The sequence below is a fragment of the Marinovum sp. PR37 genome (assembly GCF_028807375.1).
GTDB lineage: Bacteria > Pseudomonadota > Alphaproteobacteria > Rhodobacterales > Rhodobacteraceae > Marinovum > Marinovum algicola.
This window is the reverse complement of the sequence record NZ_JARAML010000017.1, coordinates 57,252-109,969: the sequence shown is the minus strand read 5'-3', so window position 1 is coordinate 109,969 and position 52,718 is coordinate 57,252. Positions and strand designations below refer to the sequence as shown.

Here is a 52,718-nt window from a genome sequence, read left to right as displayed (position 1 = left end):
CAACATTCGGCATGATGGCACCACAGAAATTGAGTCGGACCCACAATTGGATGCCGATTGACAGATCGGCTATATCTCCTGCGCCCCCGGCTTCACCGAGCCGCATCGGGTGCTGAACGGCGCATCGGACCTTTTTGTCGCGCTATGGGGCGAGGAAAACGGAAAACACGCCCGCGCCGCGCTGACCCAGCACGAGCTTGGCCTGAACGCCCCGGTCGAGGCCGACATCACGATCGAACTTCACGCCTGAGCCCCGCGCAGACGTTTCAATATCCTGGCGTCCAGTTTCTCGCTTTTCGGGAAATTGGACACCAGCGCATTGATAAAGGCCTCGCAAGCCGGTGATCGGCGCTGGTCGCGGCGCACGATGGCATAGATGAACCGGTGGTCGAAATCCTTGCAGTCGAGGTTCAGCGGCACCAGTTCGCCGGCCTCGACCTCGCGCAGGGCGGCCTGCAAGGGCACATAGACAATCGACGTGGTGTGGACGGCGTGCCGGATCAGGAAATGCAGCTGATCCGCCACCATGATCGGTTTCGGGCGCGCCGCGATCTTGCGAAAGGCGCGGTTGATCAGGTGATGGATGCCGAAACTGTCATCGGGCAGCACGCAGGCCGCCTCGACCAGATCGCCCAGGTGCAGCCGCCGCCCGTCGGCCAGCGGATGCGATGGCGGCGCCAGCGCCAGCAGCGGCTGCTGCCACTGCCCGACAATCTCGATCATCGGGTGCGTAAAATGGTCGTAGACAAAGCCGACCTGGCAAAGATGCTGTTCCAGCGCCTCCAATACCCGCTCGCGCCCGCGGATCCGTACCCGGAAATCGATTGCCGGAAACTTCTGGCGAAACGCCTGGATCTGTTCCGAGAGGAAGGGATCGGAGATCCCCTCGACGGTGGCGATCGAGACGCTGCCGGCCTTCAGCTTCAGCAGATCCGAGATTTCGCCCTTGACCAGATCCACCTGGTCAAAGATTGCCGCGAAATGCTCGGCCGCGACCTTGCCGGCCTCGGTCAGCTCGACCCCATTGGCGCGCCGCTCCACCAGTTGGCCATCGAATTCGCGTTCGAGCTTGGCCAATTGCCGGCTGATCGCCGACGGCGAAACATGCAGCCGATCGGCCGCAAGCCGGATCGACCCCAGCCGAACGACCTCGAGAAAATACCGTCATGCCGTCAGATTGACCATCGCTGCATCGCCTTGCCTGTTCCAACCCTTCGCGGTGCCGCCTTTGCCCCGGGAGTCATGCTAGATGCTGTCCTTGACCCGATCCCAGGTCTTTTTGAGGTGGCTCGCCATGGTCTCGCCGAGGCGCGGCCCGTCCCTGTCCTTCAGCGCGCGCACCATGTCCTCGTGATCGGCGACCGCGCCGGACCAGGAATCGGGTTTCTGATTGCCGATGTAACGAATCCGCTTGAGCCGGGCCTGGATATTGGCCTGCATCTCCACCAGCGTTTCGTTCTTCGACAATTCCGCCAGCCGCGCGTGAAATTCCTGGTTCAGCTTGTAATAGGGCAACCGCTCGCCGGTGCGGTAACATTCCATCATCCGGTTATGAAGTTCGATCAGGGCCGAGATTTCCGGGTCGCTCGCCCGTTCACAGGCCAGTTCGCCGGCCAGCTTTTCGAGATTGCCCAGCACCTCGAGCATGGAAAACACGTCATCCGGCGTCAGCTTGCGCACGATACTGCCTTTCGAGGGCCGCACTATCACCAGCCCCTCGGCGGCAAGCGTGCGCAACGCCTCGCGGAACGGTGTGCGAGAGACCCCCAGCTCGTCGATGAGACGCGCCTCGTCGATTCGGCTCCCCGGCTCCAATGTTCCTTCAATAATCAGATCGCGCACCTTGCTCACGACCTGGTCATGGAGAGAGCGATTGGTGATGGCAAGCGAGGAACCCATCCACTAGTCCTTTGATTCAACTGCAATATTCGCGGCAATTTGCGGCAGATTCATATTATCCAAAAAAAACCTGTTCGTCCATACTTGCGACATGTATACAAAATACATTGGACGGATATGCGATTTGCTGTCCGCAAGGGAGAGGAGACCAATCAATGAAAATTCTCAGAACCGGCATAACTGCCAGCCTGATGGCCTGTGTTGCGGCGCTGGCCGGCGCCCCGGTGGCCGCCGAGACCTATATCGTCGCGGTGGGTGCCGCCTCGAACAGCCTTCAGGGACGCAGCGCCGCCAAGTTCGCCGAAGACCTCCGGGCCGAGCTCGGGGATGCCCATAGCGTCGAATTCTATGCCGACGGCCAGCTTGGCGATGAAAAGGAGCTGATGCAGAAGCTGCGGCTGGGCACAGTGCAGTTCACACTGGTCTCCTCGATCATGACCAACGTCGCGCCGGAATTCGCCCTGTTCGACATGCCGTTCCTGGTGCAGGATCGCACGCATCTCAAGGCGATCGATGCCGAGATCGTGCAGAAACAGCTTGCGCCCAAGGCCGAAGACGCCGGGCTCAAGGTGCTGTCGACCTGGGAAAACGGCTTCCGCCAGATCACCAACAACTCGCGCCCGATCAACACGCCGGCCGATCTCGACGGGCTGAAGATCCGCACGCCGTCCTCGGAATGGCGGGTTGCCATGTTCAAGGAATGGGGTGCAAACCCGACACCGATGTCCTTTTCCGAGGTATTCGTCGCCTTGCAGACCGGCACGATGGACGGCCAGGAAAACCCGCTGACCAACATCACAGGGGCGAATTTCCAGGAGGTGCAGAAACACCTGAGCCTGACTGGCCACGTTTATTCGCCAACCTATCTGACCACCGGGCTTCAAACGTGGAACGCCCTGCCCGACGACGTGAAATCCGCCGTCAGCAGCGTTGCCGCCACAGTGCAGGACTGGTCTCTGGCCCAGGGCGAAGCCGCCGACAATGCCTTGGTCGACAAGGTCAAGGAAGCCGGCATGGAAGTCAATGTCGCGGACAAGAAAGCTTTTATCGCGGCCTCGGCGCCGATCTACGAGGCCTTTGCCAACAAGGTCGAGGGCGGTGCCGAACTGGTGAACAGCGCCCAGGCTCTGGCCAACTGATCAACCGCAACAGCGTCGGCCGGGTCCCCCCGGCCGACGGCTTTTGACTTGAGGGGAATTTGCGCGATGGTCGCGAAATTCGAAAAGGTGATCCTCTGGATCATCGAAACTATCTGCCTGGCCCTGCTCGTCACGCTGGCCGTGGCGGTGATCTATTCCACCACCATGCGGTATCTCGGGTCGTCGCCGTCCTGGTATGACGAGATCGCCAGCGTTCTCCTGGCCTGGCTGACCTATTTCGGCGCGACCTATGCGCTGTTCCTGCGCCACCACATGAGCTTTGGCGGCATTGTCGCCGCGCTGCCGAAACGGGCCGCCGTGGCCCTGGCGCGGCTGTCCGAGGTGCTGGTGATCGGCTTTTTCGCGGTGGTCGCCTGGTACGGCAATGCGGTTCTGGCGGTGGCGAAGTGGGATTCGCTGCTCTCGATCCGCTGGATGACGCTCGACATCGTGCAATCGGTGATTCCGATCACCGCCGTGCTGATGATCCTCGGCACCCTGCTGACCATGCCGCGCGCGCTGCGCTTTGCCGCCTCGGGGATCGATGCCGAACACGCCGAGATTGAACAGGCCATCGCCGAGGCCGAACGCGAAAACGAGAAAATGTCCGGAAAGGACACGACGAAATGATCCTTCTTGCCACCACGGTTTCGCTGATCGGGCTAATCCTGATCAACGTGCCGATTGCCGTTGCCATCGGCATTGTCGCCCTGGGCGGCCTCCTGCTCACTCCCGGCGGCGCCACGCTGTATGATATGGCCATCGCGCTCTACTCCGGCACAACGTCGTTTCCGCTGATCGCCATTCCGCTGTTCATCCTCGCGGGCAACCTGATGAACACCTCGGGCATTTCCGTGCGCCTGATCAACTTCGTCACCGCGCTGATCGGCTTTGTCCGCGGCGGGCTGGGCATGGTGAACATCGGCGTCTCGATGGTCTTTGCCGAGATCTCGGGCTCGGCCGTCGCCGATGTGGCCGCCACCGGCACCGTTCTGATCCCCGAGATGAAGAAACGCGGCTATTCCCGCACCCTGGCCGCGGCCATCACCTCGTCCTCGGCCTCGCTCGCGATCATCATCCCGCCGTCGATCCCGATGATCCTCTACGGCGCGATCGCCGAGACCTCGGTGCTCAAGCTCTTCATCGCCGGTGTCGTGCCGGGTGTGCTGGGCGGCGTGCTGTTGATGACCGTCACCTACATCATGGCCGTGCGCTACGACCTGCCCCGCGCCGAAGGGTTCGACCTCGGCCACGTCTGGCGCTCGTTCAAAGAGGCGCTCTGGGCGCTGATGATGCCGGTCATCATCCTGGGCGGTATCTTTTCCGGCCTAGTGACGGCGACCGAAGGCGCCGGGCTGGCGGTGTTGGCGGCGCTGGTGATCGGCATCTTCATCTACCGCGATCTGGATGTGTCGCGCCTGCGCAAGGTGATGCTCGAAGGGGTCAGCCAGACCGGCGTGGTCATGTTGCTGGTCGCCACCTCGGCCGCGCTGGGGCTGTTTCTGACCCAGGCGCAGGTGCCGCAGCAACTGGCGCAGCAGATCACCGAACTGACCACCAATCCGCTGATCGTGCTGGCGCTTCTGAACCTGCTGCTGCTGGTGCTGGGCATGTTTCTGCACGGAGCCGCGGCAATCATCCTGGTGGTGCCGGTGGTCATGCCGCTGGTCAATGCAGTGGGCATCGATCCGATCCACTTCGGCATCATGGTGACGCTCAACCTCGCCATCGGACAACAGACGCCGCCCGTGGCCTCGGTGCTGATCACATCGTGCTCGATCGCCAAGGCGGGCATCTGGGAAACCTCGCGCACCAATCTGCCCTTCATCGGCGTGCTCGCCTTCATCCTTCTGCTGGTCACCTATGTGCCGCAGGTGTCACTCGCTCTTACGGGGTTCATTCAATGACCGATCCGAAACCACGCATCGCCATCATTCCCGGCGACCCCTCGGGCATCGGGCCGGAACTGATCGCCCGCTTGCTGAACGAGGACGGCGTGCGCACGGCCGCCGAGATCCTGCTGATCGGCGATGCCCATGTCTGGCAACAAGGCGCCGAACAGGCAGGGCTTCCGCTGGATCTGATCGAAACCGGCGAGACCGAGATCGGCTCGCAGGAGGGGCTGGCCTGGCTGCCGATGCAAACCATCACACCCGACGAGGTGCGGATTGCCGAGGTGACGCAAGCGGGCGGAAGATGCAGCCTGCGCTGTCTCGACAAGGCGCTCGATCTGGCGCTGGCAAACAAGGTCGACGGCGTGCTTTTCGGCCCCTTCAACAAGGCGGCGCTGACCAGCGCCGGCCTCGACGCCGAGGATGAGCACCGCTACATGGCGCGCTACATCGGGTTTGACGGATATCACAGCGAAATCAACGTGTTGGGGGATCTGATGACCACCCGCGTCACCAGCCACATTGGCCTGCGCGACGTGGCCGAGCGGATCACCACCGAAGCGGTGGAAAAGGCCATCGGCCTGGCCGAAGACACGCTGAAACGCGCCGGCAACACCCGGCCGCATATCGCCGTGGCCGCGCTCAACCCCCACGCCGGCGACAATGGCAAATTCGGTCGCGAGGAGATCGACGTCCTGCAACCCGCGATCGACGCCGCCCGGGCCCGGCAGAAAAATGTCACCGGCCCCTGGCCCTCGGACACGGTATTCCTCAAGGCGCAACGCGGCGAGGTCGATGCCGTGGTCACCATGTACCACGACCAGGGACAGATCGCGATCAAGCTGATGGGGTTCGATCGGGGCGTGACCGTGGCGGGCGGCTTGCCGATCCCGGTGGCCACGCCGGCCCATGGCACCGCCTTCGACATCGCTGGCCAGCGGCAGGCCAATGTCGGCGCGACGCTGCAAGCCTTCAACCTGCTCACCCGCATGGCACGCAACCACCGCGCCGCACGCGCCGCGGCGTGACCTTCAAATCGGAAAAGGCCGGCACATCCTGGCCGGCCTTTTCCATGGTTTCTTGATTCAGGGCGGTCGCGCGCCCCTGGTCGTCAGATCAGCTTGACCTGCGTGCCCACCGGCGCCCGGTCATAGACCTCTTCGATCTGCGGATTGTAGAGCCCGATGCAGCCGCTGGAGGAGCGCCGCCCGATCTTGCGCGTATCCTGGGTGCCGTGGATGCGGTAATAGGTCCAGGACAGGTACAGCGCCCGCGTGCCCAGCGGGTTGCGCGGATCGCCGCCCTTGACATAGGCCGGCAGCGTCGGGTCGCGCTCGCGCATCGAGGGCGTCGGGCCCCAGCCCGGCATTTCCTTTTTCTCGATCACCTCGGTATAGCCGCGCTTGGTCAGTTCTTCCGAGATCGGCACCGAGGTGGGATAAATCCGCACCTCACCGTCCGACGTCCAATGTTGCAGCATCCGCGAATTGGTGTCGGCGATAATGATGCCCTTGCCCAGCCGGTCGAAATGATCGCGCCAGTCATGGGTCTGGAACGACGAGATATTGCGGCGCACGCCATCCGCCTGCCCCGCCGCCTGCGCGCGCAGCACCGCAGGCGCCGCGATCAGCGCCGCCGCGCCGGCGATTACCCCGCGCCGGTTCCAGGTGTTCGAGCCGTTTGAGGACATCATTCTGCTCCTTGCCAGATTGCCATTCTTGAGCCTCTAGATACCCCCGATACGCCGGGGGGCAAGGTTACAACCACGCGAGGAATGTAACGTATTGTATACTTGACACGTCCTGCATTCCGACACGCGGCAACAAGGGCCCGCACGGGCTGGGCCGCGGCGTCTTTTGCCGCCGGATGACCGGAACGGCGGGCCGTGACGACATGATACATAGCCGAGGCATATCTGCCACAGATGGCGTGCGCCCGAAGCTTCGGCGACAGAGGACCGGGGCGCCTGCCCCTGCCTGACCGGCATTGGCCAAAGCGATCAGGCGACAACCGGCCCAACCATCGCCCCGCGCTTGACAGGCCGGGCGGCCGGTTGCTGTAGTCTCGGCAGTATGGCCAGACCGCCCGCCCCGGAGGCGCCGGCCGTCCCCGGGTTTGCCCGTGCCCGGATGCGGCACCGCGCGTCGGCCTGATCATTGCCGGCACCGGCAGGACCGGCGGCACGGCACGACAAACGACGACTGCCCCGGAAACCGACTGACCCGCGAAAGGAGACCTTCTGATGGACCCGACGATCTATCTTTTCTTCAAGGGCGATTGCCTTCAGGCGATGACCCATTATGCCGACGTGTTGGGCGGCGAGATCAAGACCGTGTTTCGCAATGCCGACACCCCCGATCCCGAGAGCCGCATGCCCGGCGGCGACGACATGATCATGCATATGAGCATGGCACTGGGTCAGGCCGTGGTCATGGCGTCGGACAACACCGACGAGTTCTACGACACCCCCGCCGGCTTTCGCATCTCCATCGCGCCAAGTTCGCGGGAGGAGTTCGACCGGATCCATGCCGCCCTGGCGCAGGACGCGCGCGCGGTGGCGATGGAGCCGGCCGAGACCTTCTGGGCCGAGCGGTTTGCCATGTTCACCGACAGATACGGCACGCCCTGGATGCTCAGCTTTGAAGGGGCCAAGGCCCAGGGGATGCCGTCATGACCGATCTCGTCACCTGCATTTGGTTTGACCATGGCGAGGCCGGCAAGGCCGCCGACTTCTATGCCGCGACCTTCCCGGACAGCCATGTCGACCGGGTGAACACCGCGCCGGCCGATTTTCCCGGCGGCACCAAGGGCAGCGAGCTGACGGTGACATTCACCGTTCTGGGGCGGAAGTTCGTCGGGCTGAACGGCGGTCCGAACTTCACCCCCGACGAGGCGGTCAGCTTCATGGTGGTGACCGAGAACCAGGAGGAGACCGACCGGTACTGGGCCGCCATTGTCGGCAATGGTGGCCAGGAAAGCGCCTGCGGCTGGTGCAAGGATCGCTGGGGCTTTTCCTGGCAGATCACCCCCAGGGTGCTGCTCGAGCTGACCACCAGCGCCGACAGCGACAAGGCCGCCCGCGCCTTCGAGGCAATGATGACCATGCGCAAGATCGATATCGCGGCCCTCGAAGCCGCGGCCGAGGGTGAGTGACCAGCTTTAATGAGGAGAGAGAAAATGAGTTATATCGACGGATTCGTGATCGCGGTGCCCACCGCCAACAAGCAGAAGTTCATCGACCATGCGCAACACGCCGACAGCGTGTTCATCGATCTGGGCGCAATCCGCGTGGTCGAATGCTGGGGTGATGACGTGCCGGAGGGCAAGGTCACCGATTTCCGCGGGGCGGTGAAGGCCGAGCCGGAGGAAACCGTGGTCTTTTCCTGGATCGAATGGCCCGACAAGCCGACCCGCGACCGGGCGATGAAGACCATGACCGAGTGGATGGAGAATCCCGACACCGCCGATCCGCGTATGGACCCGGAAAAGAACCCGATGCCCTTCGACGGCACGCGGTTGATCTATGGCGGGTTTGCCCCGGTGGTCACGCTCTGAACCGCCGGCGCGCGCCGGGGGCCGATCAGCCCTCGGCGGCCAGATCGATTGCCTGGCCCAGCACGTCCGTATCGCCGATATGGTTGCACAGGATCAGCACCAACCGGGCGTTCAGCGCGTCGCTTTCCGCTTTGCTCCGACCCTCATGCGCGGCCAGAAGCCTGGCATAGAAGTCATCCGGGTTGGCAATGTTGGGCTCGGTGTTCAGGGGGGTCATCATCGTCTCTCCTCAGGCGCGTCTGGTTGCGATCTTCAGGGCGCGCGTCACCTCGGCCGCATCGAACCCTGGCCAGCGCGCGGCGACATGTTGATCGGGCCGCATCAGGTAGACCGCCGACGTGGCATCGCCCAGATAGCGCGCCGCCAGATCGGGGTTGCCCTTGGCCGAGAGCGCCACGCGGGTCACGGTAATCCTGTCAACCTCCAGGCGCTCCGGCGCCTCGGCATCGATGGTCATTAGCCGGAAGTCGCCCCCCAGCAGCCCCAGCAGCCAGTCATCGCCCGCCGGCGCATCGACCATCGGCGCGCCGACGCGGGTGCGCGCGGGGCCGCCGGTCAGGGCGTCGGGGCCGTTCAGTGACAGCCCGTCATAGACGCAGGGCACTGACAGGCGACCGGAATTCACCAGCGGCCGGGCAAATGCCACCGTCCGCGCAAGCCCCAGCACCGCATCGCGGAATATCTTGCTGATCTCGGATTTCGGGGTGATGAAATCGGTCGAGCGGGTGGAATTCAGGATGTTTTCGTCGGCCCCGTGCACCCGTTCATCCGAATAGCTGTCGAGCAGTTTGGCCGGCGCCTTGCCCTGCACCACCAGCCCCAGCTTCCAGCCGAGATTGTCGGCGTCCTGCATGCCCGAATTCGCGCCCCGCGCGCCAAAGGGCGAGACCTGATGCGCCGCATCGCCGGCAAAGATCACCGGCCCGTGGCGAAAACGCGCCATCCGCTTGCTCTGAAAGGTGTAGATCGAAGACCAGACGATCTCGTAGCGGACCGGGCCGAGAAAGGCATCGAGACGGCGGCGGATGTTGTCCTCCTTCATCTCTTCCTTGCGGTCGATGTCCCAGCCGATCTGGAAATCGACGCGCCAGACACCGTCGGGCTGCTTGTGCAGCAGGGTCGAGGCGCCCTGCCCGTGCGACGGCTCGAACCAGAACCAGCGTTCGGTCGGAAACTCGGTGTCGCCGGTCATGCGGATATCGGCAATCAGGAAGCTGTCCTGAAAGACCTTGCCGGTGAACTCATGGCCCAGTCGGGTGCGCAGCGGCGAATTGGCGCCGTCGCAGGCCACCAGCCAATCGGCTTCGAGACTGTAGGGGCCGTCCGGCGTCATCACCTCCAGCACCACATGATCGTCATGCACCTCGATCTCGTCGACCCGGTTCTTGCCACGCAGCTGGATCGGCGCACCCGCGGCCTGCAACTGCCGCAACCGGTCGACCATGAACCGCTCGAAATAGGGCTGCTGAAGGTTGATGAAGGCCGGATACTTGTGGCCTTCCTCGGGCAAGAGATTGAATTCGAACACCTTCTCATCGCGGTGAAAGACCTTGCCGAGGTTCCAGACCACCCCCTTGTCGATCATCGGCCCGGCACAGCCATAGCGATCGGCAATTTCCAGGCTGCGCTTGGAAAAACAGATCGCGCGGCTGCCCTGGCCGATGCCTTCGTGATCGTCGAGCACCAGCACCGGCACGCCCTGCTGGCCGAGGTCGAGTGCCGTGGCGATGCCCACCGGGCCGCCGCCCACAATCACCACCGGGTGGCGCACCGCGCTTGCCTTGTCCTGATCAGGCGATCTTTCATAGGGATAGATCTTGTGGGCCACGGTGTATCTGTCGTCGAACATGTCTCTCGTCTCCTCCGCAAGAGGTGTCTTGCGGTGCCGCCCGCCGGTCTGTCGGGCATTGCCGGGCGGCACCGCGCTGCCGGTCAGTCTTGCAGCGCTTCCCACATCGCGACGTCGCGCTCGGCGGTCCAGATCCGCGGCGTGTCGATTCCGCGGGCCTCGTCATATGCGCGCGAGACGTTGAACGGCAGGCAATGCTCGTAGATCGCATAGTCCTTGAACTTCGGGTCGCAGGCCTCGCGCACCGCATCCCAGGCGTCCTTGAGGCTGCCGCCCCGGGCCGCGACCTGTTTGGCCGGCAGATAGGTGGACTCGACGAAATCGCGGGTCGAGGCGATGGCGGACTCCACCGCCTCGCGCCCGATCAGCGCAGCGCCACGGCCCGGGGCGATGCTTTGCGGATCATAGGCCTTGACCGCGTCCAGCGTGCCGCCCCAATCCTCGAAATGGCCGTCGCCGCAATAGCAGGCCGAGTGGTCCTCGACGATGTCGCCGGTGAACATGCATTGCGCGTCCGGCACCCAGATCACACTGTCGCCGGCGGTATGGGCGCGGCCGATCTGCTTGATCTCGACCTTGCGGTTGCCGAGGTAGACGGTCATCTGGTCGTTGAAGGTGGTGGTGGGCCAGGTCAGGCCGGGAATGCTCTCATGTCCCTCGAACAGGCGCGGGAAGCGCTGGAATTCGCTGTCCCAGTCCTCTTGCCCGCGTTCCACCACCATGGCGCGGGCCTTGTCGGACATGATGACCTGCTGCGCATCGAAAGCCGAGGCGCCAAGCACCCGAACCGCGTGATAATGCGTCATCACCACATGGGTGATCGGCTTGTCGGTGACCGAGCGCACGCAATCAATCACCTTGTTGGCCAGCCGCGGCGTGGCCTGGGCCTCGACGATCATCACGCTGTCGTCGCCGATGATCACACCCGAGTTCGGATCGCCCTCGGCGGTAAAGGCAAAGAGCCCCTCGCCGATCTCGGTAAAGGAAATCTCCTTTTCGCTGGTGTCGCCCTGGGACGCGAATGCCTTGGCCATGTCTCTCTCCTTGAACCTCTGGTCTGCCGATGTCGTGCCGGAACAATGCCCCGGATGAATCGTTGCAGCCGAAACAAATTCTTTATCGTTGCAATCGAAACGAATGTCAATATCATTGCACATGAAACAACCCTGAAGCTGGACCATGCCCATGGAGTCTTTTGACCTTTCGACCTTTCTTCCCTACCGCCTCGCCATCCTGTCCGAGCGGATCAGCCGGCGTCTGGCATTGGAATATGGTCGATCGCACGGCATTTCGGTGCCGGAATGGCGCGTGCTCGTGCATCTGGCGCGCAGCAAGCAGGCCTCGGTCCGCGAGATCCACAGCTATGCCAATCTCGAGAAACCCAGGGTCAGCCGCACCGTGGCGAAACTTCAGGCCGCGGGGATGGTGCGCAAGGTCACCGGCAAGCAGGACAGCCGCCTGGTCGAGATCTCGCTGACCGAGAAAGGCCAGACCGTGCTGGGGGAAATCCTGCCGGCCGCGCTGGAGTTCGAAGACCGGCTGGTTCAGGCGCTGAGCGCGGAAGAGCATGCCATGTGCATCGAGATCGCCGAAAAGCTGCACGCCGTTCTGGACGACGACCCGCTGGCGCCGATGCGGTCGCAACTGGACACGCCCGACTGACCGGCTGCGCCCGGTCAGCCGTGTTCCACATATGACGCGCCGATGGTGCGCGCCGCGGAAAAGGCCGATCCGCATCCGGTCGATGGCGCCTTCATGCAGGCACGAATGTCGCAGGCGTTCTGCGACGACACCGCCAGGACCCGGGTGCTGACCGCCTGTATGGGCCTCATCAAGCAGCGCGACGACCAGATCGGCCGGCTGATGGCCTTTGTCGAGGATCAGGGCATCGCCGATGACACGATGATCATCTTCACCTCGGACCATGGCAATTATCTCGGCGATCACTCGCTGGGCGAGAAAGAGCTGGTTCACGCCGCCTCGGCGCGGGGGCCGCTGATCATCGTGGCCCCCAGCCCCGAGGCCGATAGATTTTTTTGGCGGCGCCGCGGTGCCGCATATCCTCGAAGGCCACGCCTTGCAGCCGAACACGCCCGGCTGACGATGATCTTTGACAGCCGGTGAAAATACATCTTTGCCGAAGGCGTCCGGCCGATGCTTCTCGATCTCGAGACCGATCCCGACGAGCTTGCCGCTCTGAGCGGCGATCCGGCCCATGCGCAGGTGCTGGTGCGGCTCGAAAGCATGTTCTTCGACCGGTCCCGGCGCAATTCGCAACGCCAGCCTTGGCGAGGCCAAGGCCGGTATCCTGATCGGATACCGCAACCAGAAAGAGTTGCGCGCGGTGCTGGATCCCGAAGCCGGGACCGCCCCCCCCGGATGACATCCTGATCTGCCGGAGCGAATAGCCGCAAAACGCGCGGCATTCGCGGCCGCGGCACCGGATTGACTGGAATGAGATGGTACCCAAGGTCGGACTCGAACCGACAAGGCCGCTAAGCCGGGGGATTTTGAATCCCCTGCGTCTACCATTCCGCCACTTGGGCACGCTCCCCTCGCATATCGCCCCGCGCGGCGGGCGTCCAGAGGGGAAATCGCGGTTTTGTGGGCTCTTGACCCGGCCCGCGCCGCATGCTCTGAGGCTGGCATGCTGCACAGGCTTTATACCCGCACCCTGGCCATGGCCGAACATCCGAATGCCCTCTGGGTGCTCGCCGTCGTGTCCTTTGTGGAAAGTTCGGTCTTTCCGATACCGCCGGATGTGCTGATGATTCCGATGATCATCGCACGGCCGTCGCGGGCCTGGCTGATCGCGTTGGTGGCGCTGGTGTCTTCGGTGCTGGGCGGGCTTCTGGGCTATGCCATCGGCGCCTTTTTCTACGAGGCGCTGGGCCAGCCGATCCTCGAGGCGCTGGGCAAGGGCGACGCCATGGCGGCCTTCAACACCCGGTTCAACGATTTCGGCTTCTGGGCGGTGCTGATTGCCGGGATCACGCCGTTTCCCTACAAGGTCATCACCATCATGTCGGGCTGGACCGGCATGCCCCTGATGACCTTCCTCGTCACTTCGGTCATCGCCCGCGGCATCCGCTTCTTCCTGGTCGCCGGGCTGCTCTATTTCTGCGGCGCTCCGATCCGCGATTTCATCGAACGGCGGCTGGGTCTCGCGCTCAGCGCCTTCATGGTCACCCTGATCGGTGGCTTCGTCCTAGTGAGGTATCTCTGATGACCCGCACTTCGCTTGTTCTGCTCGCCGCCGGCGGCTCGTTCCTGCTTCTGGCCGGGGCCTTCCTGTTTCAGGCGCTGGGCTGGGCGCCCTGCGCCATGTGCCTCTGGCAGCGCTGGCCGCATGCCGCCGCCGTCCTGATCGGCGCCTTGGCGCTGGCCCTGCCCGGCCGCCTGCTGCCGCTTCTGGGGGCGCTGGCGGCGGCAACCACCGCCGGGATCGCCGTCTTTCACAGCGGCGTCGAGCGCAAGTGGTGGCAAGGCCCGGCAAGCTGCACCGGCAGCGGCGAAGACCTTGGCAGCCTCACCGGCGGCGATCTGCTGCCGGGCGGTTCAGAGGCGCCGGCGCTGGTGCTCTGCGATAGCTTCACGCCTTTCCTGTTCGGGCTGACCATGGCCAATTGGAACGCCTTGTTCTCGGCGCTGCTGGTTCTGGTCTGGCTCAAGGCGGCGCGCGCCGCCGCCTGACGATCGGACCGGCCGCCTCAGCCGGATTTGCGCGTCGAAAGCAGCAGGCTGGTCTCTGACCGGGCCACGCCGTCGAACCGGCGAATCTGCGCCAGCACCGCATCGAAGGCCTCGAGCGTCTCGGTGCCGATTTCGGCGATCACGTCCCAGCGGCCATTGGTGGAATGCAACGCCCGCACCTCGGTCAGCCCCTGAAGCTGGCGCAGGATACGATCGGTGCCGCGCCCCTCGATGCCGATCATCATCAGCCCGCGCACCGGGTCGCGCGCCGCATCCCCCTTGAGCACCACGGTAAAGCCGAGGATCTCGCCGCGGGCCTGAAGCCGCTCGATCCGGGCGCGCACGGTGGTACGCGACAGCCCGAGACGCGCCGCCAGATCGGAGAGCGAGGCCCGGGCGTCATGACGCAACGCCGCGATAAGCCGCTGATCGGTTATATCCATTTCGGTCAATTCTCCCGTCGATCTGTCAAATCAACCCCCGAACCGGGCAGTTTGAGCGCTGCACTCCGTCCGTTCTATCCGTCATAGTGTCTGTGGATCAAGTCACCGGGAGCGATGGATGAAACCGAAAACCTGTCTTTTGATCGGCGCGCCAATGGACAGCGGCAAACGCCGCGACGGCTGTCTCATGGGGCCGGATGCCTATCGTACCGCCGGCCTGGCGCGGGCGCTGCGCGATCTGGGCCTCAAGGTGGTGGACGACGGCAACCTGACACCGGCCAGCCACAGCCCCGACGATGCCAGCGGCCGGCTGCACAGGCCGCAGGAAACCATCGCCTGGACCTATCGGCTGATCCGCGAGGCGGAACAGGCGATGGCGCGCGGGCTGCCGATCTTTCTCGGCGGCGATCACGCGATCTCGCTCGGCACCGTGCCGGGCGTGGCGGCGCATGCCGCCTCGAAAGGCCGGCCGCAATTCGTGCTCTGGCTCGATGCGCACAGCGATTTCCACACTGCCGAGACCACCACTTCGGGCAATCTCCATGGCACGCCGCTGGCCTATGCCACCGGCCGCAAGGGCTTTCCCGGCTTTCCCAAGGTGACCGCGCCGGTGCCGGAAGAGAACATCTGCATCATCGGGCTGCGCTCGGTCGATCCGGCGGAGCGCGCGATGCTGCAAGACAGCGGCATCCATTACCACGACATGCGCGAGATCGACGAGACCGGCATCGCCACGCCGCTTTCGGCCTTTCTGAGCCGGGTCGAGGCGGCCGATGGCGCGCTGCATGTCTCGCTCGACGTGGATTTCCTCGATCCCTCGATCGCGCCGGCGGTGGGCACCACCGTGCCCGGCGGCGCGACGATCCGCGAAGGCCATCTGGCGATGGAACTGATCTGTGACAGCGGCCGAATGACCTCGATGGACATGGTCGAACTCAACCCCTTTCTCGACGAACGCGGCCGCACCGCCCAGGCGATGGTCGACCTGGCCGCCTCGGCGTTGGGCCGGCGCGTCTTTGACCGGCCGACCCGGTCCTATATCTGATGGAGCCCCCTGTGAAACCGCTGAAACCCGCCGAACTCGCGCCGTCGGACAAGGCGCTGGTGCCCTTTGTCTCGGTCGATCACATGATGCGGCTGATCCACCATATCGGCGTCGAGGCGATGCTGCGCGACCTGGCCGGCTATATCGAGGCCGATTTCCGCCGCTGGGAGCTCTTCGACAAGACGCCGCGCGTCGCCTCGCATTCCGAGGTCGGGGTGATCGAGCTGATGCCGACCTCGGACGGCGAGGCCTATGGCTTCAAATACGTCAACGGCCATCCCAAAAACACCAAAGAGGGGCTGCAAACCGTCACCGCATTCGGTTTGTTGGCCGATGTCTATACCGGCTATCCGGTGCTTCTGACCGAGATGACGCTGCTGACCGCGATGCGCACGGCCGCGACCTCGGCGATGGCGGCGAAATACCTGGCGCCCAGGGGCGCCCACTGCATGGCGATGATCGGCAATGGCGCCCAGGCGGAATTTCAGACCCTGGCGATGAAGGCGCTGCTGGGCATCGACAGCGTGCGGCTTTACGACATCGACAGCCGGGCCACCGAGAAGGTGGCGCGCAACCTGGCGGGCCACGGGCTGACCGTTGTCTGCTGCGACACGGCGGAAGAGGCGATCGAGGGGGCGCAGATCCTGACCACCTGCACCGCCGACAAGCAGAATGCCACCATCCTGACCGACAACATGGTCGGCGCCGGGGTGCATATCAACGCCATCGGCGGCGATTGCCCGGGCAAGACCGAGCTGCACCGCGACATCGTCGCGCGGGCCGAGATGTTCGTGGAATATCCCGAACAGACCCGGATCGAGGGGGAATTGCAGCAGATGCCGGAGGACCATCCGTTCACCGAGCTCTGGCAGGTGGTCAGCGGCAGCGCGCCGGGGCGCCGCGATGCCCAGCAGGTGACGCTGTTCGACAGTGTCGGCTTTGCGATCGAGGATTTCTCGGCCCTGCGTTTCGTGCGCGACCGGATCCGGGGCACGGAATATTACGCCGATCTCGACCTGCTGGCCGATCCCGACGATCCGCGCGATCTCTTCGGCATGCTGATGCGGTCGGTCTGAGGGCGGGCGCTTGGGGGCGCTGCCCCCGGCCGGCTGCGCCGGCCTCCCCCGAGGGTATTTTCGGCAAGAGGAAGATCAGCCGGGCCAGGCGGTCAGGGCGGACACCTCGATCACGCCCCGCAGGGCGTTGCAGAGGCGGATGCGCGGGGCGGCACGGAGATCGGCCTCGGTGATGCCGGCGACGCGCAGGCCACCGCCGGCAAGCAGCTCGGCGCGCATCACCCCGGGCAGCACGCCGTCGGAGAGTGGCGGGGTGATCCAGACGCCCTGCCCGGCATCGATCATCAGGTTGGTGATCGTGCCTTCGCAGACCCGTCCGCCCTGATTGAGGAAGATCGCCTCGTCGAGATGCTGCGGCAACAGCGCGCGGGCGCGGTCGTAGAGCGCGCGGTTGCTGGATTTGACCGCGCGCCAGGGATCGGCGCTGTCGAGCCGGTCGGGGGCGATGGCAATGCGCCAGCTTGCGGCCGGCGCCGGCGCGGGGGCAAGGCCCGCTTCCAGCCGGCCGGTGGCGTCGAGGGTCAGCCGGAGGCGCATGGGCGCCGCTTCGGGTATCGCGTCAAGTGCGGCGTCGAATGCCTTGGGATCAAACGGATATCCCAGCGCCTTTGCGGCCAGGCACATGCGGTCGCGGTGGCGCTTGGCCAGGACGACGCCCTGGCCCGGTTGCCAGAGCATGGTCTCGATCAGACGGGTTCCGGCAGGGGCGTCGCGAAACGGCTTTTCCACAGGGCTTCCTCGTATTCCAGCTCGGCACGGCTGTCCCAGACCAGACCGCCGCCGACATTGAACACCGCCTGGCCATCTTCGACCAGCAGCGTGCGGATCGCCACGTTGAACTCGGCCCGCCCGTCCGGCGCCGCCCAGCCGATGGCGCCGCAATAGATCTCGCGCGGGGTCTCTTCCAGCGCGCGGATGATCTCCATGGCGCGGATCTTCGGCGCGCCGGTGATCGAGCCGCAGGGAAACAGCGCACGGAAGATATCGGCCAGCGTGACCTCGGGGCGGAGCTGCGCCTCGATCTGGCTGACCATCTGGTGCAGTGTCGCATAGGTCTCGATCTTGAACAGCTCGGGCACCGCGACCGTCCCCGGCTCTGCCAGCCGCGACAGATCGTTGCGCAGGAGGTCCACGATCATCAGATTTTCGGCCAGGGTCTTTTCGTCGCCGGTCAGCGCGTCGCGCAGCGCGCGGTCCTGCGCCGGCGTGGCGCCGCGCGGCGCCGTGCCTTTCATCGGCCGGGTGGCGATGCGGCCCGAGGCGTCGGTGCGAAAGAACAGCTCGGGCGAGCGCGACAGCACCGCGGGCCGGCCGGGATCGAGGATCAGCGCGCCATGGGCCACCGGCTGGCGGGCGCAGAGCGCGGCATAAAGCGCCGCCGGGTCACCCCGGGCCTCGGCGCGCAGCGGGAAGGTCAGGTTGGCCTGATAGATATCGCCGGCGCCGATCCAGTCATGCACCTTGCCAAAGGTGCCGGCATATCGCGCCGCCGTCCAATCCGGGCGCACCGGCGCCAGCCCGGCAACACCCTCGGGCAAGGCGCGCGCCGGCGCCGGCGCGGTGAAGGCACCAAAGGACAAGAGCGGCATGCGCCGACCAGCGGGCATCAGCCCGGCAAGCCGTGGCTCGAGCGCATAGCCCAGCTCGTAGCTGGCAAAGCCCGCCAGCCACAACCCCTGGCTCTGCGCCGCCGCCAGGGCATCAAACGCAGCCGGCACATCGGCGGCCTGCCAGGCCTCGATCCGCGTCACGGGCCGGGCGAACTCGGCCCCGGCCCCCATCGGCCCCCGATCAAATCTGATCTGCATCGCTTGTCCCCGGTCGTCCCGTCTCACCCGTGGAAAACCACGTTCCGGCCCCGGTCAGCCGAGGTAATCCGACCTTTGCAGGCCATATTTGGCCATTTTCTCGTTCAATGTCCGCCGCGGCAGGCACAATTCGTCCATCACGCTGGAAATCGAGCCCTTGTGGCGCCGCATGGTATTGTCGATCAGCATGCGCTCGAAGGCTTCGACATATTCCTTGAGCGGCTTGCCCTCGGTGGTCATCACCGGCTGCATTTCCTCGTGGTCGCTCATCAGCAGCGAGGCGATGGTGCCGGAGCCGCGGCGCGATTGCAGCACCGCGCGCTCGGCCATGTTGATCAGCTGGCGCACATTGCCCGGCCAGGGCGCCTGCAAGAGCTGCGCCGCCTCCTGGGCCGAAACCTCGGGCGTTTCGCAGCCGTATTCATCGGCAAATTGCTCGCTGAGCCGGGTAAAGAGCGTCAGGATATCCTCGCCCCGCTGGCGCAGCGGCGGCACGGTGATCCTGAGCGCCGCCAGACGATAGAACAGGTTCGGCTTGATCGCATCCTCGGGCGTGCGGTTCTGCTCCTGCATGTTGCAGATTGCCACGATGCGGGTTTCGGCCGGGGTGCCCTGTTCATTGATCGCATTCAGCAACCGCGCCTGATTGGCCTCGGAGAGCGACTCGATATCCTCGAGCACCAGGGTGCCGCCGCGGGCCTCTTCGATCGCCGGCAACCGCGCCTCGTCGGGCTGAACCGGGCCGAACAGCCGTTGCGCCAGCGCCTCGTCCTCATAGGCGGCACAGCTCACCAGCACGAATTTCTTGCCGGCGCGCGAGCCCACCGCATGCAAAGCATGGGCCACCAGGGTCTTGCCGGTGCCTGTTTCGCCATCGATCAGCACATGGCCGTCGGCCTGACCCAGATCGAGGATGTCTTCGCGCAGCCGCTCCATCACCGGGCTGGCGCCGATCAGCTTTCTCATCAACTGGCCGCCGTCGGAGAGCTCGCGCCGCAGCTGCCGGTTGTCGAGCGTCAGCCGGCGGGCATTCACCGCCTTTTTCGCCAACTGGCTCATCTGGTCGGGCTGGAACGGCTTTTCCAGGAAATCGAAGGCCCCGAGGCGCATGGCCTCGACCGCCATCGGCACGTCGCCGTGACCGGTGATCATGATCACCGGCAGCGCGCTGTCGGTCGACATCAGCCGTTTCAGAAATTGCATGCCGTCCATGCCGGGCATGCGGATATCGCTGATCACGATGCCGGGATAATCCGGCGTCAGCGCCTTCAGTGCCTCTTCGGCGCTGGCAAATGTCTCGGTGTCATAGCCCGAAAGTGCCAGCCATTGGCCGATTGACTGGCGCATGTCCTGTTCATCATCGACAATCGCGATCTTCATGAGCTTGGCCATGGTCTTACGCCCTTACCTTCATATTGCTACTCCGCGGCCTGATGGTCCGCGGCTTCGTTCAGGATCGGCAGCTGCATCTCGAACACAGCCCCACTGTCTTCGCCGTTGCGCGCGGTCAGCCGTCCGCCCAGATCGCTGACGATCCCGGAAGAGATCGCCAATCCAAGCCCCACGCCTTCGCCCGGCTGCTTGGTGGTATAGAACGGTTCGAACAGCGCATCGAGATCCTCGATCCCGTGACCGTTGTCGCGCACGGACAGAGTCGCGGTCTCGCCGCCCGACAGGATCACCTCGATCTGGGGATCCCGCAGTCCCTTGGTGGCATCTAATGCGTTTCGCAGAAGATTCACCATCACCTGTTCCACCCGCACCCGATCGGCCATCACCCGCACCGGCTGCGGCGGCAGAACCCGGGTCAGGTTGACGTGCCGCTGCTTGAGCTGCGGCTCCATCATCGCCAGCGCCGAGGACAGCGAATCCCCCATATCGACCGGGCTCAGCATCTCTCCGCCCTTGCGGGCATAGCTTTTGAGCTGCCGGGTGATCGCGCCCATCCGGTCGAGCAGGTCGTCAACGCGGGCAAAAGACGACAGAGCCTCGTCAGGACGGTTGCGGTTGATCAGCAGCCGCGCGCCGGCCAGATAGGTCTTCATCGCCGCCAGCGGCTGGTTCAATTCGTGGCTGACCGCCGCCGACATCTCGCCAAGCGCCGCCAGTTTCGAGCTCTGCGCCAGCGTCTGCTCGGCCACGGCGAGGGTCTTTTGCACCCGTTCACGCTCGGCGATCTCACGCTGAAGGCGGGTGTTAAGTGCGCGCAATTCCGCCGATTCCCGCTGGAACAGAGCCATGCGCACCGCCGTCTTGCGGCTGAGGAAATAGAAGGCCAGCGCAAAGAGCATGGCAAATCCCATGATCTCGAGCGCCAGAACGGCGTTCACCTTCTCGCGCACCGAGGCATAAGGCGTGAAGCTGACGATCCGCCAGCCGCGAAAGGCGATCCGGGCCTCCATCCGCATCACCGCCTCGCCCTTGAGATAGGCATCGGCCGGCACATGGGTCCAGTCCGAGGTGGCGCGGATGGCGCGTTCGATGGCGCTGTCGGCCGGCTCGCGGCGCAGCGCATCGGCCTCGGTCAGCCCGCGCCAGCGCGGCTCGGTGGCCAGAATGATCACCCCTTCGCTGTCGGTCACCAGCACCGCATCGGCGATCCCCACCCAGGCACGCTCGAATTTTTGCAGATCGACCTCGACGACGATCACGCCGATCAGCTCGCCATTGCTCTCGATCCTCCGGCTGTAGGCAAAGCGAAAGCCTCCGGCCTCGCGCGGCAGGGTCGAGAACACTGTCGAGTTCGAGCGCAGCGCGCCGATGAAATAGGGTTCCTGCCGGTGGGTCGACCCGAGGATATTGCGGTCGGTCGCGGCCACCGCGCGGCCGCCGCTGTCGAGCAGCATCAGCGAGGCGGCGCCGATCTCGTCGACAAAGGAAATCAGCCGCTGGGTGGATTGCGAGTAATCGGCGGAATTCAGCGCCCCGATCAGCGCCGGGTCGCGCGCCAGCAGCTGTGGCACGATGGAATTTCGGCGCAGTTCCGACAGCACGTTGCCGGAATAGAGCGCCAGCCGAAGCTCGGCCCGGTTGCGGGTGGTTTCGGTGAAGCGGTCGCTCAGCAGACGGTTGGTGAACCAGACCGTCGCCACCGCCATCAGCAGAAGTGAGAACAGCGCAAGCCGCACGCGCCATGACAGCGGTCCGCTGCGGCGCAACAACCGTTCGCCCGGACGGGCGCTTCTGCGGCGTTCAGGTTTCATCGCCCGACTCTACGCCGCCGAAGCCGCCCGCTCAAGCAACAGACCTGCAACCTCAGGCAAGGACACGCTCAAGCGCCGTGGCCAGCGCATCGAACACCGGCTTGCCATCGGTGTTGCCATGCGCATCCTCGGCGGCACGTTCGGGATGCGGCATCATGCCCAGCACCCGGCGGTTCTCCGACAGGATGCCGGCGATGTCGCGCGCCGAGCCGTTCGGATTGCGACCGTAGCGAAAGGCCACGCGGTCGTCCGCTTCGAGCCGGTCGAGCGTCGCGTCATCGGCAAAGTAATTGCCATCGTGATGGGCGATCGGGATCAGGATTTCCTGCCCCTTTTCATAGCCTTGCGTAAAGACGCTGTCCTCGGTCCCCACCACCAGCGGCACCGTGCGGCAGATGTACTTGAGACCGGCATTGCGCAGCAGCGCGCCGGGCAGCAGGCCGGTTTCGCTCAGCACCTGAAAGCCGTTGCAGACCCCAAGCACATAGCCGCCCGCCTCGGCGTGCTGTTTCAGCTCGCGGCAGATCGGCGAATTGGCGGCAATCGCGCCGCAGCGCAGGTAGTCACCATAGGAAAACCCGCCCGGCACGCCGACGATATCGACCCCCTCGGGCAGCGCGTGATCCTTGTGCCAGATCATCGAAACGTCGAAACCCGCCGCCTCGAAGGCCTTGGCCATGTCGCGATCACAATTCGATCCGGGAAAGACGAGGACTGCGGCTTTCATGTGGACACTCCTGAAAAACTCTTGGCTTTCAATGGCTCACGCCACTTACTGCATCTCGATCTGGTAGCTTTCGATCACCGTGTTGGCGAGCAGCTTCTCGCACATCTCGGCGACCTGTGCCTCGGTTGTGCCCGCCGCCAGCTCGAGGTCGATCACCTTGCCCTGGCGCACACCTTCGACACCGTCAAAGCCCAGCGCGCCAAGCGCATGGCGCACCGCTTCGCCCTGAGGATCCAGCACACCGGTTTTCAACATCACATGCACTCGTGCTTTCATGCCGTTCGTCCTTGTCACGCCCCGGGGCGTCCCACCCCAAGGGTCTTCTTCTCTTTTCAAATACGCAATTCTGCCGCAAGACCGAGGCGCATTCAGTTGATAAGTTTCGGCTTTTCCATAGGAGTCGCCTTGCGCGGCATGACCCCAAGACGGGTCGCCACCTCGGTATAGGCGTCGGTCAGATTGCCCAGATCGCGGCGGAAGACATCCTTGTCCAGCTTCTTGCCGGTCTCGATGTCCCAAAGCCGGCAGCTGTCGGGGCTGATCTCGTCTGCGACGATCAGGCGCTGGAAATCGCCGTCATAGACCCGGCCGATCTCGATCTTGAAATCCACCAGCTTGATGCCGACGCCATACATCAGGCCCGAGAGGTAATCGTTGACCCGCAATGCCAGGCTCAGGATGTCGTCCATGTCCTGCGGGCTGGCCCAGCCAAAGGCGGCGATATGCTCTTCGGTGACCAGCGGATCGCCCAGCTTGTCGTCCTTGTAGCAATATTCCACGATCGGACGCGGCAGCCGGGTGCCCTCTTCGATGCCCAGACGCTGGCTCATCGAACCGGCGGCAAAGTTGCGCACGATCACCTCGAGCGGCACGATCTCGCAGGCCTTGACCAGCTGCTCGCGCATGTTGAGCCGCTTGATGAAGTGGGTCGGCACGCCGATCTCGTTCAGACCGGTCATGAAGAACTCGCTCAGGCGGTTGTTGAGCACGCCCTTGCCGTCGACCACATCCTTTTTCTGCGCGTTGAAGGCGGTGGCATCGTCCTTGAAGTATTGCACGATGGTGCCCGGTTCGGGGCCTTCATACAGAATCTTGGCCTTGCCTTCGTAAATCTTCTTGCGACGCGCCATCTCGCAGCCTTTCATGTCTTGCGCGGCTCAGGGCCGAGTCCCGCCGCGCGTGCGCCCTCTTACGCCATGCTCCGCATTGTCGCAAGCGGACCTCACCTCTTGCGGCGAAGGCCGAGGGGCGGCATATCTGAATGACGAATACGGCACCAGAGGACCTGCCCATGACAACTTTCGACGACCGCGAGCGCGCATTCGAGAACATGTACGCGCATGACGAGGAAATGAAATTCAAGGCCGAGGCCCGCCGCAACAAGCTGGTCGGACTCTGGGCGGCCGCTCTGCTGGGAAAATCCGGTGACGAGGCCAATGCCTATGCGCTCGACGTGGTAAGGGCGGATTTCGAGGAAATCGGCCATGAAGACGTGGTGCGCAAGGTGGCGGCCGATCTCGAAGGCAAGGCCGATGAGGCCGAAATCCGCGCCAAGATGGCGGAAATGCTGATCGAGGCCAAAGGCCAGATCGTCAAGGAATCCTGAGCCCGGTTCCATGGTTTCCAACGGGCCGCCCCGCCATCGGGGCCGCCCGCCCCCGGCGGTGGCCCCGAGATTGCGGCCGCGCGGCGCGACGCCGGCCCGGATCGGCCGACACCGCGCCAACCTCATAAAGATCATGCACATTATGAATTTGCGCACAGGTGCCGGCTGTGTCATCTGCCGCGAGACATCAAGACAGGAAGGCCCTCTCCATGACCGACGCGCTGAGCAAACTGCTGCAAGACCGCGACTGGCTGCTCGCTGACGGCGCGACCGGCACCAACCTGTTCAACATGGGGCTGATGTCGGGTGATGCGCCCGAGCTGTGGAACGTCGACGAGCCCGAAAAGATCCGCGCGCTCTATCGCGGCGCGGTCGAGGCCGGGTCCGACATCTTCCTGACCAACAGCTTCGGCGGCAATGCCTCGCGGCTGAAACTGCACGAGGCCCAGGACCGGGTGAGTGAGCTCAACCGCATCGCCGCCGAACTCGGCCGCGAGGTGGCCGATGCCGCCGGCCGGCCGATTGTCGTCGCGGGCTCGGTCGGGCCCACCGGTGACATCATGGAACCCGTCGGCACACTCAGCCACGCCGAGGCGGTCGAGATGTTTCACGAACAGGCCGAGGGGCTCAAGGCCGGGGGCGCCGATGTGCTCTGGGTCGAGACGATTTCCGCGCCCGAGGAGTTTCGCGCCGCCGCCGAGGCCTTTGCCCTGGCCGGCATGCCCTGGTGCGGCACCATGAGCTTTGACACCGCCGGGCGCACGATGATGGGCGTCACCGCCTCCGACATGGTGCAGCTGGCCCAGAGCCTGCCCAATCCGCCGCTGGCCTTCGGCGCCAATTGCGGCACCGGCGCCTCGGACCTCCTGCGCACCACGCTGAGCTTTGCCGCCCAGGGCCCCGACCTGCCGCTGATCGCCAAGGGCAACGCCGGCATTCCGAAATATGTCGACGGCCACATCCATTATGACGGCACGCCCGAGCTGATGGGCGATTACGCGGTCATGGCGCGCGATGCCGGCGCCTCGATCATCGGCGGCTGCTGCGGCACCATGCCGGAGCACCTGCGCGCCATGCGCGCGGCGCTGGAATCCCGCCCCAAGGGACCGCGCCCGACGCTGGACCAGATCGTTTCATCGATCGGCGGATTCAGCTCGGAAAGCGACGGCTCCGGCGAGAACGCGGTCGAGGCGCCCAGCCGCAACCGGCGGCGCCGGCGCGGCTGAGCCCGCCCGGGCCCCGGCCCGGCCCCTTTCATCACCAACCTTGGATCGGCCACACCCATGGCATGCCTTCCCCGTGCAAACAGCGGTCTCCCGGCACCGGGCTCAGAACAGCGAAAGCTGGTCGCCGGCCTGCCCGGGGCGGGCAAAGAGATCGCAGCACAGCGGCGAAACCTTTCGGTCGAGGCCCAGCGCCCGCGCCTGGCGCCGGAAACGGGCGGCGATGATCTCGGCATAGGCGCCCTCGCCACGCATCCTGTGGCCCCAGCGGGCGTCGTAATCCTTGCCGCCGTGCATCTCGCGCAGCCGCGCCATGACGCGGGCGGCGCGGTCGGGGTAATGTTCGGCCAGCCAGGCCTGCCAGAGCGGCGAGACCTCGCGCGGCAGCCGCAGCATGATCCAGCTCGCCGCATCGGCGCCGGCCTCCGCCCCAGCCTCGAGGATGGCCTCGAGCTCGGGATCGGTGAGCGCGGGCACCACCGGCGAGACCATGAGCCGCACCGGGATGCCGGCCTCGGTCAGCCTTCGGATGGTGGCAAAGCGGCGCTTGGGCGCCGGCGCCCGCGGCTCCATCTTTCGCGACAGCGTGGCATCGAGCGATGTCACCGACAGGCCGACCCGCGCCAGGCCTTTCGCGGCCATCGGCGCCAGGATGTCGATGTCGCGCTCGACCAGCGTGCCCTTGGTGACGATCGCCACCGGATGATTGCAATCGGCCAAGACCCCGAGACAGGCGCGCATCAACCCGCGGTCACGCTCAAGCGGTTGATAAGGGTCGGTATTGGTGCCGATCGCCAGCGGCGCCACCTGATAGCGCGGCGCCCGCAACTCGCGCCGCAGCACCGCCGCCGCATTGGGCCGCGCCACCAACCGGGTCTCGAAATCCAGCCCGGGCGACAGGCCCAGATAGGCATGGCTGGGCCGGGCGAAACAATAGATGCAGCCGTGCTCGCATCCCCGATAGGGGTTGATCGACCGGTCGAAGGGCAGATCCGGCGACCGGTTGTAGGTGATCAGGCTGCGCGCCTGTTCCTCGCGCACCTCGGTGCGCAGCACCGGCAGATCCTCCTCGATCTCCCAGCCGTCATGCGTGCCCACCCACGCATGGCGCTCGAACCGCCCGGTCTGGTTGCGGCTGGCGCCGCGTCCGGGGCGCTGGCGCGGGTCGATCTCGCAAGGCAAATCATCCATGGCCGCAGATTAGAACGAACGCGGAACATTTGCAATTCGCCGCTACAGGCGCGCGCCGCGGCCGCGGCATGCGTCGGTGACAGGACCGTCGATGTCGCAATCCGCCAACTTGGCCTGCGGCAATCTGGCCATAGCTGGAAAAAACCGGGCCCATATGCCCAAGCAAGGGAATCACGCAATGTCTGACGAAGAAGACGACATCATCCTTTCCGAACTGGACGACGAAGAACTTGTCCAGCAGATGCATGACGATCTTTACGACGGTCTCAAGGAAGAGATCGAGGAAGGCGTGAACATCCTGCTGGAGCGCGGCTGGCAGCCTTACGAGGTGCTGACCACGGCTCTGGTCGGTGGCATGACGATTGTCGGCAAGGACTTTCGCGACGGGATTCTCTTTGTGCCAGAGGTACTTCTGGCCGCCAATGCGATGAAGGGCGGCATGGCCATCCTCAAGCCGCTGCTGGCCGAGACCGGCGCGCCGCGCATGGGCAAGATGGTGATCGGCACGGTCAAGGGTGACATCCACGACATCGGCAAGAACCTTGTATCGATGATGATGGAGGGCGCCGGCTTCGAGGTGGTCGATCTGGGCATCAACAACCCGGTCGAAAGCTACATCGAGGCGGCCAAGGCCGAGGGCGCCGACATCCTCGGCATGTCGGCCCTGCTGACCACGACGATGCCCTACATGAAGGTGGTGATCGACACGATGGTCGAAATGGGCATCCGCGACGATTACATCGTTCTGGTCGGCGGCGCGCCGCTGAACGAGGAGTTCGGCAAGGCGATCGGCGCCGATGCCTATTGCCGCGATGCCGCTGTCGCGGTGGAAACCGCCAAGTCGCTGGTCTCGCGCCGTCACAACCAGATGGCCGGGTGACCGCGCGGCCGCTCAATGACACGACCCTGACCGAGGCCGGCCTCGCGCCCCGCGGTCAGGGCCGCATCCTGCTGATCGCCTGCGGCGCCCTGGCGCGCGAGATCCTCGATCTGAAGGCGGTCAACGGCTGGGATCATCTCGATCTCGCCTGCCTGCCCGCCAACCTGCACAACACGCCGGACAAGATCACCGGTGCGGTGCGCGCCGCCGTCGCCAAACACCGGGCGCAGTATGACCGGCTTTTCGTGGTCTATGCCGATTGCGGCACCGGCGGCCAGTTGCAGGCGGCCTGCGAGGAGATGGGGGTCGAGATGGTGCCCGGCCCGCATTGCTACAGCTTCTTCGAGGGCAATGCCGCCTTTGCCGAACGCGAAGAATTCACCGCCTTTTACCTGACCGATTTCCTGGTGCGCCAGTTCGACGCCTTTGTCTGGCAGCCGCTGGGCCTCGACCGCCACCCCGAGCTGCTGAACATGTATTTCGGCAATTACGACAAGCTGGTGTATCAGGCCCAGACCGACGACCCGGTGCTGACCGAAAAGGCCCGCGCCTGTGCGGAACGGCTGGGTCTGGCCTTCGAGCGCCGGTTGACCGGGTATGGCGATCTGGCGACGACGTTGGGCGGAATTTCGCGGTAGGGCCTGGGCGGCGAGTTTTCAGGGCGTTATCCTCGGGCCTGACCCGAGGGAGACGGTGCAGAAATCGCCCCGGGGAAACGGTCCCCTCAGCGGTCCGCCAATCCATCCCGCAGTACGGAGAGCACCGCATCGCCGGGTACGTCCGTGGCCACGAAGGCCTCGCCGATGCCGCGCGCCAGAATGAACCGCAGCTCGCCGTCCACCACCTTCTTGTCCTGCCCCATCAGGTCGAGCAACGCCTCGGCCGAGGGCAGGTCACCAGGGATATCCTTGAGGTCGCATTTCATCCCCATCGCCTTGATATGCGCCCGCACCCGGCTCGGGTCTTCCTGCGCACAGAGCCCCAGCCGAGACGACAGCTCGAAGGCCAGCGCGCAGCCCACCGCCACGCCCTCGCCGTGCAACAGCCGGTCGGAATAGCCGGTCGCCGCCTCGAGCGCATGACAGAAGGTATGCCCGAGGTTCAAAAGCGCCCGATCACCCTGCTCGGTTTCGTCGCGCACCACGATCTCGGCCTTCATCTCGCAAGAGCGGCGCACGGCGTGGATCCGCGCGCTCTCGTCGCCGGTCGCCAGAGCCGGGCCGTTCACTTCCAGCCAGTCGAAGAAATGCGGATCGCCGAGCAGCCCGTATTTCACCACCTCGCCATAACCGGCGAGGAAATCGCGCTCCGGCAGGCTGTGCAGCACATCGGTGTCGGCCAGCACCAAAGACGGTTGGTGAAATGCGCCGATCAGGTTCTTGCCCTGCGGCGCATTGATCCCGGTCTTGCCGCCGACCGAACTGTCGACCTGCGCCAGCAGCGATGTCGGCACCTGGATGAACCGCACCCCCCGCCGCAGCACGGCCGCGGCAAAGCCGGCAAGATCGCCGATCACCCCGCCGCCGAGCGCCACCACCACATCGCGGCGCTCGATCTTCTGATCGAGCAGCCATTCCACCGCGCGGGAAAATTGTGGCCAGGCCTTGGTGCCCTCGCCCGGAGGCAGCGCCAACGCCACCATCTCGACGCCTTCGGCGGCAAGCCCGGCGCGCAGCGCTTCGAGATGCGCCGCCGCGACGTTCTCGTCGGTCAGCACCGCCACCCGGGGCCGCGCCAGGAACGGCAGGAACTCTTCGCCGGCGCGGGCCAGCAGCCCGCCCCCGATACGGATGTCATAGGCGCGGTCGCCAAGGGGCACATGGACCGTTTCGCGCATCACAGCTTCTCCAACACGTCGGGGCGCGCCTCGAGCTCTTCGATCACCCGGCGCGCCATCTGGTCGATCGAATAGGATTTATCGGCCGTCACATGCACCTCGGCCTTGGCATATTCCGGCACCCGCTTGTCAAATAGCGTTTTCAGCGTCGCGAAGGGATCGGCGGTGCGCAGCAACGGCCGGGTGTCCTTGTGCCGGACCCGGCTCCACAGCAGGTCGAGATCGGCATCAAGCCAGACCGCCACGCCCTTGTCGGCGATCATCTCGCGGTTGGTGCCCGACAGGAAAGCGCCGCCGCCGGTCGAGAGCACGCAGCGCTCGGTTTCCAGCAGCCGGCCGATCACCTCGGTCTCGCGGGCACGAAAGAACGGCTCGCCGTCGCGGGCAAAGATCTCGGCAATGCTCATATGCGCCGCCTCGACGATCTCGGCATCGGAGTCGAGGAAGGACACACCCAGCTTTTGCGCCAGGGCCCGGCCGACGGCCGTCTTGCCGGCCCCCATCATGCCGACCATCACTATGGTCTTCTTCACCTGCCACTGCATGATCTTGCCGATTTCGGTCTCAACTGCTCAAAAGTTTGTATCTTGGACGTGAATGACGTGAACTTGCAAAAAAGGCCAGATATAAGAGGAAAAAAACCACCCCAATGCGGGTATGATGAAGAGCAAGGCAGAGGCAGCACCCGATGGGCCGATTGATCAAATACCTCTTTTATCTGGCGGTTCTGGCAGGGATCGCGCTTGTGGGCTATGCCTACATCGGGCCGTTTTTCGGCGCCGATTTTTCGCCGCCCGCCGAAGAGATTCGCAAACCGGTGGTGCTTGATGCGGGCTGACGGCGCTTTTCTTGCCGTGCTGCTGCATGTCGCGATGGCCGCGCCGCTGGCCGCGCAGGATCCGCTGTCGGCGATCGACTGGCTCGACCAGCAGCCGCAGGAAGACACCGATTTCGGGCTGGTCCCCGATGCCGCCGCACTGGCACCGCAAAAGCAGGAGCCGCCGGTCACCCGGGACGCCAGCCGCCCCGAGGTCAGCGTTCGGCCGCTGGATGCGCCCAGCGTCGATGCGGTGGGCCTCCTGCCGCCGCATGTCACCGGCTTTCCGCAGACGCTCTGGCAGGCCAGCGACACCGCGCAGCTTGCCGATCTGCTGATCGCGCAGAACGTCGATGGCCAGCCGGCGATGCAATCGCTGCTTTTTGCGCTGCTGCTGGCCGAGGCGCTGCCGCCCGAGCCGGCCGACGGCGGCTTTCTGCTGGCGCGGATCGACCGGTTGATCGCCATGGGGGCGATTGCCCAGGCGGCCGAGTTGCTTGCGCTGACCGATGCCAAATCCGATCCGGCGCTGTTTGCCCGGGTGCTTGACCTGTCGTTGCTGGCCGGGCCCGGCGTCGCTGCCTGCGAAGTGCTCGCCGGGCAGCCGAATCTCGCCCCCGGCACCGATTACCGGGTCTATTGCCTGGCCCAGACCGGCAATTGGGATCTGGCGCTGACCACGCTGACCACGGCCGAGGCCCTGGGCGACATCCCCGCGACAAAGGTCAACCTCCTGCTCGGCTTTCTCGATCCCGAACTGGCCGGAGAGCTTGCCGTACCACCGCCCTCGCTGCGCATGAGCCCGCTGGAATACCGCCTGTACGAGGCGCTTGGCGAACCGGTGCCGACGCATACCCTGCCGCGCGCCTTCGCCAATGCCGACCTGCCCGGCGACAGCGGCTGGAAGGCGCAGATCGAGGCGGCGGAACGTCTGGTCCGCGCCGGCGCGATCTCCGAACAGCGGCTGTTCGCCTTCTATGTCGCCAACCAGCCCTCGGCCTCGGGCGGGGTCTGGGACCGGGCGGCGGCCGTGCAACGCTTCGAGCGGGCGCTGGACGGCGGCGACCCCGAAGAGATCGACAATGCGCTGCGCCAGGTCTGGACGGTGATGGCCGAAGTCGGGCTGTCGACGGCCTTTGCCAAGGCCTATGGCGCCCGGCTGGCCGAGGTCGACCTCGCCGGCACAGGGGCCAGCCTGCAAATGCAGGCGGCGCTGCTCTCGCCCGAATACGAACGTCTGTCGCGACGGCTCGAGCCGCGCGGCCTGAGCCAGGAATTCGCCGTGGCGCTGGCCCAGGGCACGCCGGAAGCGGCCACCGCCCCCGACCCCCACGCTCGTGCCATTGCCGAGGGCTTCGTCAATCCGCCGCCGCCGCATCTTCAGGCGCTGCTCAACGGCGGGCGTCTGGGCGAGGTGATCCTGCGCGCCATGTCGCTGGCCTATCAGGGCCATCTCGGTGATGACACGGCGCTCTCCGAGGCGCTGGCCACCTTCCGCGCCGTCGGACTCGAGGACACCGCCCGGCGCGCCGCGCTTCAGTCGCTGCTGCTGACCGCCGAGGGCTGACACCGATGGACGACGCCCATATATCCGCCTTTCTCGAAGCCCAAGCCGCCGAGCTTGGGGCCGCGCACAATACGCTTCTGGCTTATGGCCGCGACCTGCGCGATGTCGCCGACTGGCTCGCCGCCAAGGACCGGAGCTTCGAGACCGCCGCGCGCGCCGACATCGAAAACTATCTGGTGCATTGCGAGGCGCAGGGGCTGGCCCGCGCGACCCGGGCGCGCCGGCTCTCCGCGATCAAGCAGCTTTATCGCTTCGGCTTCGAGGAAGGCTGGCGGATGGACAACCCGGCGATCCAGATCGCCGGGCCCGGCAAGGAGAAGCGCCTGCCCAAGACGCTGTCGGTGGATGATGTCGAGCAGTTGTTGCAGGCCGCCGAGCGCCATGGCCGCACGGCCGCCGACCGCGCCCGCAACCTCTGCCTGATGCAGGTGCTTTATGCCACCGGCCTTCGGGTGACCGAGCTTGTCTCGCTGCCGGTGGCGGCGGTGCGCGGCGATCCGCGGCTGATCCTGGTGCGCGGCAAGGGCGGCAAGGAACGCATGGTGCCGCTGTCACCGCCGGCGCGCGAGGCGCTGACCGCCTGGCTGGCGATCCGCGATGCCGCCGAGGAGGAGGCGCGGCTCAAGGGCAAGCCCGCCTCGCCCTTCCTCTTTCCCTCGCGCGGCAAGGCCGGCCATCTGACGCGGCATTGGTTCTTCAACCTTATCAAGGCGCTGGCCGTCGATGCTGGCCTGACGCCCGCGGATGTCACCCCGCATACCCTGCGCCATGCCTTTGCCACCCATCTGTTGCAGAACGGCGCCGATCTGCGGGCGATCCAGACGCTTCTGGGCCATGCCGATGTCGCCACCACCGAGATCTACACGCATGTGCTGGAAGAGCGCCTGCGCGAACTGGTGCTGGAGCATCATCCGCTGGCGCGCGAGTGAGATCACCCACCCACCCTGTCATCGCCTTGATCACCGGCCCGTTCCGCCGCATAACCCGGCGCAGTTCAAATGAAAGTCAGACGTAATGGACCCCTCGCCCAGCCTGCTTGACGGCGCCTTCTGGATCACCTCTGCGGCCATCCTGCTGCTCCTTGTCCTCTCCGGCTTCTTCTCCGGCTCGGAAACCGCGCTCACCGCCGCCTCGCGCGGCAAGCTGCGGGCACAGGCCGACAAGGGCAACCGCGGTGCCGACCGGGCGCTGACGATCACCGAAGACAACGAGCGGCTGATCGGTTCGGTGCTGCTGGGCAACAACCTGGTCAATATCCTGGCCACCTCGCTGGCCACGGCGCTGTTCACCCGGCTGTTCGGCGAAAGCGGCGTGGCGCTGGCCACGCTGATCATGACGCTGCTGGTGCTGATCTTTGCCGAGGTGCTGCCCAAGACCTTTGCCATCACCAATGCCGAACGCGCCGCCGCCTTTGTCGCCGCGCCGATCGCCCTTGTGATCCGCGTCTTCGCCCCGGTGGTCGGCGCCGTGCGCATCCTGGTGCGCGGCATTCTCAGCCTGTTCGGCGTCAAGACCGACCCCGACAGCCATATCCTTGCCGTGCGCGAGGAAATTGCCGGCGCGCTGCATCTGGGCCATTCCGAAGGCGTGGTGGAAAAGGAAGACCGCGACCGCATCCTGGGCGCACTCGATCTTTCAGAGCGCACGGTGGAAGAGATCATGCTGCACCGCTCCGGCATCGAGATGATCGACGCCGACACCCCGCCGCGCGAGATCCTGACGCAATGCCTGGAGAGCCGGCACACCCGGTTGCCGGTGTTCAAGAACGACCCCGAGAACATCATCGGCGTGATCCACGCCAAGGACCTTCTGCGCGCCATGAACAAGCTGGTGGATGGCAGCGAGGACCAGACCGGCGTGCTCGAAGCCTTTGACATCACCTCGATCGCGATGAAGCCCTATTTCGTGCCCGACACCACCTCGCTCGACGATCAGATGCGGCAGTTCCTGCGCCGCCGCACCCATTTTGCGCTGGTGGTCGATGAATATGGCTCGCTCGAGGGGTTGATCACGCTCGAGGACATTCTCGAAGAGATCGTCGGCGAGATCACCGACGAATTCGACCCCGATGCCGAACATTCGGTGCGTCGCGGCGAGGATGGCCACTACCATGTCGACGGCGCGATGACGATCCGCGACCTCAACCGCGCCACCGACTGGAACCTGCCCGACGAGGCTGCCAATACCGTCGCCGGGCTGGTCATCCACGAGGCCCAGATCATTCCGGCGGTGGGCCAGGTGTTTTCGTTTCACGGCTTTCGCTTCGAGGTGACCGGGCGCAAGGACAACCGCGTGACCCGGCTCAAGATCCGGCCACTGGCCTGACGGGGCGCCATCGCGGATCGGCCGCCCCGCGCCATGTCTCAGCTCCGCAGGCCGGTATATTTCCCCTTTCTTCACAACCATAAAGCAGCGTGAGCCCGCTCACATTCATCTTTTCTTATCTCTTGACCGATTGGCGTTTCAGCGGCACTCTGTTCGCGGGTCGAGGTGCACAATTTTTCAATGCCCGCCAAATCTTTAACCGAAACGGCGGCCTGCATGTCGCTACGCTTCGTCGCTATTGAGAGGATTTTTCATGTCGGAACCATTTCTTGGAGAGGTCAAGCTGGTGGGCTGGAACTTCGCGGCCCGCGGCTATGCGCTTTGCGATGGTCAGCTGCTGCCGATCTCTCAGAACACTGCGCTGTTTTCACTGCTCGGAACGATCTATGGCGGCGATGGCCGCACGACCTTTGCCCTGCCGGATCTGCGCGGCCGAATGGCCATGCACTTTGGCCGGGGTGCCGGTCTGAGCGACCGGCGGATCGGGCAAAGGGGCGGCAGCGAGACCAATACTCTGACCGTCAACCAGATGCCCAGCCACAACCACACCGCAAGCCTGCATGCCGAGCTGGGCGCACCCGACCAGTCCAATCCACAGGACAACATGCTGGGTCTGTCCAATATCTATATCGCGCCAAACGCGGCGCCGAACCGGACAATGGCGTCTGAAACCATCGTGGTGAACAACAACGGCGGAAACCAGGCGATCAACAACATGCAGCCCTTTCTTGTGATGAACTATCAGATCGCCCTGGTCGGGCTTTTCCCGTCGCGCAACTGATGCGTTCCACAGGTATGCCCGCAGGAGAACACACATGAGTTCGGACACAGATATCAGCCGACGCGGCTTTGTGGCCACCCAGGTCGCCGGGGCCGCGGTTGTCGCCGCCTTGCCCGCGACCGGCGCCAGCGCCGCCACCGGCCTGTTGACAACGACAGAGTCCGCGCCGGCCGCCGGTCCGTTCAACTGGCTCAGCTCCGGTTCGGCCGAATTGAAGGCTCATATCGGTCGCCGTTTCCGGTTTCAGACCGAGGATGGCCGATCCGCCGTGCTGAAACTGGTGGCGGTGGAGCCGATAGACAGCGGACCGCATCGCCCCGCCGACCTGCCGCGCAGCAGCGGCGTCATCGCGGTCTTCGACGGGCACGACAAGGCGCCAATGGTCGAGGCCGGCAGCCAGACCTATCGGGTCTCGGCGCCGCGCATCGGCGCTGCCCGGCTGATGGCCGGACCGACCCGCAAGCGCGACGGCTCGGACGTGATCGAGATCGTCCTCAACTGATCCACCGTACGGGGCGTAGAGCACGCCCCGGCCCAAACCAACCGGACTTCAACATGCTCGACCGTCCCCGCGGACAGGTGGCATTCCGCCTCATCCACGACACCGACCGTCCCTTTCTGGAATATCTCCATGCGACAACGCGCGCTTGGGAATTCGAATTGGTGGCTTGGGAAGAGGCGGAAAAGGCGCGTTTCCTGAAACAGCAATTCGAGGCGCAGGATCTGAGCTATCAGCGCAGCTTTCCCAAGGCCAACCGCCATATCATCACGCTCGATGGCGTGGATATCGGCCGGCTCTATCTCGACCGGCAGGACGACGTGCTTTACATCATCGAGTTCTCGTTGCTCCCGCAGTACCAAGGGCGCGGCATTGGCACGGACATCCTGCGCAGCCTGCTGAACGAGGCCCATGGCGGCAAGGTGCCGGTCCGGCTCAAGGTCGAGCGGCTCAATCCGGCGCAGCGGCTCTACCTGCGCCACGGCTTCGTGCAGACCGGCGTGGTCGGGCATCATCTGGCGCTGGAATGGCGGCCTCAGCTTGGCCCGCGGGAGGTCTGACCGTGGCTCAGTTGAAGACCGCCTCATACAGCATGCAGGTCCGGTCTTGCCGGAACGGCGAGAGAAAGAGCCTCAATACGCCAAGCTGCGGATGGCGGATTTCGAACACCTGGCTGTCGAGCTGCGGCTCGCGCGGCCCCTCAAAGGTCAGGGCGAAGGCCTGGCGCGGCGGCAGGATGCGTCCGTCGATCTCGACCTCGTTGTCGCGGATCGACGACCCCTCGAAACGCTTCACGTTGTCGAGCACAAGGCGCACCGGATCGGGACGCGAATCGACCGCGAAGATATCGCCTATAAGGGAATCGAAATCTTCCGGCGCGGCGGCGGCAATATCGATGGTCATGCGGCTCCCCTGTAGGCCCAATTCCTCGGGAATGGTAAAGAGTTACAGCAATAATGTGAATATTTACTTTGTCCTTGGGCGAGCAATCGCGTTTCGGATTGTCCACGTCGGATATTGCTCGACCGAAAGCTGCGGATCGCTTAACGTTTAGGTAACGATGTTTCACTAGTAGACTTAGAAAAAGGAATTCAACATGGCCACATATACCGGTGACGTACACTTTTACTTCAACGGCAATCTCAACGCTGCAAATTTTGACAATGAGACAATTGCCGACAACCTTCTAGATGCAGAATTCACAGCCGGCGAGATCGTCAACGACGGAACCGGAAACCTGTTTGGCGACGGGTTGGGGACCTATGTGGGTTCCATTGATATCGGCGGTACCCTTTACCCGATCTTCTCCGACGAAAATGCCGGCACGTTGGCAGATCCGGCGCTTTTCCTCGTGACCCCGACAGGTTTTTTCACCGCTGCGAATCTGCCGGCCGATCTCAGCTCGGCGACGACTGCGTCTACCACCGAATGCTTCCTCACCGGCACCCATATCGCCACCCCCGAGGGTGAAGCCCGGGTCGAGGAGCTGAAAATCGGCGACGAGATCCTGACCGCCGCGGGCGAGGCCATCGCCATCAGGTGGATCGGCGTGCAGCGCGTCTATACCGCCTTCCGTCCGCCGGAACGCCTCCGCCCGGTCCGTGTCAGCGCCGGGGCGCTTGGCGATGGTTTGCCCAAGCGTGACCTGCGGCTGACCGCCGATCACGCGCTGGTGGTGGACGGGCTGTTGATCAACGCGGGCGCGCTGGTCAATGGTGCCGGAATCGACTGGGCCTCGGCCGAGGAGATGGGCGAATTCTACACCGTCTATCACATCGAGACCGAAAACCACGAAGTGATCCTGGCCGAGGGCACCCCGGCCGAGACCTACATCGATTATATCGGTCGCAGCCATTTCCACAATTATTCGGAATATGTGGCGCTGTACGGCGAAGAACGCACCATCGCCGAAATGGACAGGCCGCGGATTTCCACCCCGCGTCTGGTTCCGGCGGCGATCCGCGCCAGATTGGCCGCTGACAAGGCGGCCTGAGCCCGACTGAACGACCTCACCGGTGTGGCAGACCCCGGCTCCGCCTCTTTCGGTGGAGCCGGGGTTTTCCGTCGGGCAGGCCCCGCTTTTGCGCCCCGACCAGGCGGCCCTTCCCCCTCTGCGCTTGTCACCCGGCGAATGGCGCGCGATAGGGGGCACAGTCCTGTCACCCATACCCGGATCCTGCCCGATGTTGCGAAGCGGCCCCTTGCTGATGACGGTCTCGATGGCGCTCTTTGCGGTCGAGGACATGTTTCTGAAATCCGCCATGCAGGAGATCAGCGTCGGGCTGGCGCTCAGCGCCTTCGGACTGGGCGGGATGAGCGTCTTTCTGATCTGGGCGCGCCTGCGTGGCCAGCGGCTGTTTCACCCGGCGATTGTCACCCGCCCGCTGTTGCTGCGGTCTACGTCCGAGGTGCTGGGGCGGCTGTTTTATACCCTGGCCTTCGCTCTCGCCCCGTTGTCGCTGGTGTCGGCCATCCTCCAGGCGACGCCGCTGGTGGTGGCGCTTGGCGCGGTGGTGTTCTTTGGCGAGGTGGTCGGCTGGCGCCGCTGGCTGGCCATCGCCCTGGGCTTTGTCGGCGTGCTGATGATCCTGCGGCCGGGGACCGAGGCCTTTGCCGCCACCAGCATCTTTGCGGTGCTGGGCATGCTGGGCTTTGCCGGGCGTGATCTGGCGACGCGGGCCAGCCCGCCGTCGATGTCGAATGTGCAGCTCGGGGTCTACGGTTTCCTGATGCTGGTGATCGCCGGTCTGATCATGATCGCGGTGACCGGCCCCGGGCCGCTGCCGGGGCCACGGGCGTCGGTCGAGCTCGGGCTTGCGGTGGCGGTCGGCGTGCTGGCCTATACCAGCCTGACCGCGGCGATGCGGGTCGGCGAAGTCTCGATCACCGTGCCCTTCCGCTACACCCGGCTGCTCTTTGCCATGATCCTCGGCATTGCGGTCTTTGGCGAACGACCCGACCTGATGACCTGGGCGGGCAGCGCGGTGATCGTGGCAAGCGGGCTTTATACCATCTACCGAAGCCAGCGCGGCGCCGCGCCGCTGGCGAAAAAACCTGTCTGATCGGCGCCCGCGCCCCCTTAACATCCCGGCCCGTGCGCCCTATATTCAGCCTTGTCCTTCGGGACTATGGACATAAACGCGCTCGTAATAAGCGGATCGGACCCGGGGGCGGTACCCGGCGGCTCCACCAACCATCCTTCGTTTGGGGATCATGGGGCCGAAACAGGATCGACGAACGTCTAAAGGGGTTAGCTTTGTCCCGGTGAGTTACCACCGTTATCGGTACAACTAAGCTAGTTGCAAACGACAACAAAGCTCCGGTGGCAATGGCTGCGTAAGCAGTCGGATCTACCGAAATCTTAAGTCCTAGGGCCTAGCAGCTTTAGGCGGGGTTCGCAGGTACCTGGCAACAGAAACCTGCATTCCTCTCTTCTTCTGCATCGGCCCCAATCCTCTCGGTTCCGGAGGCGATCCGGCAATCGTGTTCAAGCATTGAAGGGTTGGCGGTCCCGGATCATGGCGGTGACGTCGATCAACGGCTTCGGGGCGACGGCCACGCCAGCGCCAGGTAGGATCCACCGCGCCGAGCCACGCACCACAGCCCGACTGCCGGCGATCTCGCATCGCACACCACCCGGCGCCGGGCGCCGCCCGGCGACCGGCTCACCTCATGCCCTGGCCTTCTTCTTTTTCTTCTCCGCCACGACCTTCTCGGCCAGATCGCGGGCGATGGCAAAGGCGCCCTTGATCTTGTCGGCGTCACTTTTCCAGTCGCGGCGGACGACGATCTTGTTGTCCTTCACCTTGGCCAGCCCCTTCTGATCCTTGATGAATTCCACCAAACCCTGCGGCGAGGCGAACTTGTCGTTGTGGAACTGGATCGTCGCGCCCTTGGGCCCGCCGTCGAGCTTGGCAATGCCGGCGCGTTTGCACATCGCCTTGATCCGCACCACCAGCAGCAGGGTGTTGACCTCCTTCGGCAGCTTGCCGAAACGGTCGATCAGCTCGGCGGCAAACCCCTCCAGCTCGACCTTCGTCGTCAGCTCGGACAGCCGGCGGTACAGCCCCAGCCGCACATCGAGATCGGGCACATAGTCCTCGGGGATCAGCACCGGAACGCCGAGGTTGATCTGCGGTGCCCATTGATCGTCGGCCTCGGTCAGCCCCTCCATTTCGCCCGCACGGATCTTGGCAATCGCCTCCTCCAGCATCGACTGATACAGCTCGTAGCCCACGTCGCGCATCTGTCCCGATTGCTCCTCGCCCAGAAGGTTGCCGGCGCCGCGAATATCGAGATCCTGTGACGCCAGGGTAAAGCCGGCACCTAGGGTATCGAGCGAGCCCAGCACCCGCAGTCGCTTTTCGGCGGTGGCGGTCAGCCTGGCACGGGGTTTTGTCGTCAGATAGGCATAGGCCCGTGTCTTCGACCGCCCTACCCGGCCACGGATCTGATAGAGTTGCGACAGGCCGAACATGTCCGCACGGTGCACCACCATGGTGTTGGCGGTCGGGATATCGAGACCACTTTCGACAATCGTCGTCGCCAGCAGCACGTCGTATTTGCCGTCATAAAAGGCGTTCATCTTGTCGTCGAGCTCGCCTGCCGGCATCTGCCCATGCGCCACCACGTAAGAGACCTCGGGCACCTGATCCTTGAGAAACTGCTCGATCTCGCCCAGATCGCTGACCCGCGGCACCACATAGAAGCTCTGGCCGCCGCGATAATGTTCACGCAAGAGCGCCTCGCGGATGGTCACCGCGTCGAACTCGCTGACATAGGTGCGGATCGCCAGCCGGTCGACCGGCGGCGTGCCGATGATCGAGAGATCGCGTACGCCGGAGAGCGACAATTGCAGGGTGCGCGGGATCGGCGTCGCGGTCAGGGTCAGCACGTGGATATCGGTGCGCAGCTGCTTCAGCCGCTCCTTGTGCGAGACGCCGAAATGCTGCTCTTCGTCGATGATCAGCAGCCCGAGGTTCTGAAACCGGATGCCCTTGGCCAAAAGCGCATGGGTGCCGATGACGATATCCGCCGTGCCTTTGGAAATGCCCTCGCGGGTGAGCGCCGCATCGCGCGCCGAGACGAAGCGCGACAGCGGCCGGACATTGACCGGGAAGCCACGGAAGCGCTCGGCAAAGCTCTTGTAATGCTGCCGTGCCAGCAGCGTCGTCGGCGCGATCACCGCCACTTGCATGCCCGACATGGCGGCCACGAAAGCGGCGCGCATCGCCACCTCGGTTTTGCCAAAGCCCACGTCGCCGCAGATCAGCCGGTCCATCGGCTGGCCGGAATGCATGTCGTCCATCACGTCGGAAATGGCGCGCAGCTGGTCGTCGGTCTCCTCGTAGGGGAAGCGCGCCGAGAAATCCTCGTAGGCGCCATGCGGCGGGTCCATCACCGGCGCCTTGCGCAGCGCACGCTCGGCCGCGACGCGGATCAGCCGGTCGGCCATCTCGCGGATGCGTTCCTTGAGCTTGGCCTTCTTGGCCTGCCAGGCGCCGCCGCCCAGCTTGTCGAGCAGACCGGCCTCATGGCCGTATTTCGACAAAAGCTCGATGTTTTCAACCGGCAGATAGAGCTTGGAGGCCTCGGCATATTCCAGCGCCAGGCATTCATGCGCGGCGCCGGCGGCGGTGATCACCTCGAGCCCGAGATAGCGGCCGATGCCGTGATCGACATGCACCACCAGATCGCCGGGGCTGAGCGATTGCGTTTCGGTCAGGAAGTTCTCGGCCCGGCGCTTTTTCTTCGGTGCACGGATCAGCCTGTCGCCCAGCACATCCTGCTCGGACACGACGGTGATCCGGGCCTCTCCCCCCGTCTTGCCGCCGCCCCAAGGCCCTTCAAACCCGTGCTCCAGCGCCCAGACCGCCAGATGCAGCCCGTGCCGGCCGATGCTGCGGGCATCCTTGACCAAGATCGTCTCGGCCAGCCCCTCATCCTCGATCAGGCCGGAAAGCCGCTCGCGCGCGCCCTCGGAATAGGAGGCGACCACCACCGGACCAAGCTCAAGCTTTGCCTTGATATGATCCGCCAATGCGCCAAAAAGGCTAATGTTTTCCTGCTGACGCTCGGGCGCGAAATTGCGCCCAATACGGCCACCGGCATCCGAGACGCCGGGGCCCGAGGCCTGGGCCAGCGGATGGAACTGCAACACCCGGCGGCCGGAGGTGGCGGCCTGCCAGGCGGCATCGTCGAGATACAGCGTCTCGGGGGGCGCGGGTTTGTAGACCGTGTCCATCCGCGATTTGCTCGCCATCGCGATCTTGCGGGTCTCGTATTGATCCTCGATCATCTCCCAGCGGGCCAGCCGCGAGGGGGTGACCTGATCGTCCTGGGTGATGGTGGCCTCGGGCAGATAGTCGAACAGCGTCTCGAGCCGCTCGTGAAAAAAGCCCAGCCAGTGCTCGGCGCCCTGGTGCTTGCGGCCGGCGCTGATCGCCTCGTACAGCGGATCGTCGGAACCGGCGGCGCCGAATTCGATGCGGTAATTCTGCCGGAAGCGGGTGATCGCCGCCTCGTCGAGGATGACCTCGGAGACCGGCGCCAGCTCGACCATGTCGAGCTTTTCGGTGGTGCGCTGGCTGACCGGGTCGAAGCGGCGTGCGCCGTCCAGCGTATCGCCAAAGAGGTCGAGCCGTACCGGGCCGCCTTCTCCGGGCGGATAGATGTCGATGATGCCGCCGCGCACCGCGTAATCGCCAGGCTCCATCACCGTCGGCGCCTGAACGAAGCCCATCCGCACCAGGAAGGCGCGCAGCGCCTTTTCGTCGATCCGGTGGCCGACCCGGGCGGTAAAGGCCGCCTCGCGCAAAACCTCGCGGGCCGGGATCTTCTGCGTCGCCGCCGACAGGGTGGTCAGCAGCACGAATTGCTGCGGCATGCCATGTACCAGCCCGGCCAGCGTCGCCATCCGCGCGGCCGAGATATCGGCATGGGGCGAGACCCGGTCATACGGCAGGCAATCCCAGGCCGGAAAGGTCAGCACCGGCATCTCTGGCGCAAAGAAGCCGAGCGCCGCCTGCATCGCCGCCAGCCGCTTGTCATCGCGGGCGACATGCAGCACCGGGCCGCCGCTTCTGGCGGCCTCGTCGAGGATCAACCGGGCGTCAAAGCCTTCCGGCGCGCCACCGATGATGCGGGTCTGAAGGTCTGGCATGGCGTCTCACTTGCGGCAGCGGAAGGATCGGGTCAATGGCGCGGCTCAGAGTCCCAGAACCTGAACCGAGAAATTCTGGTACATGCCCCACATGGCGGTGACAAAGATCGACAGCACGCCGATCACCTGGACATAGAACCGGTGGCGGATCAGCCGGCGTTGCAGCGCCTCGCCATGCAGGCCCATGTCATTGATCCGGCGCGAGGTCGAAAGGCTGAGAAGGCCGACGAGGCTCATCGGAAAGAGCAGCAAAAAGACCGCCTGGGCGAATTCGACCCAGTAGAAAAAGCCCAGCACCGCCAGCCCGCTGAGCAGAAAGCAGATCAGGCCCAGCAGCCAAATGCCCGCCACCCGGCCGATATAGAGCAGCCGCGAGGTGTTGATCCGCACCAGTTCCTCGAGATCGCCCTGCGCCTGGCCGCCGTACTTGCGGGCGTGGGTGACCATGTCGAACGGCACGCCGATCACCCAGTGACTCGCCGTCGACCACATCACCGCCAGCGCGATCCAGAACCAGAGATTCGAGAAGGACCGCATGTCGATATGTTCAAGAATGACGAGTTGCAGATCGGTCACCGCGTGTTCCCCTGAGGCATCTCGGGCCTCCTTACCGCAAGCTCCGGGCATTGCCCAGAGGCCGCCGCCGCGGCGGCCTGCGGGTGCGCTTCGGGCTGGACTTGGCGCAACAGGCTTGGCAGGTACGGGAGAGAATTTCGGAGAACGCCATGCCCCTCGCCCCCTTTCCCGACGCCCGCTTCCGCCGCACCCGCAAATCCGCCGCGCTGCGTGATCTGGTGCGCGAAAACACCCTGACGCCCGGCGATTTCATCTGGCCGATCTTCCTGCGCGATGGCGAGGGGATCGAAGAGCCAGTGCCCTCGATGCCCGGCGTGGTGCGGCGCTCGGTCGACCTGGTGGCGCAGGCGGCGCGCGAGGCCCATGCCCTGGGCATTCCGGCGATCTGCCTCTTTCCCTATACCGACCCGAGCCTCAAGACCGAGGATTGCGCCGAGGCCTGGAACCCCGAGAACCTGTCGAACCGCGCCACGCGGGCGATCAAGGCGGCGGTGCCGGAAATGGTGGTGATGACCGATGTGGCGCTCGACCCCTACAACATCAACGGCCACGACGGCTTTGTGGTCGATGGCGAGGTGGTAAACGACGCCACCGTCGGCGCGCTGGTGAAACAGGCGCTGAGCCAGGCCGAGGCCGGGGCCGACATCATCGGCCCGTCGGACATGATGGATGGCCGCATCGGCGCGATCCGTGGCGCCCTGGAAGCCGGCGGCTTTCCCAACGTGGCCCTGCTCAGCTATTCGGCGAAATATGCCAGTGCCTTTTACGGCCCGTTCCGCGATGCGGTGGGCGCCTCCGGCGCGCTCAAGGGTGACAAGAAGACCTATCAGATGGACCCGGCCAATTCCGACGAGGCGCTGCGGCTGGTGGACCGCGATCTGAGCGAGGGCGCCGACATGGTGATGATCAAGCCGGGGATGCCCTATCTCGACATCTGCCGCCGGGTGAAAGACCGCTTCGGCGCGCCGACCTATGCCTACCAGGTCTCGGGGGAATACGCGATGATCCAGGGCGCCGCGCAAAACGGCTGGATCGACGGCGAACAGGCGATGATGGAGAGCCTGATGGGCTTCAAACGCGCCGGATGCGACGGGGTGCTGACCTATTTCGCGCCGGCGGCGGCGCGGCTTCTCAACGGCTGAGCCGCTCCCGCGCCGGCGCGGCTTTGCCACAATCCCGGCGCCGGGTTTTCGCGGCGTGACACCCCGGGCCAAAGCGCCTATACTGCGCGCGACCGGCGACAAGACCGGCCCCCAAGGCAATGCGAGCAGAGACCCAAGATGACCCAGCTTCCCCGACGATCCTTTGTGTTTTCCGGCCTTGCCGCAACCACGCTGGCCGCTTGCGGCAACGGCGTCGGGTCGCGCGGCCCGGCCACGATCGACGCCCGTGTCGACAGCACCTTGGCGCAGCTCTATTCGGATTTTCCCGCCACCCGCGAAGTGGCCGAGAAATCCGTCGGCATGTTGATCATGCCGCTGGTGACCGAGGCCGGCCTGGGCCTGGGCGGCGGCTATGGCCGCGGCGCCATGCGCATCAACGGCGCGACGGTGGATTACTATGCCATGACCAAGCTCTCGACCGGATTGCAGATCGGCGCGCAACAATATGCGCATGTGCTGTTCTTCATGACCGACGAGGCCTTGCAGAATTTCCGCCGGTCGCCCGGTTTTGCCGCCGGCGCCGGCGCGACCTATGCCATCCCCGACAGCGGCGGCAATCTGAGCGCCGAGACCACCACCTCGCTTGCGCCGATCATTGCCGTGGTCTTTGGCCAGGCCGGGCTGCGCGTCGGCGCGACGCTGGAGGGCGTGAAATACACCCGGATCATTCCCTGACGACGAGGCGTTGATGCGCAGGCCGGGCTGGGGGCGCTGCCCCCGTCGCCCCGGGCGACTCCCCCGAGGGTATTTTCGGCAAGAGGAAGATCAGGGCGATCTGGTTGCGACCGGGGGTCCAAGGGCCACAGCGGTCAGTGATAGGTGAATTCGCCGACCAGGTTCTGCCATTCGCCGGAGGCCAGCATCTTGCGGTGCGAAAAGCGCACCGAATGCAGCGGGCCCTCGATCTCGTCCTGCCAGAACTCGATGAAGCGGAAGAGCTTGGGGTGATCCGGCGCGGTGTCATATTCCTGCCAGATATAGCTGTTGAGCACATGGGTGTAATCCGGCATGTGATAGAAGAATTCCGCCGTGGTCAGCCCGTAGCCGCGCAGCATCATTTCGGTCTCCGACATCTGCATCTTGCACCTCGTCTTTTTTTGCTGTGCGGGAATCGTGCCAGAAATCTGTTGAAAATCAACAAATACAATCTGTTAGCCACCTGACGTGATGGCTGCCAAATCGACGGAATCCAAGGATTGCACCCCATATCCTGTCTCTGATATAGTTTGCCTCAACTATATATAGAAACCGACAAAAAGCGGTGAAGACGACGTGAGCGACACGCCCCAACCCCCTGAGAACGATGAACAAAAACCGGACCGGCCCGAGCATCACGGCCCCACGGTCTCGATCACGGACGAGATGCAGTCGGCCTATCTCGACTATGCGATGTCGGTCATCGTGTCCCGCGCGATCCCGGATCTGCGCGACGGGCTGAAACCGGTGCATCGGCGCATTCTTTATGCGATGCATGAAACCGGCAACAGCCATGACAAACCCTATCGCAAGTCGGCCCGCCCTGTGGGCGACGTCATGGGGAAATACCACCCGCATGGCGACAGCGCGATCTATGACGCGCTGGTGCGCATGGCGCAGGATTTCTCGATGTCGCTGCCGCTTCTGGACGGTCAGGGCAACTTCGGCTCGATGGATGGCGACAATGCCGCGGCCATGCGTTACACCGAGGTGCGGATGGACAAGCCCTCGTCGTATCTGCTGGCCGATATCGACAAGGAAACCGTCGATTTCCAGGACAATTACGACGGCAAGGACCGCGAGCCCAGCGTGCTGCCGGCGCGCTTTCCCAACATGCTGGTCAATGGCGCCGGCGGCATTGCCGTCGGCATGGCGACCAACATCCCGCCGCATAACCTCGGCGAGGTGATCGATGCCTGTTTGGCATTGATCGAGAATGCCGATCTGACCTCGGAACAGCTGATCCATTATATCCCCGGCCCGGATTTCCCCACCGGCGGGCTGATCCTCGGCCGCTCGGGCGCGCGCAAGGCCTATCTCGAAGGTCGGGGCAGCGTCATCGTGCGCGCCAAGACCCGCGTCGAGGAGCTGCGCAAGGACCGCTATGCCATCGTCGTCGACGAGGTGCCCTATCAGGTGAACAAGGCGGCGATGATCGAAAAGATCGCCGAGGCCGCCCGTGAAAAGCGCATCGAGGGCATTGCCCATGTGCAGGACGAAAGCGACCGCAACGGCGTGCGGGTGGTGATCGAACTGAAGCGCGATGCCACGGCGGAGGTGGTGCTGAACCAGCTGTTCCGCTTCACCCCGATGCAGACCTATTTCGGCTGCAACATGCTGGCGCTCAATGGCGGGCGGCCCGAGCAGTTGACCCTGCGCGCCTTCCTGACCTCCTTCCTCGATTTCCGCGAGGATGTGGTGGCGCGGCGCACCGCCTATCTGCTGCGCAAGGCGCGCGAACGCAGCCATATCCTCTGTGGTCTGGCGGTCGCGGTGTCGAATGTCGACGAGGTCGTGGCGACGATCCGCGCCTCTGCCGATGCGGCGGAAGCGCGCGAGAAGCTGATGACCCGGCGCTGGCCGGCGCAGGAGATCGCCGCCTATATCAAGCTGATCGACGATCCGACCCATACGATCAACGAGGACGGCAGCTACAACCTCTCCGAGGCGCAGGCCCGCGCCATTCTCGAGCTGCGGCTGCAACGGCTGACCCAGCTGGGCGTCAAGGAGATCACCGACGAGCTCGAAGAACTGGCGGCGAAGATCAAGGATTACCTCGATATCCTGTCCTCGCGCGAGCGGATCATGACGATCATCTCGGACGAACTGACCGAGGTGAAAGAGCAATTTGCCGTGCCGCGCCGCACCGAGATCACCGACTGGGCCGGTGACATGGACGACGAGGACCTGATCGAACGCGAGGACATGGTCGTCACCGTCACCCAGGGCGGCTATATCAAGCGCACGCCGCTGGCCGATTTCCGCTCGCAGAAGCGCGGCGGCAAGGGGCTGTCGGGCGGTGCGCTCAAGGATGACGACGTGGTGACCACGCTGTTTGTCGCCAATACCCATACGCAACTTCTGTTCTTTACCACCGACGGCATGGCCTACAAGCTCAAGACCTGGCGGCTGCCGCTGGGCGGGCGCACCTCCAAGGGCAAGGCAATCGTCAATATCCTGCCGATCCCGACCGGCGTGTCGATCGCGGCGATCATGCCGGTCGATCGCGACGAGGGCGAATGGGACGATCTGCAAATCGTCTTTGCCACCGACAAGGGCACCGTGCGGCGCAATCGACTGTCGGATTTCACCAACGTGAAGTCGAACGGCAAGATCGCGATGAAGTTCGAGGACGAGAACGAAGGCATGTCGTTGATCAATGCCCGGATCTGTTCCGAAGACGACGACGTCATGCTGGTCACCGATTCCGGCCGCGCCATCCGCTTTCCGACCACCGATGTGCGGGTGTTCAATTCGCGCAATTCGGTGGGGGTGCGGGGCATCCGGCTCAACAATGGCGACAAGGTCGTCTCGATGTCGGTGATCCGCCACTTCGAGGCCGAGGCGGAGGAACGCGCCGCCTATCTGAAGCAGCGTCGCCTGATGGCGGGGATCACTGATGACCCGGAGACCGACGAAGAGGCCGCCGCCCCCGGCGCGCTCTCGCCCGAGCGCTATGCCGAGATGTCGGCGGCCGAGAACCTGATCCTGACAATCACCGCCAAGGGCACCGGCAAGCTGTCGTCGTCGCATGACTATCCGGTGCGCGGCCGTGGCGGCCAGGGCGTGGCGGCGATGGACAAGGCGATGCGCGGCGGGCCTCTGGTGGCCTCTTTCCCGGTGGAACTGGACGATCAGATCATGCTTGCCACCTCGCGCGGGCAATCGATCCGGGTGCCGGTCGATGGCATCTCCTTCCGGTCGCGCAGCGCCGGCGGCGTGCGGGTGTTCAACACCGGCAAGGGCGAGGAAGTGGTCAGCGTGGCCTGGATCGCCGAACAGGCCGAAGACGAGGGTGAGGCCGAGAGCTGAGGCGCCCTGCAAATTCGCACAAGACTTGTGTGGTTTGCCTGAATTGATCGTGGATGCACAGATCGAATAGTCCTTCCGACAGAAACTCGGAAGGACACTTCACATGACCTACACTCTTCAAAATGCCGGCCTGCTGGTCGCGCGTATCCTGCTCTCGGCAATGTTCATTCTGGCGGGCATCGGCAAGCTGGGCGATGTTCAGGGCTTTGCCAGCTACGTGGCCTCGGGCGGCCTGCCCGGCTTTCTCGCCTGGCCGGTGATCGTCCTGGAGATCCTCGGCGGCCTGGCGCTTCTGGTCGGCTTTCAGACCCGGCTGGCGGCGCTGGCGCTGGGCCTGTTCTCGGTGGCGACCGGCGTACTCTATCACTTTGCCCCGGCGGACCAGATGCAGATGACCATCTTCATGAAGAACCTGGCGCTTGGCGGCGGCTATCTGGCGCTGGCGCTGGTCGGCGCCGGCCAATGGTCGGCCGATGCGGCGCTGGGCCGGAAATCGGCCACGGCCACCGCGTAAGCACAAGGCCATCGCCCGGTCTCGGCCGGGCGATGGCATGTTTCGGGGGCTGTTGCGTTTTGTCAGTCGGTGCCGGAGCTCGACCCGCTTTCGTCGCCGAGCAAGGCCAGCCCGAGCAGCGCGATGCCCACGGTCGCCGGCAGCGCCGCGCCGCCGTTGGTCTGGAAGGAACTCAGCCTGCGGCACAGCCGGGCTGGTGTGCCGTCCGGCAGCGTCGTCAAGGTGTCGCGGCACCAGTATTGAATGCCGTTGGCTTCCACGTACAGCGGATAGTCCGGGTCAGGGCTCAGCCCCGGTGCGGCACCCTGCGCCAGCGCCGATCCGGCAAGACCCGCAATGATACCCGCGGAAAGTAATAACTTTTTCATAGTCCAATCCTCTCCCGTTCTTCGTAATGCCTGTCGGACAAGATTACACCGTTTCCGGCCTTTGCGCTATCGGTCTGATGATCCGGGCCCGCACCAGCCCGCCCGGCCGCCGCACCCATCGGCGCAACCGGCTCCCGAGCGGCAAAAGCGGCCTGTCAGGCGGGCCAGGTGCCTGATTGGCGGGGTTTTTCAGAGATCGTAGAGATCGGCGAACTTCTGCTCAAGATAGCCCAGCAGCGGCGCCTCCGAGGGGGCGAATCCACAGGCCTGCTCGATCACCGCACGCGGCTCGTAAAGCCCGCCGAACCGCTGCACATTGGCATGCAGCCAGCCGGTGGCCCCCGAAAGATCGCCCCGCGCCAATTGCCCGTCGAGGTCGGCAACATCGTCCTGCAACGCGAGATAGAGACAGCCGGCATAGACATTGCCCAGGGCATAGGTCGGGAAATAGCCCAGCAGCCCGGCGGCCCAATGCACATCCTGCAACACGCCGTTCGACGGCTTGTCGACCGGATAGCCGAAATCCTCGGCAAAACGCGCGTTCCACGCCTCTTCGAGATCGGCCACGTCGAGCTTGCCCCGTGCCATGTCGCGTTCGAGGTCAAAGCGCAGCATAATGTGAAGGTTGTACTGCACCTCGTCCGCCTCGGTGCGGATGAAGCCGCGCTGGACGCGGTTGACGGCCGTGTAAAACGCCTCTTCGCCGGTAACCCCCAGATCGCCAAAGGCATCCCGCATCTGGCCATAAAGCCAGTGACAGAAGGCGCGCGAGCGGCCCAGCTGATTTTCGTAGATGCGGCTCTGGCTTTCATGCACCCCGAGCGACACGCCCTGCCCCAGCGGGCTCAGCGCATAGCCCGCATCGATGCCCTGTTCGTAACAGGCATGGCCGACCTCGTGGATGGTGGAATAGGCGCAGTTGAACGGATCGTCGGCCGCGGTGCGGGTGGTGATCCGCACATCGGCGCCGCTGCCCGAACTGAAGGGATGCACCGCCTTGTCGATCCGCCCGCGATCGAAATCATAGCCAAAGACCTCGGCCAGACGACGTGACAGCACCATCTGCGCCGCCGGATCAAAGCTGCCCGAGACCGGATCGGGTGCCGGCCGGTCCAGCACCGCGGCGCGCAGCGCCACCAGACCGGGGCGCAGATCATCGAACAGCGATGCCACCTCGGCCCCCGTCGCCCCCGGCTCATAGCCCTGGAGCAGCGCGTCATAGGCATCCCCCGCGCCCGCGATATGCGCCGCCTCTTCGCGGCGCAACGCCACGATTTCCGACAGCACCGGGGCGAAGGCGGCGAAATCCTCGTCAGCCCGCGCCCGCGCCCATTTGCCATAGGCCACCGACGTGGTGCGGGCGATCCGCGCCGCCAGCGCCGCCGGCACCCGCACCGCGCGTTCGTAATTGCGCCGGATGTGGCGCATCTGCGCCCGGCCCACCGCATCCAGTGTCGAATCCTCGACCGCCGCCAGCCATTGGCCGACCTCTGGCGCGGTGCGCCGCGCATGCAGCATTTCTTCCATCGCGCCCAGCTCTTCGCCGCGTTGTTCGGCGGCGCCCGGCGGCATCATCGTCTCCTGATCCCAGCCCAACCGGCCGGCAACCTGGGCCAGCGCCTCGGTCTGGCGCTGGAACGTCATCAGCTCGTCATAAGCGCTCATCGCACCGACCCCCGAATGCTGTCGGCGGTGGGATAGCCGGCAATGAATCGCGCCCGCAGGATCAGCACCCAGAGCACCACCGCGCCAAGTTGATGGGTGATCGCGATATGCAGCTGCGCCGAATAGAGCACGGTGACGACGCCTAGCACCACCTGAAGCGCCATCATCGCCAGCACCGCGTTAAAGGCGAAACGGGTCTTGCCATGGGGCGATCTGCGCGCCCGAAGCCAGACCACCACGCCGAAGATCGCCAGCAGATAGCCCGCCATCCGGTGCATGAACTGCACCAGCCCATCGTTCTCGAAGAAGTTGCGCCAGAGCGGCTCGATCTCGAAGGGGAACGGCGGAAAGAACCCGCCCGCCATCAGCGGCCAATCGGTATAATTGCGCCCCGCGTCGATGCCGGCCACCAGCGCGCCGATCAGGATCTGCAAGAAGGCGAAATGCGTCAGCCCGGTGCCCATCGAGAACAGCTTCGCCTCGCGGTTGCGGCGGCATTGCATCAGCTCGCGTTCCTCGCAGCCGAGCAGGAAAATATACCATGACAGCACCCCGAGGATCACGAAGGCCAGCCCCAGATGCGTCGCCAGACGATAGCTCGCCACGTCGAGCATGGTGCCGGTCAGCCCGGAGGAGACCATCCACCAGCCGACGGCACCCTGCACCCCGCCGAGGAGCCCGGGGATCAGCAGCCGCCCGGTCCAGCCCGGTGGGATTTTCCGCAGCATCAGGAAGCCCGCAAAGCCCAGCGCCCAGACCAGCCCGACAAAGCGGCCCAGCTGCCGGTGGCCCCATTCCCACCAGTAGATCACCTTGAATTCCGAAAGCGTCATGCCCTGGTTTTGCAGCTCGTATTCCGGGATCGCCTGATATTTCTCGAATTCGGCGGTCCAGTCGGCTTCGGACATCGGCGGCAGCGCCCCGGTCACCGGCTTCCACTCGGTGATCGACAACCCGCTGTCGGTCAGCCGGGTCAAACCGCCGACCAGGATCATCGCCACCACCAGCGCGAACAGCATCATCAGCCAGACCCGGATCGCGCCACGCGCGCCGCGCCGGCCGCGGTCGATCATGCCGGTCCGGGCCGGGGTCTCGGGGCGTTTGGCCTCGCCCACCTCTTCGAACAATTTGCGTTTCTCTGCCATGGGCCTCTCCGTTTGCGCGGACAGTAGTGCGCGCCCCGAGGGGCTTCAAGCGCCACCCTTTGCCGCAGGGCGCGGCGGTCGCCTTCAGTCGCGCGGGCTGCGTTCGGCGGTCTCTTTCCAGCGCACCATCTGCCGCATCACCCCGTGCAGCATCTGTACATCGGCGCGGGTCAGCCGCATCCGGCTCCAGAGATTGCGCAGGTTGATCTTCATCCCCTCGGCCTTGGTCGGCGGAAAGAAGAAACCGGCCTCCTCCAGCCGCTCCTCGTAATGCGCGGCCAGTTTCTCCATCTCGATGCCGCTGGCCCAGTCAGTCTTGGCCATCTCCACGGTCTCATGGGTGATTTCCGCGCCGGCGCGGCGCCATTCATAGGCGGTCAACAACACACATTGCGCCAGGTTGAGCGAGGCGAACTCGGGGTTCACCGGCACCGAGATGATTGCATTGGCCAGCGCGATATCGTCGTTTTCCAGCCCGGCGCGCTCCGGCCCGAACAGCACCGCCACCTTTTCGCCACCGGCGATCTTTTCGGCGGCCATCTGCATCGCGCGTTCCGGGCTCACCACCGGCTTGGTCAGCCCGCGCTGCCGCGCGGTGGTGGCAAAGACAAAGGAACAATCGCCCACCGCCTCGGCGGTCGTGGCGAAATGCCCGGCCTCGTCCAGCAGCCGCCCGGCGCCCGAGGCCATCGCCACCGCCTTCTGGTTGGGCCAGCCATCGCGCGGCGCCACGACGCGCATCCGCTCCAGCCCGAAATTCCACATCGCCCGCGCGGCGCCACCGATGTTTTCGCCCATCTGGGGGCGGACAAGCACCATGGCGGGCTGCGGGCGGTATCTGTTGCTCTCACTCATGGCCGCCCTGTTACGGCGCCGCCGGCAAAAGCGCAATTCCCCTGCTGCATCCTGGCCGATAAACTGCACCCTGACGGCGCCCCCGCCGCCCGCCTTCGCGGAGTTCCGACAATGGCCTATGATCCCGGACATGAAACCCTGCTGCGCGAGGACATGGGCGAGGCGCTTGGCCCCCGCGTGGTGGAACTGTCCGAACGCAAGATGTTC

Annotated in this window: 57 protein-coding genes, 1 tRNA gene, 1 other RNA gene and 1 pseudogene (1 of these 60 only partly in view); 33 read left to right on the top strand and 27 right to left on the bottom strand. The window is 64.8% G+C overall.

All coding sequences use genetic code 11. The features are described from left to right. The first annotated feature begins 109 nt into the window (after nucleotides 1-109). Entirely contained in the window at nucleotides 110-250 is a 141-nt protein-coding gene (locus tag PVW49_RS15030) for a hypothetical protein (protein ID WP_274590915.1), read from the top strand. Here the strand turns inward: PVW49_RS15030 and PVW49_RS15025 are convergent. The 3 genes and pseudogenes from PVW49_RS15025 to PVW49_RS15015 form a co-directional block, all read right to left on the bottom strand. Then, nucleotides 241-960 (bottom strand): substrate-binding domain-containing protein, encoded by a 720-nt coding sequence (locus tag PVW49_RS15025; protein ID WP_274590918.1) that lies wholly within the window; start codon nucleotides 958-960, stop codon nucleotides 241-243. The genes PVW49_RS15030 and PVW49_RS15025 overlap by 10 nt on opposite strands. 48 nt (nucleotides 961-1,008) lie before the next feature. Next, nucleotides 1,009-1,152, bottom strand: a pseudogene (locus PVW49_RS15020) (helix-turn-helix domain-containing protein); the annotation flags it as partial. A gap of 93 nt (nucleotides 1,153-1,245) precedes the next feature. Beyond that, nucleotides 1,246-1,899 carry a GntR family transcriptional regulator gene (locus PVW49_RS15015; protein ID WP_274565438.1) on the bottom strand — a complete coding sequence of 218 codons (654 nt, stop codon included), beginning with the start codon at nucleotides 1,897-1,899 and terminating at the stop codon, nucleotides 1,246-1,248. A gap of 191 nt (nucleotides 1,900-2,090) precedes the next feature. On the opposite strand from PVW49_RS15015, the gene PVW49_RS15010 reads away from it, so the two are divergent. The 4 genes from PVW49_RS15010 (at nucleotide 2,091) to PVW49_RS14995 (ending at nucleotide 5,958) form a co-directional block, all read left to right on the top strand. After that, nucleotides 2,091-3,038: a TRAP transporter substrate-binding protein gene (locus PVW49_RS15010; protein ID WP_420415973.1), complete on the top strand. Its 948-nt coding sequence runs from the start codon at nucleotides 2,091-2,093 to the stop codon at nucleotides 3,036-3,038. A 66-nt stretch (nucleotides 3,039-3,104) separates the two neighbouring features. Next, nucleotides 3,105-3,668, top strand: a complete 564-nt coding sequence (locus tag PVW49_RS15005) for a TRAP transporter small permease (RefSeq protein WP_274590913.1) — start codon at nucleotides 3,105-3,107, stop codon at nucleotides 3,666-3,668. Beyond that, nucleotides 3,665-4,945: a TRAP transporter large permease gene (locus PVW49_RS15000; protein WP_048531621.1), complete on the top strand. Its 1,281-nt coding sequence runs from the start codon at nucleotides 3,665-3,667 to the stop codon at nucleotides 4,943-4,945. Before PVW49_RS15005 ends, PVW49_RS15000 begins: the two co-directional genes overlap by 4 nt. After that, nucleotides 4,942-5,958, top strand: coding sequence for a 4-hydroxythreonine-4-phosphate dehydrogenase PdxA (locus PVW49_RS14995; RefSeq protein ID WP_074835582.1), 1,017 nt, complete (start codon nucleotides 4,942-4,944; stop codon nucleotides 5,956-5,958). The genes PVW49_RS15000 and PVW49_RS14995 overlap by 4 nt, the downstream gene beginning before the upstream one ends. Before the next feature lie 83 nt (nucleotides 5,959-6,041). On the opposite strand, the gene PVW49_RS14990 is transcribed toward PVW49_RS14995, so the two are convergent. After that, on the bottom strand, nucleotides 6,042-6,620 hold the full coding sequence (locus tag PVW49_RS14990) for a L,D-transpeptidase (RefSeq protein WP_048531618.1): 579 nt from the start codon (nucleotides 6,618-6,620) through the stop codon (nucleotides 6,042-6,044). Between the two features lie 552 nt (nucleotides 6,621-7,172). On the opposite strand from PVW49_RS14990, the gene PVW49_RS14985 reads away from it, so the two are divergent. From PVW49_RS14985 to PVW49_RS14975, 3 genes are read left to right on the top strand one after another with little or no spacing between them, the layout of a single operon-like run. Next, complete coding sequence (locus PVW49_RS14985) at nucleotides 7,173-7,604, top strand: VOC family protein (RefSeq protein ID WP_274590912.1); 432 nt, start codon at nucleotides 7,173-7,175, stop codon at nucleotides 7,602-7,604. Continuing rightward, a complete protein-coding gene (locus PVW49_RS14980; RefSeq protein ID WP_274590911.1) occupies nucleotides 7,601-8,083 on the top strand; it encodes a VOC family protein in 483 nt (160 codons plus the stop codon). Before PVW49_RS14985 ends, PVW49_RS14980 begins: the two co-directional genes overlap by 4 nt. A gap of 24 nt (nucleotides 8,084-8,107) precedes the next feature. Further along, nucleotides 8,108-8,485 (top strand): DUF1428 domain-containing protein, encoded by a 378-nt coding sequence (locus PVW49_RS14975; RefSeq protein ID WP_048531613.1) that lies wholly within the window; start codon nucleotides 8,108-8,110, stop codon nucleotides 8,483-8,485. A gap of 25 nt (nucleotides 8,486-8,510) precedes the next feature. Here PVW49_RS14975 and PVW49_RS14970 read toward each other — a convergent pair whose 3' ends face one another. From PVW49_RS14970 to PVW49_RS14960, 3 genes are all read right to left on the bottom strand, one after another. Beyond that, nucleotides 8,511-8,705: a DUF2783 domain-containing protein gene (locus PVW49_RS14970; RefSeq protein WP_074835578.1), complete on the bottom strand. Its 195-nt coding sequence runs from the start codon at nucleotides 8,703-8,705 to the stop codon at nucleotides 8,511-8,513. A gap of 9 nt (nucleotides 8,706-8,714) precedes the next feature. Next, complete coding sequence (locus tag PVW49_RS14965; RefSeq protein WP_274590910.1) at nucleotides 8,715-10,334, bottom strand: FAD-dependent oxidoreductase; 1,620 nt, start codon at nucleotides 10,332-10,334, stop codon at nucleotides 8,715-8,717. Between the two features lie 83 nt (nucleotides 10,335-10,417). Further along, nucleotides 10,418-11,368 carry an MBL fold metallo-hydrolase gene (locus PVW49_RS14960; protein ID WP_274565433.1) on the bottom strand — a complete coding sequence of 317 codons (951 nt, stop codon included), beginning with the start codon at nucleotides 11,366-11,368 and terminating at the stop codon, nucleotides 10,418-10,420. 151 nt (nucleotides 11,369-11,519) lie between these two features. On the opposite strand from PVW49_RS14960, the gene PVW49_RS14955 reads away from it, so the two are divergent. After that, complete coding sequence (locus PVW49_RS14955) at nucleotides 11,520-11,996, top strand: MarR family winged helix-turn-helix transcriptional regulator (protein WP_244526437.1); 477 nt, start codon at nucleotides 11,520-11,522, stop codon at nucleotides 11,994-11,996. A 42-nt stretch (nucleotides 11,997-12,038) separates the two neighbouring features. Beyond that, entirely contained in the window at nucleotides 12,039-12,458 is a 420-nt protein-coding gene (locus PVW49_RS14950; protein ID WP_274590909.1) for a sulfatase-like hydrolase/transferase, read from the top strand. Nucleotides 12,459-12,794: 336 nt separating this feature from the next. On the opposite strand, the gene PVW49_RS14945 is transcribed toward PVW49_RS14950, so the two are convergent. Next, a tRNA-Leu gene (locus tag PVW49_RS14945) sits at nucleotides 12,795-12,880 on the bottom strand. A 101-nt stretch (nucleotides 12,881-12,981) separates the two neighbouring features. On the opposite strand from PVW49_RS14945, the gene PVW49_RS14940 reads away from it, so the two are divergent. Both PVW49_RS14940 and PVW49_RS14935 read left to right on the top strand, forming a co-directional pair. After that, entirely contained in the window at nucleotides 12,982-13,560 is a 579-nt protein-coding gene (locus PVW49_RS14940; protein WP_048531531.1) for a YqaA family protein, read from the top strand. Continuing rightward, complete coding sequence (locus tag PVW49_RS14935; protein ID WP_048531529.1) at nucleotides 13,560-14,027, top strand: disulfide bond formation protein B; 468 nt, start codon at nucleotides 13,560-13,562, stop codon at nucleotides 14,025-14,027. Before PVW49_RS14940 ends, PVW49_RS14935 begins: the two co-directional genes overlap by 1 nt. Before the next feature lie 17 nt (nucleotides 14,028-14,044). Here PVW49_RS14935 and PVW49_RS14930 read toward each other — a convergent pair whose 3' ends face one another. Beyond that, on the bottom strand, nucleotides 14,045-14,470 hold the full coding sequence (locus tag PVW49_RS14930) for an Lrp/AsnC family transcriptional regulator (protein ID WP_074835573.1): 426 nt from the start codon (nucleotides 14,468-14,470) through the stop codon (nucleotides 14,045-14,047). Between the two features lie 118 nt (nucleotides 14,471-14,588). Here PVW49_RS14930 and rocF point away from each other — a divergent pair, with 118 nt between their 5' ends. Together rocF and PVW49_RS14920 are read left to right on the top strand one after the other, a co-directional pair. Next, nucleotides 14,589-15,515 carry an arginase gene (gene rocF / locus PVW49_RS14925; protein WP_074835571.1) on the top strand — a complete coding sequence of 309 codons (927 nt, stop codon included), beginning with the start codon at nucleotides 14,589-14,591 and terminating at the stop codon, nucleotides 15,513-15,515. Nucleotides 15,516-15,526: 11 nt separating this feature from the next. Beyond that, nucleotides 15,527-16,591, top strand: a complete 1,065-nt coding sequence (locus PVW49_RS14920) for an ornithine cyclodeaminase (RefSeq protein WP_274590908.1) — start codon at nucleotides 15,527-15,529, stop codon at nucleotides 16,589-16,591. Nucleotides 16,592-16,666: 75 nt separating this feature from the next. Here the strand turns inward: PVW49_RS14920 and PVW49_RS14915 are convergent, their stop codons facing one another. The 7 genes from PVW49_RS14915 to purC all read right to left on the bottom strand — a co-directional run bounded on the left by PVW49_RS14915 (nucleotide 16,667) and on the right by purC (nucleotide 23,459). Continuing rightward, nucleotides 16,667-17,320, bottom strand: a complete 654-nt coding sequence (locus PVW49_RS14915; protein ID WP_274590907.1) for an aminotransferase class IV — start codon at nucleotides 17,318-17,320, stop codon at nucleotides 16,667-16,669. Continuing rightward, a complete protein-coding gene (locus tag PVW49_RS14910; RefSeq protein WP_274590906.1) occupies nucleotides 17,278-18,399 on the bottom strand; it encodes an aminodeoxychorismate synthase component I in 1,122 nt (373 codons plus the stop codon). Before PVW49_RS14910 ends, PVW49_RS14915 begins: the two co-directional genes overlap by 43 nt. A 54-nt stretch (nucleotides 18,400-18,453) precedes the next feature. After that, a complete protein-coding gene (locus tag PVW49_RS14905; RefSeq protein ID WP_048531520.1) occupies nucleotides 18,454-19,791 on the bottom strand; it encodes a sigma-54-dependent transcriptional regulator in 1,338 nt (445 codons plus the stop codon). Between the two features lie 26 nt (nucleotides 19,792-19,817). Then, a complete protein-coding gene (locus PVW49_RS14900) occupies nucleotides 19,818-21,602 on the bottom strand; it encodes a sensor histidine kinase (protein ID WP_048531518.1) in 1,785 nt (594 codons plus the stop codon). Between the two features lie 52 nt (nucleotides 21,603-21,654). Continuing rightward, nucleotides 21,655-22,329 (bottom strand): phosphoribosylformylglycinamidine synthase subunit PurQ, encoded by a 675-nt coding sequence (gene purQ, locus PVW49_RS14895; RefSeq protein WP_274565428.1) that lies wholly within the window; start codon nucleotides 22,327-22,329, stop codon nucleotides 21,655-21,657. Nucleotides 22,330-22,374: 45 nt separating this feature from the next. After that, nucleotides 22,375-22,605: a phosphoribosylformylglycinamidine synthase subunit PurS gene (purS, locus tag PVW49_RS14890; protein WP_048531514.1), complete on the bottom strand. Its 231-nt coding sequence runs from the start codon at nucleotides 22,603-22,605 to the stop codon at nucleotides 22,375-22,377. Between the two features lie 92 nt (nucleotides 22,606-22,697). Continuing rightward, a complete protein-coding gene (gene purC, locus PVW49_RS14885; protein ID WP_048531512.1) occupies nucleotides 22,698-23,459 on the bottom strand; it encodes a phosphoribosylaminoimidazolesuccinocarboxamide synthase in 762 nt (253 codons plus the stop codon). A gap of 161 nt (nucleotides 23,460-23,620) precedes the next feature. On the opposite strand from purC, the gene PVW49_RS14880 reads away from it, so the two are divergent. Together PVW49_RS14880 and bmt are read left to right on the top strand one after the other, a co-directional pair. Then, nucleotides 23,621-23,935 (top strand): DUF1476 domain-containing protein, encoded by a 315-nt coding sequence (locus PVW49_RS14880; RefSeq protein ID WP_274565427.1) that lies wholly within the window; start codon nucleotides 23,621-23,623, stop codon nucleotides 23,933-23,935. A gap of 209 nt (nucleotides 23,936-24,144) precedes the next feature. Beyond that, nucleotides 24,145-25,161: a betaine--homocysteine S-methyltransferase gene (bmt, locus tag PVW49_RS14875; protein WP_048531509.1), complete on the top strand. Its 1,017-nt coding sequence runs from the start codon at nucleotides 24,145-24,147 to the stop codon at nucleotides 25,159-25,161. Between the two features lie 102 nt (nucleotides 25,162-25,263). On the opposite strand, the gene PVW49_RS14870 is transcribed toward bmt, so the two are convergent. Continuing rightward, nucleotides 25,264-26,349 carry a PA0069 family radical SAM protein gene (locus PVW49_RS14870; RefSeq protein WP_074835563.1) on the bottom strand — a complete coding sequence of 362 codons (1,086 nt, stop codon included), beginning with the start codon at nucleotides 26,347-26,349 and terminating at the stop codon, nucleotides 25,264-25,266. A 178-nt stretch (nucleotides 26,350-26,527) separates the two neighbouring features. Between PVW49_RS14870 and PVW49_RS14865 the strand changes: the two genes are divergently transcribed. Together PVW49_RS14865 and PVW49_RS14860 are read left to right on the top strand one after the other, a co-directional pair. After that, nucleotides 26,528-27,229 (top strand): corrinoid protein, encoded by a 702-nt coding sequence (locus PVW49_RS14865; RefSeq protein WP_048531506.1) that lies wholly within the window; start codon nucleotides 26,528-26,530, stop codon nucleotides 27,227-27,229. Beyond that, on the top strand, nucleotides 27,226-27,867 hold the full coding sequence (locus PVW49_RS14860; RefSeq protein ID WP_274590905.1) for a DUF1638 domain-containing protein: 642 nt from the start codon (nucleotides 27,226-27,228) through the stop codon (nucleotides 27,865-27,867). Before PVW49_RS14865 ends, PVW49_RS14860 begins: the two co-directional genes overlap by 4 nt. A gap of 86 nt (nucleotides 27,868-27,953) precedes the next feature. On the opposite strand, the gene aroB is transcribed toward PVW49_RS14860, so the two are convergent. After that, nucleotides 27,954-29,066, bottom strand: coding sequence for a 3-dehydroquinate synthase (gene aroB, locus PVW49_RS14855; protein ID WP_074835560.1), 1,113 nt, complete (start codon nucleotides 29,064-29,066; stop codon nucleotides 27,954-27,956). Next, nucleotides 29,066-29,611 carry a shikimate kinase gene (locus tag PVW49_RS14850; protein ID WP_048531500.1) on the bottom strand — a complete coding sequence of 182 codons (546 nt, stop codon included), beginning with the start codon at nucleotides 29,609-29,611 and terminating at the stop codon, nucleotides 29,066-29,068. The genes aroB and PVW49_RS14850 overlap by 1 nt, the downstream gene beginning before the upstream one ends. Nucleotides 29,612-29,754: 143 nt before the next feature. Between PVW49_RS14850 and PVW49_RS14845 the strand changes: the two genes are divergently transcribed. The 7 genes from PVW49_RS14845 to PVW49_RS14815 all read left to right on the top strand — a co-directional run bounded on the left by PVW49_RS14845 (nucleotide 29,755) and on the right by PVW49_RS14815 (nucleotide 35,615). Next, a complete protein-coding gene (locus tag PVW49_RS14845; protein WP_170850513.1) occupies nucleotides 29,755-29,904 on the top strand; it encodes a hypothetical protein in 150 nt (49 codons plus the stop codon). Then, nucleotides 29,894-31,450 (top strand): hypothetical protein, encoded by a 1,557-nt coding sequence (locus PVW49_RS14840; protein WP_074835559.1) that lies wholly within the window; start codon nucleotides 29,894-29,896, stop codon nucleotides 31,448-31,450. Before PVW49_RS14845 ends, PVW49_RS14840 begins: the two co-directional genes overlap by 11 nt. A 5-nt stretch (nucleotides 31,451-31,455) precedes the next feature. After that, entirely contained in the window at nucleotides 31,456-32,379 is a 924-nt protein-coding gene (locus PVW49_RS14835) for a site-specific tyrosine recombinase XerD (protein WP_048531496.1), read from the top strand. Nucleotides 32,380-32,464: 85 nt separating this feature from the next. Beyond that, complete coding sequence (locus PVW49_RS14830) at nucleotides 32,465-33,775, top strand: HlyC/CorC family transporter (RefSeq protein WP_048531494.1); 1,311 nt, start codon at nucleotides 32,465-32,467, stop codon at nucleotides 33,773-33,775. 253 nt (nucleotides 33,776-34,028) lie between these two features. Beyond that, nucleotides 34,029-34,556 carry a phage tail protein gene (locus PVW49_RS14825; protein WP_274565424.1) on the top strand — a complete coding sequence of 176 codons (528 nt, stop codon included), beginning with the start codon at nucleotides 34,029-34,031 and terminating at the stop codon, nucleotides 34,554-34,556. Between the two features lie 34 nt (nucleotides 34,557-34,590). Then, the gene (locus PVW49_RS14820) at nucleotides 34,591-35,058 is read left to right on the top strand and encodes a hypothetical protein (RefSeq protein WP_274565423.1); all 468 of its coding nucleotides are present in this window, start codon (nucleotides 34,591-34,593) and stop codon (nucleotides 35,056-35,058) included. 53 nt (nucleotides 35,059-35,111) lie between these two features. Continuing rightward, nucleotides 35,112-35,615, top strand: coding sequence for a GNAT family N-acetyltransferase (locus tag PVW49_RS14815; RefSeq protein WP_274565422.1), 504 nt, complete (start codon nucleotides 35,112-35,114; stop codon nucleotides 35,613-35,615). 7 nt (nucleotides 35,616-35,622) lie between these two features. Here the strand turns inward: PVW49_RS14815 and PVW49_RS14810 are convergent, their stop codons facing one another. Next, nucleotides 35,623-35,958, bottom strand: a complete 336-nt coding sequence (locus PVW49_RS14810) for a DUF6916 family protein (RefSeq protein WP_274590904.1) — start codon at nucleotides 35,956-35,958, stop codon at nucleotides 35,623-35,625. 193 nt (nucleotides 35,959-36,151) lie between these two features. Here PVW49_RS14810 and PVW49_RS14805 point away from each other — a divergent pair, with 193 nt between their 5' ends. The 3 genes from PVW49_RS14805 (at nucleotide 36,152) to ssrA (ending at nucleotide 38,481) form a co-directional block, all read left to right on the top strand. Continuing rightward, the gene (locus PVW49_RS14805) at nucleotides 36,152-37,048 is read left to right on the top strand and encodes a Hint domain-containing protein (RefSeq protein ID WP_274590903.1); all 897 of its coding nucleotides are present in this window, start codon (nucleotides 36,152-36,154) and stop codon (nucleotides 37,046-37,048) included. Nucleotides 37,049-37,238: 190 nt separating this feature from the next. Further along, nucleotides 37,239-38,117, top strand: a complete 879-nt coding sequence (locus PVW49_RS14800) for a DMT family transporter (protein ID WP_274565420.1) — start codon at nucleotides 37,239-37,241, stop codon at nucleotides 38,115-38,117. A gap of 13 nt (nucleotides 38,118-38,130) precedes the next feature. Continuing rightward, nucleotides 38,131-38,481, top strand: a transfer-messenger RNA (tmRNA) gene (ssrA, locus tag PVW49_RS14795). Between the two features lie 244 nt (nucleotides 38,482-38,725). Here ssrA and mfd read toward each other — a convergent pair. Next, nucleotides 38,726-42,217 carry a transcription-repair coupling factor gene (gene mfd / locus PVW49_RS14790; RefSeq protein WP_074835549.1) on the bottom strand — a complete coding sequence of 1,164 codons (3,492 nt, stop codon included), beginning with the start codon at nucleotides 42,215-42,217 and terminating at the stop codon, nucleotides 38,726-38,728. 45 nt (nucleotides 42,218-42,262) lie between these two features. Continuing rightward, nucleotides 42,263-42,754: a component of SufBCD complex gene (locus PVW49_RS14785; RefSeq protein ID WP_139211247.1), complete on the bottom strand. Its 492-nt coding sequence runs from the start codon at nucleotides 42,752-42,754 to the stop codon at nucleotides 42,263-42,265. A 188-nt stretch (nucleotides 42,755-42,942) separates the two neighbouring features. Between PVW49_RS14785 and hemB the strand changes: the two genes are divergently transcribed. Together hemB and PVW49_RS14775 are read left to right on the top strand one after the other, a co-directional pair. Next, nucleotides 42,943-43,935 carry a porphobilinogen synthase gene (hemB, locus tag PVW49_RS14780; RefSeq protein WP_074835546.1) on the top strand — a complete coding sequence of 331 codons (993 nt, stop codon included), beginning with the start codon at nucleotides 42,943-42,945 and terminating at the stop codon, nucleotides 43,933-43,935. Nucleotides 43,936-44,073: 138 nt separating this feature from the next. After that, nucleotides 44,074-44,631, top strand: a complete 558-nt coding sequence (locus PVW49_RS14775) for a YSC84-related protein (protein ID WP_048531479.1) — start codon at nucleotides 44,074-44,076, stop codon at nucleotides 44,629-44,631. A 134-nt stretch (nucleotides 44,632-44,765) separates the two neighbouring features. Here the strand turns inward: PVW49_RS14775 and PVW49_RS14770 are convergent, their stop codons facing one another. Beyond that, on the bottom strand, nucleotides 44,766-45,035 hold the full coding sequence (locus PVW49_RS14770; protein ID WP_048531477.1) for an usg protein: 270 nt from the start codon (nucleotides 45,033-45,035) through the stop codon (nucleotides 44,766-44,768). 193 nt (nucleotides 45,036-45,228) lie between these two features. On the opposite strand from PVW49_RS14770, the gene gyrA reads away from it, so the two are divergent. Both gyrA and PVW49_RS14760 read left to right on the top strand, forming a co-directional pair. Next, nucleotides 45,229-47,964 carry a DNA gyrase subunit A gene (gene gyrA / locus PVW49_RS14765; RefSeq protein ID WP_274590902.1) on the top strand — a complete coding sequence of 912 codons (2,736 nt, stop codon included), beginning with the start codon at nucleotides 45,229-45,231 and terminating at the stop codon, nucleotides 47,962-47,964. A gap of 103 nt (nucleotides 47,965-48,067) precedes the next feature. Beyond that, a complete protein-coding gene (locus tag PVW49_RS14760) occupies nucleotides 48,068-48,478 on the top strand; it encodes a DoxX family protein (RefSeq protein ID WP_274590901.1) in 411 nt (136 codons plus the stop codon). A 62-nt stretch (nucleotides 48,479-48,540) separates the two neighbouring features. On the opposite strand, the gene PVW49_RS14755 is transcribed toward PVW49_RS14760, so the two are convergent. The 4 genes from PVW49_RS14755 to PVW49_RS14740 all read right to left on the bottom strand — a co-directional run bounded on the left by PVW49_RS14755 (nucleotide 48,541) and on the right by PVW49_RS14740 (nucleotide 52,511). Beyond that, entirely contained in the window at nucleotides 48,541-48,846 is a 306-nt protein-coding gene (locus PVW49_RS14755; RefSeq protein WP_274590900.1) for a hypothetical protein, read from the bottom strand. A 189-nt stretch (nucleotides 48,847-49,035) separates the two neighbouring features. After that, nucleotides 49,036-50,511, bottom strand: a complete 1,476-nt coding sequence (locus PVW49_RS14750) for a carboxypeptidase M32 (RefSeq protein WP_274590899.1) — start codon at nucleotides 50,509-50,511, stop codon at nucleotides 49,036-49,038. Further along, nucleotides 50,508-51,656 carry a heme A synthase gene (gene ctaA, locus PVW49_RS14745; protein WP_074835541.1) on the bottom strand — a complete coding sequence of 383 codons (1,149 nt, stop codon included), beginning with the start codon at nucleotides 51,654-51,656 and terminating at the stop codon, nucleotides 50,508-50,510. The genes PVW49_RS14750 and ctaA overlap by 4 nt, the downstream gene beginning before the upstream one ends. A gap of 84 nt (nucleotides 51,657-51,740) precedes the next feature. Next, a complete protein-coding gene (locus PVW49_RS14740) occupies nucleotides 51,741-52,511 on the bottom strand; it encodes an RNA methyltransferase (protein ID WP_074835540.1) in 771 nt (256 codons plus the stop codon). A 111-nt stretch (nucleotides 52,512-52,622) separates the two neighbouring features. On the opposite strand from PVW49_RS14740, the gene PVW49_RS14735 reads away from it, so the two are divergent. Beyond that, a protein-coding gene (locus tag PVW49_RS14735) for a TfoX/Sxy family protein (protein ID WP_074835538.1) crosses the window boundary here: on the top strand, nucleotides 52,623-52,718 show its start. 249 nt of this gene lie beyond the right edge of the window; 96 of the gene's 345 nt are visible here — the first part of the coding sequence; its start codon is at nucleotides 52,623-52,625; the stop codon falls past the right edge of the window.

What these genes read in the sequence shown, in the direction of transcription:
- PVW49_RS14750 (WP_274590899.1), bottom strand. Translation starts at nt 50,511, where the DNA reads ATGAGCGCTTATGACGAGCTGATGACGTTCCAGCGCCAGACCGAGGCG.
- PVW49_RS14955 (WP_244526437.1), top strand. Translation starts at nt 11,520, where the DNA reads ATGGAGTCTTTTGACCTTTCGACCTTTCTTCCCTACCGCCTCGCCATC.
- PVW49_RS14760 (WP_274590901.1), top strand. Translation starts at nt 48,068, where the DNA reads ATGACCTACACTCTTCAAAATGCCGGCCTGCTGGTCGCGCGTATCCTG.
- PVW49_RS14805 (WP_274590903.1), top strand. Translation starts at nt 36,152, where the DNA reads ATGGCCACATATACCGGTGACGTACACTTTTACTTCAACGGCAATCTC.
- mfd (WP_074835549.1), bottom strand. Translation starts at nt 42,217, where the DNA reads ATGCCAGACCTTCAGACCCGCATCATCGGTGGCGCGCCGGAAGGCTTT.
- PVW49_RS14905 (WP_048531520.1), bottom strand. Translation starts at nt 19,791, where the DNA reads ATGGCCAAGCTCATGAAGATCGCGATTGTCGATGATGAACAGGACATG.
- PVW49_RS14985 (WP_274590912.1), top strand. Translation starts at nt 7,173, where the DNA reads ATGGACCCGACGATCTATCTTTTCTTCAAGGGCGATTGCCTTCAGGCG.
- PVW49_RS14870 (WP_074835563.1), bottom strand. Translation starts at nt 26,349, where the DNA reads ATGGATGATTTGCCTTGCGAGATCGACCCGCGCCAGCGCCCCGGACGC.
- PVW49_RS14770 (WP_048531477.1), bottom strand. Translation starts at nt 45,035, where the DNA reads ATGCAGATGTCGGAGACCGAAATGATGCTGCGCGGCTACGGGCTGACC.
- PVW49_RS14970 (WP_074835578.1), bottom strand. Translation starts at nt 8,705, where the DNA reads ATGATGACCCCCCTGAACACCGAGCCCAACATTGCCAACCCGGATGAC.
- PVW49_RS15010 (WP_420415973.1), top strand. Translation starts at nt 2,091, where the DNA reads ATGGCCTGTGTTGCGGCGCTGGCCGGCGCCCCGGTGGCCGCCGAGACC.
- PVW49_RS14825 (WP_274565424.1), top strand. Translation starts at nt 34,029, where the DNA reads ATGTCGGAACCATTTCTTGGAGAGGTCAAGCTGGTGGGCTGGAACTTC.
- rocF (WP_074835571.1), top strand. Translation starts at nt 14,589, where the DNA reads ATGAAACCGAAAACCTGTCTTTTGATCGGCGCGCCAATGGACAGCGGC.
- PVW49_RS14820 (WP_274565423.1), top strand. Translation starts at nt 34,591, where the DNA reads ATGAGTTCGGACACAGATATCAGCCGACGCGGCTTTGTGGCCACCCAG.
- PVW49_RS14940 (WP_048531531.1), top strand. Translation starts at nt 12,982, where the DNA reads ATGCTGCACAGGCTTTATACCCGCACCCTGGCCATGGCCGAACATCCG.
- PVW49_RS14815 (WP_274565422.1), top strand. Translation starts at nt 35,112, where the DNA reads ATGCTCGACCGTCCCCGCGGACAGGTGGCATTCCGCCTCATCCACGAC.
- PVW49_RS14845 (WP_170850513.1), top strand. Translation starts at nt 29,755, where the DNA reads ATGGGCCGATTGATCAAATACCTCTTTTATCTGGCGGTTCTGGCAGGG.
- aroB (WP_074835560.1), bottom strand. Translation starts at nt 29,066, where the DNA reads ATGCGCGAAACGGTCCATGTGCCCCTTGGCGACCGCGCCTATGACATC.
- PVW49_RS14900 (WP_048531518.1), bottom strand. Translation starts at nt 21,602, where the DNA reads ATGAAACCTGAACGCCGCAGAAGCGCCCGTCCGGGCGAACGGTTGTTG.
- PVW49_RS15005 (WP_274590913.1), top strand. Translation starts at nt 3,105, where the DNA reads ATGGTCGCGAAATTCGAAAAGGTGATCCTCTGGATCATCGAAACTATC.
- PVW49_RS14850 (WP_048531500.1), bottom strand. Translation starts at nt 29,611, where the DNA reads ATGCAGTGGCAGGTGAAGAAGACCATAGTGATGGTCGGCATGATGGGG.
- bmt (WP_048531509.1), top strand. Translation starts at nt 24,145, where the DNA reads ATGACCGACGCGCTGAGCAAACTGCTGCAAGACCGCGACTGGCTGCTC.
- PVW49_RS14990 (WP_048531618.1), bottom strand. Translation starts at nt 6,620, where the DNA reads ATGTCCTCAAACGGCTCGAACACCTGGAACCGGCGCGGGGTAATCGCC.
- purS (WP_048531514.1), bottom strand. Translation starts at nt 22,605, where the DNA reads ATGAAAGCACGAGTGCATGTGATGTTGAAAACCGGTGTGCTGGATCCT.
- PVW49_RS14935 (WP_048531529.1), top strand. Translation starts at nt 13,560, where the DNA reads ATGACCCGCACTTCGCTTGTTCTGCTCGCCGCCGGCGGCTCGTTCCTG.
- PVW49_RS14950 (WP_274590909.1), top strand. Translation starts at nt 12,039, where the DNA reads ATGGTGCGCGCCGCGGAAAAGGCCGATCCGCATCCGGTCGATGGCGCC.
- PVW49_RS14835 (WP_048531496.1), top strand. Translation starts at nt 31,456, where the DNA reads ATGGACGACGCCCATATATCCGCCTTTCTCGAAGCCCAAGCCGCCGAG.
- PVW49_RS14865 (WP_048531506.1), top strand. Translation starts at nt 26,528, where the DNA reads ATGTCTGACGAAGAAGACGACATCATCCTTTCCGAACTGGACGACGAA.
- PVW49_RS14840 (WP_074835559.1), top strand. Translation starts at nt 29,894, where the DNA reads ATGCGGGCTGACGGCGCTTTTCTTGCCGTGCTGCTGCATGTCGCGATG.
- PVW49_RS15015 (WP_274565438.1), bottom strand. Translation starts at nt 1,899, where the DNA reads ATGGGTTCCTCGCTTGCCATCACCAATCGCTCTCTCCATGACCAGGTC.
- PVW49_RS14800 (WP_274565420.1), top strand. Translation starts at nt 37,239, where the DNA reads ATGTTGCGAAGCGGCCCCTTGCTGATGACGGTCTCGATGGCGCTCTTT.
- PVW49_RS14965 (WP_274590910.1), bottom strand. Translation starts at nt 10,334, where the DNA reads ATGTTCGACGACAGATACACCGTGGCCCACAAGATCTATCCCTATGAA.
- PVW49_RS14980 (WP_274590911.1), top strand. Translation starts at nt 7,601, where the DNA reads ATGACCGATCTCGTCACCTGCATTTGGTTTGACCATGGCGAGGCCGGC.
- PVW49_RS14995 (WP_074835582.1), top strand. Translation starts at nt 4,942, where the DNA reads ATGACCGATCCGAAACCACGCATCGCCATCATTCCCGGCGACCCCTCG.
- purQ (WP_274565428.1), bottom strand. Translation starts at nt 22,329, where the DNA reads ATGAAAGCCGCAGTCCTCGTCTTTCCCGGATCGAATTGTGATCGCGAC.
- PVW49_RS15000 (WP_048531621.1), top strand. Translation starts at nt 3,665, where the DNA reads ATGATCCTTCTTGCCACCACGGTTTCGCTGATCGGGCTAATCCTGATC.
- PVW49_RS14785 (WP_139211247.1), bottom strand. Translation starts at nt 42,754, where the DNA reads ATGCGGTCCTTCTCGAATCTCTGGTTCTGGATCGCGCTGGCGGTGATG.
- PVW49_RS14960 (WP_274565433.1), bottom strand. Translation starts at nt 11,368, where the DNA reads ATGGCCAAGGCATTCGCGTCCCAGGGCGACACCAGCGAAAAGGAGATT.
- PVW49_RS14775 (WP_048531479.1), top strand. Translation starts at nt 44,074, where the DNA reads ATGACCCAGCTTCCCCGACGATCCTTTGTGTTTTCCGGCCTTGCCGCA.
- ctaA (WP_074835541.1), bottom strand. Translation starts at nt 51,656, where the DNA reads ATGGCAGAGAAACGCAAATTGTTCGAAGAGGTGGGCGAGGCCAAACGC.
- PVW49_RS14930 (WP_074835573.1), bottom strand. Translation starts at nt 14,470, where the DNA reads ATGGATATAACCGATCAGCGGCTTATCGCGGCGTTGCGTCATGACGCC.
- PVW49_RS14830 (WP_048531494.1), top strand. Translation starts at nt 32,465, where the DNA reads ATGGACCCCTCGCCCAGCCTGCTTGACGGCGCCTTCTGGATCACCTCT.
- PVW49_RS14810 (WP_274590904.1), bottom strand. Translation starts at nt 35,958, where the DNA reads ATGACCATCGATATTGCCGCCGCCGCGCCGGAAGATTTCGATTCCCTT.
- PVW49_RS14975 (WP_048531613.1), top strand. Translation starts at nt 8,108, where the DNA reads ATGAGTTATATCGACGGATTCGTGATCGCGGTGCCCACCGCCAACAAG.
- PVW49_RS14880 (WP_274565427.1), top strand. Translation starts at nt 23,621, where the DNA reads ATGACAACTTTCGACGACCGCGAGCGCGCATTCGAGAACATGTACGCG.
- hemB (WP_074835546.1), top strand. Translation starts at nt 42,943, where the DNA reads ATGCCCCTCGCCCCCTTTCCCGACGCCCGCTTCCGCCGCACCCGCAAA.
- PVW49_RS14740 (WP_074835540.1), bottom strand. Translation starts at nt 52,511, where the DNA reads ATGAGTGAGAGCAACAGATACCGCCCGCAGCCCGCCATGGTGCTTGTC.
- PVW49_RS14755 (WP_274590900.1), bottom strand. Translation starts at nt 48,846, where the DNA reads ATGAAAAAGTTATTACTTTCCGCGGGTATCATTGCGGGTCTTGCCGGA.
- purC (WP_048531512.1), bottom strand. Translation starts at nt 23,459, where the DNA reads ATGGCGCGTCGCAAGAAGATTTACGAAGGCAAGGCCAAGATTCTGTAT.
- PVW49_RS14910 (WP_274590906.1), bottom strand. Translation starts at nt 18,399, where the DNA reads ATGCAGATCAGATTTGATCGGGGGCCGATGGGGGCCGGGGCCGAGTTC.